This window comes from Brevibacterium antiquum, assembly GCF_016107655.1.
Taxonomy (GTDB): Bacteria; Actinomycetota; Actinomycetes; order Actinomycetales; family Brevibacteriaceae; genus Brevibacterium; species Brevibacterium antiquum.
Genome location: NZ_JABASX010000013.1, coordinates 1 through 55960 on the forward strand (window position 1 = coordinate 1; position 55960 = coordinate 55960).

A 55960-nucleotide genomic window follows, 5' to 3' on the forward strand; every position below is an offset into this window, starting at 1 on the left:
CGTCACCACACACCATCAAACATGGCGGCGTACACCGGGGGTGTCAGTTTCAATTGTGTACTTTCTGCCTTGCGGCCCGCCGTACCAGCGGATATCCACTCTACAGTGTTGTTTGGTCCTTCGCAACTTGAAGTTCATCTTCAATCTGCTGGGATCAAACCTGGTCAGAGTGACCGTTGCCGTTCCTTGCGGGCTGGCAACTCGGTACACACTACACATATCTGGCGGGGTGTGCAAAACGAGTGGATTCTGCCGCATAGACCTCATGATGCTGACCCGTACGACTCACCCGCGGCGGCGGGTGAGAACTTCGCAGAGACCGCTGTGCCGCAGGAGCCGAACCGGATATCTTCCGCGGTTTCGCGCGACCCTGCAGCTACCGGTCAGCCGACTGGAGTGATGAGTTCTGGGCCGTCGTTGCGAACGTTGCCCACGCTCTTGCCCACCTGATGTCGCGTCACGCTCGCGGGGTCGACTTGCGAGAGTGTCGTTTCCAAGAGTGGAGGGACCTCGGCACTTGGCACCGCTGGATCGATCCATTCATCGACACCCCCACGGTTGAGGAAGACCGGCATCCGATGGTGAACATCACGCAGATGCCCCGCCGCTTCCATCGTCAGGATCGTCGTCGACACCAACCAGGATTGATCAGGCTGCTTCCAGAACTCGAACAGGCCGGCCATGAACAGCGGGTCATCACCAGCCGCTGACATCATCCACGGCTGCTTTCCGTCCTCTGTTGTCTCCCACTCGTAATAGCCAGGAATCGGAAGAGCGCAACGACGCCTCTTGATGGACTGTCTGAACATCGGTTTTTCGAGGACGGTCTCCGAACGGGCGTTGAAAGCCTTGAAGCCGATCTTCGTGTCCTTCGCCCACCCCGGGACCAGCCCCCACGAAGCGGTCTCCAGTCGACGTGTCAGCTGTCCTTCATCATCGAGTCGTTCAACGACGATCGGCACGAATGATCCCGGCGGCACGTTGTATCTGGGCGTGTAGTCGTAGGAGATGACGTCAAGACGGAGCTCATCGGCGAGATCTGCCGGATCGAGAGACATATTGAGTCGACCGCACATGCGCTTATCTTCTCACTTCACTACACTGTCGACAATGGCGGCGGAAAAGACAGCAACGAGCAGACTCGACCCGATCGAGGAGTCCAGGAAACAGTGGCTCGCCCACGGTTGGAACGATTCCACCGATGGCATGACGACTGTGATCTCTGTGATGAGAGTCCATCAGCTGTTCCTCGCCAAGGTCGATGCGGCCCTCAAACCGTTTGCGCTGACGTTCTCACGGTATGAAGTCCTCACCCTTCTGTCCTTCACCAAGTCGGGGACACTGCCGATGTCGAAGATCTCTGCGCGTCTTCAGGTCCACGCCACATCGACGACGAATTCGGTCGATCGACTCGAGAAGGCCGGTCTCGTGAAGAGACGCAGCCACCCCGATGACCGTCGCACAACGCTCGTCGATCTCACCGAGACCGGCCGGGAACTCTCTTCACGCGCCACCGGCGCCCTCAATGACGAAGTCTTCAGCTCACCCGCGCTGGCCGGGACCGATCTCGGCGGACTCCTCCCCCATCTCGAATCGCTTCGGTCCGCGCTCGAGGACCACGCCTGAGCCTGCCGCCCTTCTGCTGACCGACTCGTCGACGAACCGGCTGCTCGAAATTAGTTGGACGTCCAAGTAATTTCTCCGTATCGTGGTGAACGTCATCACGTATGCGAAAAGCCTCAATCGTGAATAGCCCAAACCGTGGAGGAACCATGTCCCGCAGCACAGCAGCTGCCCTGCCGTTCGGTCTCACCGAAGAACAACAGACTATCTCCGGCATGGTGCGCGAATTCGCCGATTCCGAGATCGCACCGCATGCTCTGGAGTGGGACGCCGACCACCACTTCCCCGTCGACGTCATCAAGAGGTCGGCCGACCTGGGCATGGGCGGAATCTACGTCAGCGAAGAAGCCGGAGGCACGGGGATGGGGCGCATGGATGCAGCCCTCATCTTCGAGGCCATGTCGACCGCCTGCCCCTCGGTCGCCGCATACATCTCCATCCACAACATGGTGGCGTGGATGATCGACAAGTACGGAGACGCCCCGCAGAAGGAGAAGTACCTCTCGAAGCTCGTCTCGATGGAACACCTCGGCAGCTACTGCCTCACCGAGCCCAACGCCGGTTCCGATGCGGCCGCTCTGCGCACCTCGGCGAGGGAGGACGGTGATTCCTATGTCCTCAACGGCGTCAAGCAGTTCATCTCTGGTGCCGGCACCACCGAAACGTACCTGGTGATGGCACGTACCGGTCAGGATGGATCGCGAGGAATCTCCGCTTTCATTCTCGAAAAGGGCATGGAGGGTCTCTCCTTCGGCCCCAACGAACAGAAGATGGGATGGCGAGCTCAGCCGACCCGACAGGTCATCATGGAAAACGTGCGCGTGCCGAAGGAGAACCTCCTCGGCGAACCCGGGCAGGGTTTCAAGATCGCGATGTCCGGACTCGATGGAGGCCGGCTCAACATCGGAGCATGCTCACTGGGCGGCGGGCAGTCTGCGTTGGAGAAGGCCATCGATTACATGGGCGAGCGACAGGCCTTCGGCACCGAGCTCTCAGCTTTCCAGGCTCTGCGATTCGAAGTCGCGGAGATGCAGACCAAGCTCGAGGCTGCTCGCTCACTCCTGTGGCGTGCTGCCAACGCCTACGACGCAGGCGATCCGAACACCTCGCTGCTCTCAGCAATGGCGAAGCTGACAGCCACGGATTCAGGCTTCGACGTCGCCAATAGGGCACTCCAGTTGCACGGCGGCTATGGCTATCTGACAGAGTATGGAATTGAGAAGCTGGTGCGTGACCTGCGCGTCCACCAGATTCTGGAAGGCACCAACGAAATCATGCGCGTGATCATTTCGCGCAAGAGCACAGGAGTGGGCTGATATGACAACAGAGACCGCGGCACCGCCGACGGAAGCATCGGTGATCACCTCGATCACCAACGGAGTGGGCCGCATCGAGCTCAACAGGCCGAAACTGATCAACGCACTGAGCCAGGAAATGGTGGGTGCCATCGATGACGCCCTGAAGAGCTGGCGCGATGACGACACGATCAAGACCGTCCTTGTCACCGGACGCGGCGAACGCGGGCTGTGCGCCGGAGGCGACATCAAGGCCGTCTACAACGACATCGTGGCCGGCACCGATGAGAACGCCCGGTTCTGGAATCGCGAATACAAGATGAACCATGAGATCTCCGAATTCCCCAAGCCCTATGTCGTCATCATGAATGGCATCACAATGGGTGGCGGCGTCGGAATCTCCGGCCACGGCTCACACCGCATCGTCACCGATTCCACGAAGATCGGGATGCCGGAGACCGGGATCGGCCTGTTCCCCGACGTCGGCGGCACACATCTGCTGGCCAATGCGCCAGGCGAACTCGGCACCCATCTGGCGCTGACCGGATTGCCGGTCGGAGCAGGAGCCGCGCTGGCCATGGGGCTGGCCGACTACTACGTTCCCGACGCAGATGTGCCAGGACTCATCGCCGACCTCGAAGCAGGCGGCGACGTGGAAACGGTGATCAACCGCTACGCTGCCGATGCGCCGGAGAACGAACTCGCCGAGGCCGCAAACTGGATCGACGAATGCTATACCGGGGACCGGGCAGAGGACATCGTCGCAGCGCTGGCCGCGCATGCGAATCCTGATGCCAATGCCGCGGCGAAACTGATCGGGACAAAGGCGCCCACCTCGGTGAAGGTCACCCTGGCCGCCGTCCGCAAGGCCGGAGGCATGTCCCTGGCCGAGGTCCTCGAACAGGACTACCGCGCCGCCGTCGCGCTGACGCGCCGCCCCGACCTCAAGGAGGGCATCCGGGCGCAGGTCATCGACAAGGACCGCAACCCGCAGTGGTCCCCGTCTACGTTCGATGAGGTCAACGACGAAACAGTCCACGACATCCTCACCACCGATCACGAAGAGAAGGTGTTCGCATGAGCGACTACGAAACCATCCTCACGTCCGTCGACGCGGGCGTCGCCACCATCACGATCAACCGCCCGAAGGCTCTCAACGCGCTGAACATGCAGGTGCTCACCGACATCACAGACGCGGCCACCGCATTCGATGCCGACGATGAGGTCAAGGCGATCATCATCACCGGCAGCGGTAAGGCCTTCGCTGCGGGCGCCGACATCAAGGAGATGTCCGACCTCGACTTCGCCACCGCATTCAAGGCCGACTGGTTCGCCGGTTGGACCCGTCTGACTGACGTGCGCAAACCGGTCATCACCGCAGTCAACGGCTTCGCCCTCGGCGGCGGCTGCGAGCTGGCGATGATGGGCGACATCCTCATCGCGTCGACGAAGGCGAAGTTCGGTCAGCCCGAGATCAACCTCGGCGTCCTCCCCGGCATGGGCGGATCCCAGCGTCTGACTCGCGCGATCGGCAAGGCCAAGTCCATGGACATGTGCCTGACCGGACGAATGATGGACGCTGAGGAGGCCGAGCGTTCGGGCCTCGTCGCACGTATCGTCGAACCCGAGGAACTGCTTTCAACTGCCAACGAGATTGCCCAGACGATCGCGTCCAAGTCCCGCATCGCCTCGGCGATGGTGAAGGAAGCGGTCAACACCGCATTCGAAACGACACTTGAGCAGGGACTGCGTTACGAACGTCGCCTCTTCCACTCCACTCTGGCCACGAACGACCAGTCCGAGGGAATGGCCGCATTCGTCGAGAAGCGAGACGCGAACTTCACGGATTCCTGATCCACCGCACGACGCAGCAGACCACACGTGCCTGCACCGATGGCGCAGACGAGGCAAACTCGTCTGCGCCATCGGCGTCTCGGCCCTCATGATCACTTTTAACAATCGTTCAGTTAGAGTGGAAATGTTCATCCACCCAAAGGAGGCACAATGAATTCTTTCGCCAATATTCTCTCCCAGCTGCGGCTTCCAGTGCTCGGCTCCCCCATGTTCATCGCGTCGGGGCCCGACCTGGTCAAGGCCCAGTGCCAAGCCGGCATCATCGGTTCCTTCCCCACCCTCAATGCCCGTCCGGCCTCGATGCTCACCGACTGGCTGGACGAGATCCGTGAAACCAACGCCGCGTTCACCGCAGCGAACCCCGATCGTCCGGCGGCACCGTTCGCAGTGAACCTCATCGTTCACCGCTCGAACAACCGTTTGGAGGCCGACCTCGCCGAGGTGGTTCGCCACCAGGTGCCCATCGTGATCACCTCGTTGGGTGCACGTGAAGAGGTCACTGAGGCCGTGCACTCCTACGGCGGCATCGTCCTCCACGACGTCATCAACAACAAGTTCGCGCACAAAGCCGTGGAGAAGGGCGCCGACGGCGTCATCGCCGTGGCCGCCGGAGCCGGTGGACATGCCGGTGCGCTCTCACCCTTCGCACTGGTCCAGGAGATCCGGTCCTGGTTCGACGGTCCGCTGCTGCTCTCGGGTGCAATTGCACACGGCCGCTCAATCCTCGCAGCCCTGGCCGCCGGGGCAGATTGTGCCTATGTGGGCTCGGCTTTCCTATCGACGACGGAGGCCAACGTCGCCGAAGACTACAGGCAGATGATCGTCGACTCCGCTGCCGAGGACGTCGTGTACTCCAGCTATTTCACCGGAGTCAAGGGCAACTACCTGCGCGGTTCGATCACTGCATCGGGCCTCGACCCCGACAACCTTCCCGAAGCCGACCCGACGAAGATGGACTTCGGCGAGAAGGACGGCTCGGACTCGAAGGCGTGGAAGGATATCTGGGGCTCCGGTCAGGGCATCGGAGTCCTCGGCGCCAAGCGCACCAGCGCAGAACTCGTCGACAGCCTGGCCGCACAGTTCGAGGCCGCGAAGACGGAGCTCGACGCTCGCCTGAACACAGCTGTTCGTGTCGGCTGAGCCGAGCTGAACTCTCAGATCGTGGAGATGATGCCCCGTTCGGTCAGGCGCGAGGACAGACCTGCACCGTCCGGGGCATAGATCCACGGCACGCCCTGCCCGCGACCGTGGCCCTTCGAACGACCGCCTGCCCAGACCGCTTCACCGACGGTGAGCTGGCGGATCGCAACCGCGGCGACGTTGTCGGGATGGTTCTCCACGAACTCTCCGTAGACCTCCTCGTCCTTCTGACCGTCATCGCCGATGAGCAGCCATTTCATCCACGGGAACTCACGCGACAGGCGCTCCAGAGAGTTGCGTTTGTGCTCCTTGCCCGAACGGAAGACCCGAGTTGTCGTCGGACCCCAATCTGTGAGCAGCAGTGGCCCCATCGGGTAGAGGTTGCGGGAGAGGAACCGTTTGATCGTCAGGGCCGAGTTCCATGCTCCCGTTGACAGATAGACCATCGGCGAGTTGGGGCGCATATAGGTGATCCGGTCGTAGAGAACAGCCATTCCCGCCACCGGCGACCTGGCATGCTCGCTGAGGACGAAGGTGTTCCACGCGGCCAGAAACGGTCGCGGCAGTGAGGTGACCATGACCGTGTCGTCGATATCGGAGATGATGCCGAATGTCGAGTCCTCGCCGATGATCCGCACAGCCGCAGAATCGACGAGCGACCCATCGGTCCACAGTTCGATCTCCGTCTCACCGGGCTGAAAGTCACCGGGAATGACCGTGTCGATGATGCCGCCCCGGTCAGCGGTGACCATATGCTCTTCGTCATTGACGCGCACCCATGCCGTGTCGTTGGGCAGAGGCACACTGACAAAGGACTTCCACCCTCGAATGCTCGACTGCAGATCCGCTGCAGGCTGCCCGGTCGGGGTCAGGACCAAGCGGCCGAGCACTCTCACCCACCCTGTGCCGCCATAGGTGTCATAGGCGATGACCGTGCGTTGATAGGTGTGGTCGGTGGCGCGGTTCTGCAGCCAGCCGTTGAAACGGTCTTCCATCCGTGCCGCGGTGTGCAGCATGTCCGGGGTGAGGTTCAGCGGTCCCTCTTCGGGTTTCTTCTTCGCCACGGTTCTTCCTTCACACTCATCGCACGTCAGGTCGGATCGGGTTGCAGTCGGCTCAGACGAAGCCGACCTTGTCATAGACCTCTCGCAGGGTCACCTCGGCGATCTCATTGGCCTTCGCCGCACCCGAATCGAGGATGGCCTGGAGCTGGGCACGGTCCTGCAGGAGCTCATTGGTGCGCTCTCGCACAGGGGTGAGGGCTTCGACGGCGATCTCTGCCAGGTCGACCTTGAGGTGACCGTACATCTTGCCCTCGTACTCTGCGACGATGTCATCGACCGACCGCGAGGTCAGGGAGGAGTAGATCGTGAGCAGGTTCGAGACTCCGGGCTTGGACTCCGGTTCATAGGCGATCTCCTTGCCATCGTCGGTGACGGCGGACTTGATCTTCTTCGTCAGTGACTTCGCGTCGTCGAGGAGGTCGATGCGGCCCAGCGGGCTGGGCAGGGACTTCGACATCTTCGACGAGGGGTTCTGCAGGTCGTAGATCTTCGCGGTGGACTTGAGGATCTGCGCCTCAGGAACGACGAAGGTCTCTCCGAACCGATAGTTGAAGCGTTCGGCCAAGTTTCTGGTCAGCTCGAGATGCTGGCGCTGATCCTCGCCGACGGGCACCATCTGCGGGTTGTAGAGGAGGATGTCGGCGGCCATCAGCGCTGGGTAGGTGAGCAGACCCAGGGACACATGGTCCTGCTTGGCCGACTTGTCCTTGAACTGCGTCATCCGGCTGGCCTCGCCCATCGACGTGGTGCATTCGAGGACCCATGACAGCTGCGGGTGTGCCGGAACCTGCGACTGGACGAAGATCGTCGACTTCTCCGGATCGATACCCGCCGCAATGAACTGCGCAGCAGTGCGCAGGGTGCGCTCACGCAGGTCGCTGGGGTCCTGTTCGACGGTGATCGCGTGCATGTTCGCGATGAAGTAGAAGGCATCGTGTGACTCCTGATGCACCACGAACTGTTGCAGAGCTCCGATGTAGTTACCCAGGTGCAGTGAATCAGAGGTGGCCTGGATACCGGAAACGGTCCGTGGCAGAGAAGAAGTCATCATAGGACCATAATGCCACTTCAACCCCGCGTCATCGCAGACCACCCCGTGTGAGCCGAGGACTCAGGAGACCTCAGCCACCTCCGCACCCCCGGCAAACGGTATAGTGACGATGCAGATCACATGATTCATCGAGGTATCTCACATGGTTCGGTCAACAGTCTTGTTCGGCCGGTGACCGGTGGTCATGGGCTATGAAGATTCGGTGCGAAGTCATCGAGCTCAACGAGGAGGAAATCTTGTCGGTCGAATACGTCAGAACCGAAGAAGGGCTGCCACCGGTGGCTGTGGTCGAGAAACCACGGTGGACTCCGGTGAAGATCGTCATCTGGGTGGTCATCGCGTTGGTCGCTGCCGCCGGATGGGCCATGGTTGCGTTCGTGCGCGGAGAGGAGATGTCGGCCAGCTGGTTCGTCGCCGCTGCCGTGGGCAGCTACCTCATCGCGTTCCGCTTCTATGCCAAGTTCATCGAATGGAAGATCTGCCGCCCTGACCCGAAACGGGCCACGCCTGCAGAGCTCAATGACAATGGACGCGACTTCGCACCCACCGACCGCCGAGTGCTCTTCGGCCACCACTTCGCCGCCATCTCGGGCGCCGGGCCACTGGTCGGACCGATCCTGGCCGCGCAGATGGGCTACCTGCCCGGTACTCTGTGGATCGTTCTCGGCGTCATCGTCGCCGGCGGCGTCCAGGACTATCTGGTGCTGTTCTTCTCGATGCGCCGCAACGGCCGCTCGCTGGGTCAGATGACTCGCGATGAGCTTGGTCGCACAGGCGGAATCATCGCCTCGTTGGGCATCATCCTCATCATGGTGATCCTCATCGCCGTCCTCGGCGTCGTCATCATCAACGCACTGGCCGAGAGCCCTTGGGGTGTCTTCTCGATCGCCATGACGATTCCCATCGCCGTGTTCATGGGCATCTACATGCGCTACCTGCGTCCGGGCAAGGTCGTCGAGGTCTCCGTCATCGGCATCGTCCTCCTGATCCTGGCCATCGTGGCAGGCGGCTGGGTTCACAACTCGCCCGTGTGGTCGGAGTTCTTCCACCTCGACAAGGTGACACTGGCCTGGTGCCTGATGATCTATGGCTTCCTCGCCGCTGTACTGCCGGTCTGGGTGCTGCTGGCACCGCGTGACTACCTGTCGACCTTCATGAAGATCGGCACCATCATCCTCTTGGCTGTCGGCATCCTCATCGTCAACCCGAGTGTGCAGATGCCAGCTGTGACCGAGTTCGCCTTCAACTCCGAGGGCCCTGCCTTCGCCGGAGCTCTGTTCCCGTTCCTCTTCATCACCATCGCCTGCGGGGCCCTATCGGGATTCCACGCGCTCATCTCCTCGGGCACCACGCCGAAGCTGATCGAGAAGGAATCCCAGGCTCGCCTCATCGGCTACGGCGGAATGCTCATGGAGTCCTTCGTCGCCATCATGGCTCTGGTGGCCGCGATCTGCCTCGACAAAGGTCTGTACTTCGCGATGAACGCCGCCGAACCGCTCACGGGTGGAACAGCGCAGGGCGCCTCGGACTTCATCAACAACTCCCTGGGCATGTCCGGCGTTGCGACGAGTCCCGAGGTGCTCGAACAGGCAGCCAAGGACGTCGGCGAAGAGAGCATCGTCTCCCGCACCGGTGGTGCCCCGACCTTGGCGATGGGCATGGCGCACATCCTCCACAACATCTTCGGCGGTCCCGCGTGGATGTCGTTCTGGTACCACTTCGCGGTCATGTTCGAGGCTCTGTTCATCCTCACCACGATCGACGCCGGCACCCGCGTCGCCCGCTTCATGCTCAGCGACGCCCTCGGCAACTTCTCGAAGAAGTTCCGGGATCCTTCGTGGACCCCGGGCGCATGGCTGACGACGGCGCTCATGGTCGCGGCTTGGGGGTCGATCCTGCTGATGGGAGTCACCGACCCTCTCGGCGGCATCAACACGCTGTTCCCGCTCTTCGGCATCTCCAACCAGCTGTTGGCAGCCATTGCGCTGGCGGTGATATTCGCCATCGTGTGCAAGATGGGTCTGGCCCGCTGGGCGTGGATCCCCGGCATACCGCTCGTGTGGGACCTCGTGGTCACCATGGCCGCGTCCTGGCAGAAGATCTTCTCATCCGATCCCGTCCTCGGCTACTGGGCTCAGCACTTCGCCTACAAGGACGCCTTGGCCGCCGGGGAGACCTCCTTGGGCAACACCGAAGGCGTGGCGGCGATGAATGCCGTCGTCCGCAACACCTTCGTCCAGGGCACTCTCTCCATCGTCTTCGCACTGCTCGTTGCCATGGTCGTCATCATGGCCGTGTGGAAGTCCATCGAAGCCATCAGGAAGGGAACGCTGCCCACCTCTGAGGAGCCCTACACGGAGACCAAGATATTTGCTCCGGCAGGTCTCATCGCACGGAAGGCCGAACGCGAGGTCCAGGCCCAGTGGGACGAGCGTTCCCCACACAGACGACCGTGACCGTGTTCCATGTGACGTGACAGCGGCACGGAAAGGAGAGACACCATGACCAGTGCAAGCACACATCCGCTGGAGCGTCTCGTGAAGGACCCATGGGGATCGCTTCGCCGAGGCGCGGCAGGACTCCTGTGGTACCTCAAGGAGGTCATGGGTGAGAACGCCTACATCCATTACATGGAGTCCTACGAGCGTCGACACGGCACTCGCGAGGGCGCCATGGGAGAGAAGGAGTTCTGGCGTGACCTCACCGATGAGCAGGACCGCAATCCGAAGGTTCGATGCTGCTGAAGTTCAGCGCCAATGAACCCTGAATGAGGCCCGGGTCTGTGTGGAGATTCCTCCGCACAGACCCGGGCCTCGTCGCGTGACAGGACGCTGACCGATTTTCCTGCCGGATGACTATGGCCGACAATTGTCATGTGCGCAAATGGCTGTTTCTGATGGGTGCCATCATCGCCGAGGTGACCGGCACCCTGGCGCTGAAGGGAGCTCTTGACTCCCCCGCCCTCTATATCCTCGTCGGCCTCGGCTATGCCGCAGCGTTCGTCTTCCTCAGCCTCACCCTCCGCGTCGGTATGCCGCTGGGCATCGCCTACGGAATCTGGGGCGCAGCGGGAGTCGCACTCACCGCGATCCTTTCCCTCGTCCTCTTCGCTGAACCGCTCACACCCGTCATGATCACAGGAATCGTCTTCATCATGGCCGGCGTCATCCTCGTCGAGGTCGGCAACCGCGAAGACGATGCGCACCAGGCTGTCCCGAACGCGCCGGAGACCGAGACAGACCCACCGCAGACCGAGCCGGGAGGCGAGTCATGATCATCGGCTGGATTCTGCTCGCCATCGCAATCGTCCTCGAGGTCGCGGCCACTATCTGTCTGCGGATGGCATCGGTCGGCGGCAGCAGATGGTGGTACACGGGAGTCGCCGCTGGATACCTCGTCTCATTCAGCCTGCTCAGCCTGACGCTGCGCACAGGCATCCCCTTGGGCGTGGCCTACGGAATCTGGGCCGCCACCGGGGTGGCTCTGACGGCATTGGCCGGCCGCGCGCTGTTCAAGGAGAAGCTGACGCGGAAGATGCTCTTCGGCATCGGTCTCATCCTCATCGGCGTGCTGCTCATCGAACTCGGCTCCTCGCACACCTAGATGTGATGTCCAGGGACGTTGTTCTGCCCCCGCGCGCAATGACACCGTGCTGATTCAAGAAGTATCCGTCCAGACCGCTCACCATTGAAGGCATGTAGAGTTTGGGGCATGTCGAGTCCCGAATCAGACAGGTCAGGGGTTGTCGGTCACACCGCCAGCCCCTTGAACCACTAGTTACGACGCCCACGATCTGTGTGGGCGTATGTCTGGCGTACCCGGGGCACTGGCCTTGGTGACAAGAAGAACCATTTCTTGATCTCACACCTCGGAGTACTCGATGCCTTTTGCTCTCTACATGCTTGCCCTGGCGGTCTTCGTCATGGGCACTTCAGAATTCATGCTCGCGGGATTGCTCCCCGCGATCGCGACCGAACTTGACGTCTCGGTCGGCACTGCAGGCCTGCTGACCTCCGCATTCGCGGTCGGTATGGTCGTCGGCGCGCCAGTGATGGCGGCATTCGCTCGCCGTTGGCCACCGCGGCTCACATTGATCGTTTGCCTTCTCGTGTTCGCGGGAAGCCACGTCATCGGAGCGATGACACCAGTGTTCTCTCTCCTGCTCATCACCCGGGTGCTCAGCGCTCTCGCAAACGCAGGCTTCCTCGCCGTAGCACTGAGCACTGCCACTACCCTCGTGCCAGCGAACCAGAAGGGGCGTGCACTGTCGATCCTGCTCTCCGGCACGACGATCGCAACCGTCGTGGGCGTCCCCTCCGGGGCACTGCTCGGCACAGCGCTGGGCTGGCGAACGACGTTCTGGGCGATCGCCATCCTCTGTATTCCCGCGGCCGTTGGAGTCATTCGTGGCGTCACGAACAATGTTGGTCGGAGCGCGACTAGCGCGACCTCACCAAGACTCCGTGCCGAGCTCAGCCAGTTGGCGACGCCGCGGCTCATCCTGGCCATGGCACTCGGAGCGCTGATCAACGGAGGGACCTTTGCGGCATTCACCTTCCTGGCACCCGTCGTGACCGAGACCGCGGGCTTGGCCGAAGCGTGGGTGTCCGTCGCGCTGGTGATGTTCGGCATCGGATCGTTCCTTGGCGTCACGATCGCAGGACGACTATCAGATCAACGACCTGGCCTCGTGCTCGCAGTCGACGGACCGCTGTTGCTGACAGGCTGGATCGTGTTGGCAGTGGTCGCATCTCATCCCGTTGCGCTTATCGTGCTCGTCCTCGTTCAGGGCTTCCTGTCGTTCGGCGTCGGCAGTACTCTGATCACGCGTGTGCTGTATTCAGCATCGGGTGCGCCAACGATGGGCGGTTCGTACGCAACCGCAGCATTGAATATCGGAGCTGCCGCGGGGCCTGTGCTTGGTGCGTTCGGGCTCACGAATACCGCGGCGGAGGCCAATTGATGACCCATCCGAACGCTCTTCTCACTCCTCGTGCCCGTCTCCGGTTAGCCCGACTGATTGTCGAAGACGGCTATCCGGCCACGATCGCCGCAAAGATGTTCATGTTTTCCCCGATCACTGCCCGGAAATGGGCCGGCCGCTACCGGGAAGAGGGCGAGTTTGGGATGCAGGATCGCTCCAGCAAGCCGCACCGGATCCCAGCCAGGACGCCCGAACATGTCAGAAGATCATCAACCTGCGCTGGCGGCTTCGACTGGGGCCAGCCCAAATCGCTGCGCGACTTGGTCTCTCGACGTCGACTGTTCGCGCGGTCCTCGTCCGTTGCCGCGTGAACCGTCTCTCGCATATCGATCGTGTCACTGGCGAGCCATTGCGGCGATATGAGCATCCTCATCCGGGATCGTTGATTCATGTCGATGTCACGAAGTTCGGCAACATCCCCGACGGCGGTGGACATCGTTACGTAGGTCGGAAGCAAGGCGCACGGAACACGCTCGCGACTCCGGGATTACCACGAGGAAAAGACACAAGCCGCGCACCGGAACGGCGTTCGTTCACACAGTCATCGACGACCACTCCCGCGTCGCATACGCAGAAATCTGGTCGGATGAGCAGGCGAGCACAGCGGTGGGAGTTCTCGAACGCGCCGTGGACTGGTTCGCCGAACGAGGCGTGACCGTCAAGCGAGTCCTATCCGACAACGGGTCGGCCTACAGATCCCACGCATGGAGGGACTTTCTGCGCTCGGGGACGGATGAGCCTATGCCAGGTTTTACGGTTCAGAGGCCGAAAGACGCCTGGCGCTGCCCGGCTGGCTCCACTTCTATAACCACCACCGACACCACTCTGCGATTGGCGGCGCACCCTTCGACCGACTCAACAACGTCCCTGGACATCACACCTAGACGACCAGTCTGCGGCCTACTTCGGTGCGGGGAGATCGTAGTCGATAACGAGCGGTGCGTGATCGGACCAGCGCTCGGCCCAGCTGTCAGCCTTGTCGACAGTGGCCTTGACTGCCGCCTGGGCAAGTTCCGGTGTCGCCATCTGATAGTCGATGCGCCACCCGGCGTTGTTATCGAAGGCCTGTCCGCGCATGGACCACCAGGTGTAGGGGCCGTCGACATCGCCGCTGAGCTTCCGGTGTACGTCGACGAAGCCGACATCGCCGAAGAAACCGTCGAAGTACGCGCGCTCCTCGGGCAGGAATCCCGCCTTCTTGCGGTTGGCCTTCCAGTTCTTCAGGTCGCGTTCGGTGTGGCAGACGTTGAGGTCACCGGTGACCAGCACGTGGTCGGCGTGCTCTGCGAGTTCGGGCAGGCGCACGGTCATTCGGTCGAGGAAGCGGTACTTGTCCTCCTGTTTGGGGGTGTCCACCTCACCGGAATGGACGTAGGCCGATACGAGAGTCAGCAGCGACCCGTCACCGAGGCGGTAGTCCGTTTCCACCCACCGGCCGGCGCGGTCGAAGTACCCGTCCGCACCGAGTCCTTCGCGTACCTCGGCTGGCTCCGTGCGTGCCATAACGGCGACTCCGGCGCGTCCCTTCGCCTCGGCGTCGTGGCTGATCGTGGTGTACTCGGTGTCCTCGAGCACTTTGAGGGCGATGTCGTTGGCGGCCCGGACTTCCTGCAGTGTGATGAAGTCGGGTTTCGCACTGTCCACCCAGGTGGGCATCCCCTTTCTCCATGCTGCTCGAACTCCGTTGACGTTGACTGATGCAATCCGAATCATGTGTTCTATCATGGCATGAGCGCACTACTCATACGGGCTTGGGCGTTATAGAGTGATGGAAAGAAACATATTTCAGGAGGCGTAATGGCTGTTGACGAGACTTTCGATTCTGAGCAGCTGAGCATCAGCCCGCTTGACGAAGTAGACGCCCGTGAGATGCGCGAGTTCCTGCTCGGTGCGCAGGAGAACTTCTGGGGAGACCGGGACCTGAGCGGCGATCACGATGCCTACTGGTTCCGCCAGTTCGTGACATCGGGACTGGTGGCCAGATACCGTTCGGAGATCGTCGGCTATCTGCTCGGCGTCATCCCCCATGATGGCCCTTCCTACATCCACCTGGTTGCCGCCCGATCGGATTTCCGACATAAGGGAATCGGTCGTCACCTGTACCAGCACTTCATCGAACACTCGCGAACCGTTGGAGTCTCATCGGTGCAGGCCACAACCATGCCGGATTCTTCCGCAGCGATCTCGTTCCATTCCTCACTCGGGTTCACCGGTGAACTCATCGAAGACTATGCGGGTGCCGGAGATCCGCGCGTGTTCTTCGAGCTCAAACTCCTCGAGGAGTGATGAACGCACTGGCCTGACCAGCGAACAGAGACCGGAGCAGCAGAACTGAGACAGACGGCCTCCCACACACAGGTGTGGGAGGCCGTCTGTCTCAGAACGTGAACCGTTCAGGCGACTGCGGCCGCCCGCTGAGCGACGTCAACGACGTTCTTCAGAAGCAGTGCCCGAGTCATGGGCCCGACTCCGCCGGGGTTCGGTGACACCCAAGCCGCCACCTCGGCGACGCCAGGGTCCACATCTCCCACGATCTTCGACTTCCCGGTCTCCGGGTCCTCTTCACGGGAGACTCCGACGTCGAGGACGACGGCACCGGGCTTGACCGCGTCGGCGGTCACGATCCGAGCCGAGCCCGCAGCCGCGACGATGATGTCGGCCTGAGCCAACAGCTCGGGCAGATTCGTCGTTCCGGTGTGCGTCAGCGTCACCGTGGCGTTGTACTCGCGGCGGGTCAGCAGCGCACCGATCGACCGACCGACGGTGACTCCGCGGCCGACGACCACCACGTGCTTGCCGGCGAGTTCGATCCCATTGCGCGCCATCAGCTCGATGACACCGCGTGGGGTGCACGGCAGCGGAGTGGTGATCTCCCTGTTGACGTTGAGCATGAGCCGACCGAGGTTGGTCGGATGCAGTCCGTCCGCGTCCTTGGCCGGGTCGATGCGTTCGAGGACCGTGTCCGTGTCGATGTGCTTCGGCAGCGGCAGCTGCACGATGTATCCGGTGCATTCGTCGTCGGCGTTGAGCTCGTCGATGACCGACAGGAGCTCGTCCTGGCTCACAGTCTCCGGAAGATCACGTCGGATGGAATGGATGCCCACCTCGGCGCAGTCACGGTGCTTTCCCGCCACATACCACTTCGATCCCGGATCCTCACCGACGAGGACCGTGGCCAAGCCGGGAACGATGCCCCGCTCGGCCAGGTCCGCGACGGCCGTTTTCAGCTCTTCCTTGATCTCCTTCGCACAGGCCTTTCCGTCAAGGATCTGTGCTGCCATCAGTACTGCTCCAGATCTTCGTAGAGGGGGAAGTTGTCGCTGAGCTTCTTGACCCGAGCGCTGAGTGCGTCGACGTTCGCACCGGGCTTCAGCGCCTCGGCGATGACGTCGGCGACCTCGGTGAATTCGGCATCGCCGAACCCGCGGGTGGCCAGAGCAGGGGTGCCGATACGCAGACCGGAGGTCACCATCGGCGGCCTGGGATCGAACGGAACGGCGTTGCGGTTTACGGTGATTCCGACTTCGTGCAGGACGTCTTCTGCCTGCTGTCCGTCCAGGGCCGAGTTGCGCAGGTCGACGAGGACCAGGTGGACGTCGGTTCCGCCGGTCAGGACCGTTGCACCGGCCTTGGCAACATCGTCGGCCAAGAGACGCTCAGCCAAGATCTGGGCTCCGCGTACGGTCCGTTCCTGGCGGGCTTTGAACTCTTCGGACGCGGCGAGCTTGAACGCCACTGCCTTAGCCGCGATCACATGCATCAACGGACCGCCCTGCTGTCCCGGGAAGACGGCGGAGTTCAGCTTCTTCGCGTACTCCTCCTTGCCGAGGATGAAGCCTGAGCGTGGACCGCCGATGGTCTTGTGCACCGTCGATGACACGACATCGGCGAAGGGCACCGGGTTGGGGTGCAGGCCGGCGGCGACAAGCCCGGCGAAGTGAGCCATGTCGACCCAGAGCTTCGCTCCGACTTCGTCGGCGATGTCGCGGAAGGCCTGGAAGTCGAGCTGGCGCGGGTAGGCGGACCAACCTGCGACGATGACCTCGGGGCGATGCTCGATTGCTCGCTCACGCACCTTGTCCATATCGATGCGGTAGGTGTCGGGATCGACTTCATAGGAGGCGACGTCGTAGAGGCGTCCTGAGAAGTTGATCTTCATGCCATGGGTGAGGTGGCCGCCGTGGGCCAGCGACAGGCCGAGCATCTTGTCACCGTGGCGGGCGAGGGCGTGCATCACGGCGGCGTTGGCAGAAGCACCTGAGTGTGACTGCACGTTCGCGTATTCGGCACCGAAGAGGCTCTTGGCCCGGTCGATGGCGAGAGTCTCAGCGACATCGACGTACTCGCAGCCACCGTAGTAGCGCTTCCCGGGGTAGCCCTCGGCGTACTTGTTCGTCAGCACGGATCCCTGTGCCTGCAGCACTGCGCGCGGCACGAAGTTCTCCGAGGCGATCATCTCGAGAGTCGAACGCTGACGGCCCAATTCCTGGTCGAGGACGTCCGCGATCTGTGGATCGATGTCTGCAAGCGAAGCCTGCATCGTGTTATCAGTCATGTATACACTCCTGTGGCATCCAAAGTGATGAGTGGGACACCGCGATCGGCTCCGCGAGCACCCGGAAACAATGCTAACAGCGAACCAGATCACACCGATGAGCCGTTCGTCATCCGGATGATGGGCCGGTTTCGGAGCACACCGGATACGACCATTAGAATCGAGCGCATGAGTCGAGAATGGATCCTGCGAGTCACCTGCCCGGACGCAACCGGAATCGTGCATGCCGTGACCGGGGTCCTGGCCTCACTCGGTGCCAACATCACCGAGTCCCAGCAGTTCTCCTCCCCCGATTCCCTCCAGTTCTTCCTGCGTGTCCAGTTCGTCACGAACCACGATTCCGATGCCGGGACCCTGGAGTCTTCCCTCGCCGAGGCGGCTCACCGTTTTGATATGACGATCAGCCTCCAGCCGGTGGAGAAGAAGACGAGAACTCTGGTCCTCGTGTCGAAGGCCGCGCACTGCCTCAATACTCTGCTGTTCCAGCAGAGCTCGGGTCAGCTGCCCATCGATATCGTCGGTGTGGCCGGCAACCATGACTCCCTGCGGTCGCTGGCCGAATTCCACGGCCACGACTTCCACCACATTCCGATCACTCGTGAGACCAAGGACGCTGCCGAGGCGCGCCTGAGCGGACTCGTCGATGAGCTCGACGTCGAGCTCATCGTCCTCGCGCGTTATATGCAGATCCTCTCCCCCGATCTCTGCGCCCGGTTGGAGGGCCGCGTCATCAACATCCATCACTCGTTCCTGCCCAGTTTCAAGGGCGCAAAGCCGTATCATCAGGCGCACGCCCGCGGAGTGAAGATCATCGGTGCCACGGCCCACTACGTCACCCCTGATCTCGACGAGGGGCCGATCATCGAGCAGGATGTCGCTCGCGTCGATCACAACCGCGACATCGCCGACTTCGTCCAGCGCGGTCAGGATGTCGAAGCAGCGGTACTGGCACGGGCAGTGGCCTGGCATGCGGAAGGACGGGTCCTCATGGACGGTCACCGCACGGTCGTCTTCAACTGATCTGAGCACCTCGGCAACCCTGAATAAGCCTTGACCATTCTCTTAGGCAATTCACACCCGTTGCGCAATCCGTTGTAGAGTCGCCCCGGTTTACAAAAGGAGACGACTTAATAATGACGGAAACCGCTTTCCGCACAATTGCAATCGTCCTGTACTTTGCAGGAATGCTGGCCATCGGCTGGTTCGCGTACCGCAAAACCAAGAACAGCTTCGACGACTACATGCTGGCTGGCCGCGGGCTGCGCCCCAGCGTTGCGGCACTGAGCGCCGGAGCATCTGACATGTCGGGCTGGCTGCTCTTGGGACTGCCCGGAGCCATCTATGTGGGTGGACTGGTCGAAGCCTGGATGGCTGTGGGCCTGACCGTCGGAGCCTGGGTGAACTGGAAGTTCGTGGCGCCTCGTCTGCGTGCCTTCACGGAGAAGGCCGGCGATTCGATTACCATTCCCAGCTTCTTCGAACAGCGGCTGAAGGACAACACACGCCTGCTGCGCATCGTCTGCGGTGTCATCATTCTCGTATTCTTCACCTTCTACGTGTCCTCGGGCATGGTCGCTGCCGGGAAGTTCTTCGAATCGAGCTTCGGGCTGAACTATATGGCCGGAATGCTCCTCGTCGCGGCCATCACCATGATCTACACGCTCTTCGGCGGATTCCTCGGCGCCACACTCACCGACGTCGCCCAAGGTCTGCTGATGTTCGTGGCGCTCATCGCGGTGCCGGTCGTCGCCGTGTTCAATGCCGGCGGACCGGCAACCGTCATCTCCAACGTCAAGGAGATCAACCCCAGCCTACTCAATGTCCTCGGCAGCGGGCCGTTCTGGGCCAGCGGCACTTACCTGGCTGTGATCTCCGCTCTCGCGTGGGGCCTGGGCTACTTCGGCCAGCCGCATATCATCGTGAGGTTCATGGCCCTGCGGACCCCGGCCGATGCCAAGGTTGCTCGCCGGATCGGTGTGAGTTGGATGGGAATCTCGGCTCTCGGTGCCGTTGCCACTGCGATCGTCGGGATCTCATACTTCTCCGACCACGCCAACATGGAGCCGGCCGACCCGGAGACGGTATTCCTTGATCTCGCACAGATCCTGTTCCACCCGTTCATCGCAGGTCTCGTTCTGGCGGCTGTGCTCGCGGCGATCATGTCGACGATCTCATCGCAGCTCGTCGTCACGTCTTCAGCACTCATCGAGGATCTCTACAAGATCGTGTCGCTGCGTACTGGTTCCAAGCGCACTCTGCAGGACAAGACCTATGTTCTGCTCGGACGCCTCGGCATCCTCGTCATCGCTATCATCGCCGTTCTGTTGGCGATCGAGCCGTCGAACAGCATCCTCGACCTGGTGGCATTCGCTTGGGCCGGCTTCGGCGCTTCGTTCGGGCCGATCGTGTTGCTGACCCTGTTCTGGAAGAAGCTCAGCAACTGGGGCGCACTCTTCGGCCTCATCTCCGGTGCGGCTGTCGCGTTCATCTGGGGACAGCTCGGCACCCCGCTGACCGAGCAGATCTACGAGATCATCCCAGGCTTCGCCATCAACCTCATTGTGGCGGTCGTGGTCAGCAAGTTCACGTACAAACCCGATGCGGATACAGACCGTGAATTCGACGAGTCTATCGAGCTCTCGCGCGTGTAGTGAGGGCCAGCGGCTCGCCTGACGGCCACACGGTCGTCGGGCGAGCTGAGCCCGCCGACTTCATAGCGCCCTACACTCAGCGGCTGTTCCTCCACCACTACCGGGGAACAGCCGCTGAGTCGTTCCTGACCGACTTAGGAGTGCGACATGCTGCTGACGGGGCGTGCTGAGGATCCTCTTGCATCCCGTATGCGAGGTACGCGCGACCACTCTCCTGTGAATGCACTTCAGGCGGGCACCCATAGGGTGCCCGCCTGAGATGTTGCGACTGAAGAGCCTTACTTGGTGTCTTCGGCGCTTTCGTCGGTTGCCTCTTCAGCGACCTCTTCGGTTGCGGCCGAGTCGGCTGCTTCCTCGGTGGTCTCTGCAGGAGCCTCTTCGACGACCTCTTCGGTCTCGTTCTCGGCGGCTGCGGTCTCGGTAGCCTGCTCGGCTTCCTTCACAGTTGCCTGCTTCGGCGAGTAGGGCTCGAGAACCAGTTCGATGACGGCCATGGGCGCATTGTCACCGGCACGGGGACCGATCTTGGTGATACGTGTGTATCCACCGGGACGATCGGCCATCGTTTCGGCGATCGAGGTGAACAGCTCGTGCACGACCGACTTGTCGCCGATCTTACCAAGCACGCGACGACGGGCGGCGAGGTCGCCCTTCTTGGCGTGAGTGATCATGCGCTCCGCCACCGGACGCAGGCGCTTGGCCTTGGTCACGGTCGTGGTGATCTTCTTGTGCTCGAACAGGGCCGCAGCCATGTTGTTGAGCATCATGCGCTCGTGTGTTGGGGAGCCTCCGAGACGAGGACCCTTGGTTGGGGTTGGCATAGTGTCTTACTCCTAGGTCTTAATCAGTACTGTTCGTCTTCGACGTAGGACTGGTCCTCATCAACGAGACCGGGCTCGAACCCGGCGGGACTGTCCTTGAGGCTCAGACCCAGCTCGTTGAGCTTGGCCTTCACTTCGTCGATCGACTTCGAACCAAAGTTGCGGATATCCATCAGATCGGCTTCGCTGCGAGCAACGAGTTCGCCGACGGTGTGGATTCCTTCGCGCTTGAGGCAGTTGTAGGAGCGCACGGTCAGATCGAGATCCTCGATGGCCAGTGCCAGATCGGCAGCCAGAGCTGCGTCAACCGGCGAGGGTCCGATCTCGATGCCTTCGGCTTCGACGTTGAGTTCCCGCGCCAGGCCGAAGAGTTCGACCAGTGTCTTACCCGCAGATGCAATCGCATCGCGTGGGGTCATCGACGGCTTGGTCTCAATGTCGAGCACCAGGCGATCAAAGTCGGTGCGCTGCTCAACACGAGTAGCCTCGACCTTGTAGGTGACCTTGAGAACCGGCGAGTAGATCGAGTCAACGGGGACCCGACCGATCTCTGCATCCGCATTCTTGTTCTGAGCGCTCGAAACGTAACCGCGTCCACGTTCGATGGTCAGCTCCATGTCCAGACGGCCTTCACCATTCAACGTGGCGATATGCAGATCTGGGTTATGGATCTCGACTCCGGCAGGAGCAGAGACATCGGCGGCAGTCACGGTGCCGGGGCCCTGCTTGCGCAGGTAGGCAACGACCGGTTCATCGAATTCCGAGGACACGACCAGGGACTTCAGGTTGAGGATGAACTCAGTGACATCCTCCTTGACTCCTGGAACGGTGCTGAACTCGTGGAGCACACCGTCGATCCGGATGGAGGTGACGGCGGCACCTGGAATCGACGACAGCAGGGTACGACGAAGTGAGTTGCCGAGGGTGTAGCCGAATCCTGGCTCGAGTGGTTCGATGGCGAACCGTGAGCGATTCTCGGAGACGACTTCTTCCGTGAGCGTTGGGCGCTGTGCAATGAGCACGTGGGCTTCCTTTCAGCGAACATCCGCTATATGACGTTCGCACTGCACGTCATGGACTAAAGCCATGAAGAACGGTTCGGTTTATCGTGGAATCCGTTCTGCGACTGATGCCGGGGCTTGCCCCGTCATCGCTCGCAGATACACGGAAGGATCAGCCGCGGCGGCGCTTGGTGGGACGGCAGCCGTTGAACGGAACTGGAGTGACATCCTGAATGGTGCCCAGTTCCAGACCGGCGGCCTGCAGCGAACGGATCGCGGTTTCGCGTCCCGAACCTGGTCCCTTGACGAAGACGTCGACCTTCTTGAGGCCGTGCTCCTGTGCGCGACGGGCAGCGGATTCCGCGGCCATCTGTGCGGCGTAAGGGGTCGACTTACGCGAACCCTTGAAGCCGACCTCACCTGAGGAGGCCCAGGAGATGACAGCACCGGTCGGATCAGTGATCGACACGATGGTGTTGTTGAACGTTGACTTGATGTGTGCCTGGCCGGCAACGATATTCTTCTTGAGCTTGCGGCGAGGCTTGCGCACTGTAGCGGCGCGTGACTTGGGAGGCATGTGTTTTACTCCTGATCGAGGTGGCTGATGCTGGTCAACCGGGTGAGCATATTACTTCTTCTTACCGGCCACGGTGCGCTTCGGTCCCTTGCGGGTACGCGCATTCGTCTTGGTCCGCTGTCCGCGAACCGGCAGACCGCGGCGGTGACGCAGGCCTTCGTAGCTTCCGATCTCCACCTTGCGGCGAATGTCGGCAGCAACCTCACGTCGGAGGTCGCCCTCAACCTGGAATGTGCCCTCGATGAAGTCACGCAGCTGGACGAGCTCGGCATCGCTCAAGTCCTTCACACGGGTATCAGGGCTGATTCCCGTTTCCGTCAGGGTCTGGCGCGCACGGGTGCGGCCCACACCGTAGATATAAGTCAAGGCGACTTCCACGCGCTTTTCACGCGGGATGTCGACTCCGGCAAGTCGTGCCATAGGTACTATCTCCTGTTGTAGTTCCGGAGGTGCTGATGCAGACCTGTCCTTGGTGTCCCAAGGTCCTCGGCCCCCGACCGAAGGTATCGTCCTGACACCGCGCTAGAGGCGGTGCAGATGGCGAGGTCTGCGCGGGTGTGGTGCTGCTGAAGCCCCTTGCGGGTGCCTCTGTCTGCTCGAAGAGCTGCTCAACCCTGGCGCTGTTTGTGACGCGGGTTGGAGCAGATGACGATGACCCGGCCGTGACGGCGGGTAATCTGGCAATTCTCGCAGATCTTCTTGACGCTTGGCTTAACCTTCATGGTTTTTCCTTCTTCCGACCCTTACCCCTGCGCAGGGGCGGGTACGAATGATCGAAGATCCTTACTTGTAGCGGTAAACGATTCGCCCACGCGAAAGATCGTATGGAGACAGCTCCACGATGACCCGGTCCTCAGGGAGAATTCGAATGTAGTGCTGTCGCATTTTTCCTGAGATATGCGCAAGCACCCTATGCCCATTGCTCAGCTCAACCCGGAACGATGCGTTCGGGAGGGCTTCGACAACGGCGCCTTCGATCTCAATGACCCCTTCTTTTTTGGCCATATCGTTCGCTAACCTCGTATTCCCGCGAAAACTTCGCGTTCGACGTAATCGTGTATCGTCGATTTACCCCGACGACCCCATGGTCCGTGGCCCACCTCACCACATGAAAAGTTGCGGATGGCAAATGCCGCCCACAACTGAAAAAGGGTGAGTTGAGTGAGAACAGACCAATCAACAACCCTACACTATGGCCGAAGATTCTTCCACACGGTGCTGGCTTACGGGAGTGAAGTCCCTTACAATCATTCTCTCCCTCGCCGAGGCGGTCCCAGGCTCAGGTCGTGTGTCGAGTTCCGTACCCGGCTCGGATGCTCACGATGACGGCGATCGCGAGCACGAGGAAGCCCATCAGGGTGATCGATGCGAACCCGCCGAAGGCCAACAGCGGCCCGGACAGTGCCGCCAACGCGGCGGCCCCGAAGTTCATTCCTGCGTCTGAGAGTCCCTGCACCGACATGCGATGCGCGGGATCGATCTCTTTGGTCAGCAGGGTGGATCCGGCGATAAGGCATGCGCTCCACCCCAGCCCCAACGCGAACAGGGCTACCGACAAACGGATGAACGACGACTCGCCGAGAGCATCGATGAATCCGAGGACCAAGGACACGGCGAACAGTCCGTGGCCGAGGAGAATCACCCGACCGGCGGAATATCTGTCGGTGAGGTAGCCGAAGACCGGGGACAGTCCGTACATGCCGAGGATATGGCCGCCGATCGTAATGCCGATCAGTTCGAGGCCGAGCCCGTGGTGGTCCATGTGAAGCGGTGTCATCACCATTGTCGCCACCATGATCATGTGCCCGGTGACCACGGACAGCAGACCCATGAGCGCGCTCGGGGACCGTCTGATGGCCTGCCAGGTGCCACCTCGGCGAGGGGATGCCGAGGACTCATCTCGTGTGGCGGGTGTGAGTCGGCGCAGGAAGATGACGCTGAGCAGGGCAAGAGCGAAGCCTGCGCTCGCGATGACGAACGGACCCGACAATGGGTCGAGATTCAGGGCTCGGCCGAGTCCGGCACCGGGTCCTGAGAGGTTGGGTCCGATGACGGATCCGATCGTCGTGGCCCAGACGACCACGGACATCGCTGAGCCTTTGAGATGGTCGGGAGCCGCATCCGTGGCCGCATAGCGGCCCTGCAGCCCGGCGGCCGTCGCCGCCCCGAAGCAGCCCATGCCGATGAAGAAGGCGATGTCGATGCCGAACAGGATCGCGGCCACGATGAGAATGGCACCGCAGAGCGCGATCGCGTAGGCGCTGGCCAATGCCAAGCGCCGGCTTCTGCGTTCGGCCAGCTTCGCCAGTGGAACCGCAAGCAGTCCGGCGCCGAGGATGGACGCCGTCTGCGCGAATCCGGCGAGCTCCGTGCGTCCGGTCAGACGCTCCGCCAGGATCCCGCCGACGGCGAACCCTGTGGCGATGCCGACGCCGGAGAACAGCTGCGCCAGGCTCAGAGCCCATTGATTCCGGCGGAATACCGACTGCGGCTGTGCAGACATCGCGACCACCGCCTCTCAATTGTTTCAATGACCGGGTCCGGATCCTGTCGCACGGTCCACTGTAGTCCGTGACCGTGCATGTCAGAACGAACCGCGCACGCGGGGGTTCCCCTGCTAGCGTGAAAGCGGACAGTCTCGCAACGGCCAACGAAGGAGCATCACGTGCAGGACCTGGACTCGATCTCAGAAGACTCACTCATCGCCAAAGGCGGACGCAAGTGGTCAAGCTTTCCGGGCAGCCTCGGCGCGTTCATCGCAGAGATGGACTTCGGTGTCTCACCAGGCGTGCGCCAGGCACTGCACGAGGTCGATGCGCGTGATCTCTTCGGCTATGCACCGCAGTCGATCGTCTCCGACCTCAAATCGGCTACCTCGGCGTTCTGCGCCGAACGCTACGGCTGGCAGTTCCCGGAGCAGTATGTCGAGCTCGCCAGTGATGTCATCGCAAGCTTCCTGGGCATCCTCACTCACCTGACCCCGGCCGACACCCCGATCGTCCTTCCGACGCCCGCCTACATGCCCTTCTTCGATGTCGCCGCAGTGACAGGACGAGAGCTCATCGAGGTGCCGATGATCCGGTCCGAGACAGGGTGGTCCGTCGACCTCGATGCAGTCGATGCCGCGCTGGTGCCCGGGGCTACCCTGGTTCTGTGCAATCCCCATAATCCGATCGGGAAGGTGTACACGGAGAGTGAGCTTCTGGAGCTCGCCGAGGTAGTCGAGCGCAATGATGCACGTGTGTTCTCCGACGAGATTCACGCACCCCTCGTCTACGAACCGGCCCGTCACATTCCCTATGCCAGCCTCAATGAGACCACTGCGTCCCATACTGCGACGGCAACGGCCGCGTCCAAGGCGTTCAACATTCCCGGACTCAAATGCGCGCAGCTCATCTTCACCAGTGCAGATGACCGCGCGATCTGGGCGAAGAAGGGCAACTTCGTCTCGGGGGCGGCTTCGAACCCCGGCATCTTGGCCACCACAGCGGCGTACACCCAGTCAGGTGACTGGCTGGCCGAGATCACCGCTTATCTCAAGGGCAATCGTGAGCTTCTGACCGACCTCGTGGCTACCTATCTGCCCAATGCCACGTTCCTCCCGCCCGAGGGCACGTACCTGGCGTGGTTGGATCTGCGGGGATATGGACTCGACACCGGTCTATCCGAACATTTCAATGCCCAGGCCCACGTCGCGATCACCGAGGGGCGCCTGTGTGGTGAAATCGGCGCAGGTCATATCCGATTCAACTTCGCACTTCCGCGCCCCCTGCTCACCGAAGCGATCGAACGCATCGCCGCCGCGCTCTGACCGAGCACAGTGGTCTGAACCGGCACAGTGCTCGGAGTCAGCACAGTGCTCCCATCGGACACAGTCGGCTCAGCTGTTCGGCAGCCACTCGATGAGGTCGAAGGCTGAGCTCGAACCAGCACACTCCAGGATCTGCTGGTCGAATCTCAGGTAGTACTCCAAGTTGCAGCGGTCCATGAGAGTGCGGAAGCGCACGGCAGGCTGCTCGGATCCGACCAGCTCCGATGGAAGTATCGGATGCGTCATGACTGCTCGCGCGACCTCGAAATAGATGTCGAAGAACTTCACCAACGGCATCTCTGGGAGTCCACCACCCGGGTGGCTGCCATCCTGGCTCAGTGCAGCCAGCTCGCTCTCAAGCGGTGGAAGCTCAAGAGTCGCGGACTCTACGTCGAAGGCTCGCGCAGTCATTCGTTTCGCGGAAGCCATTTCCGCAGGTTCGATCGTCGCGTATTCGCACCAGCCCGGTTCGACGACTGCCGGCAGCTGAGCCGACAGTGCGTCTGAGAGATCCGCAAAGGACAGAAGCAGTCCGGGGCGCAGCTGGCGGTACCCGAGCATTCTGCTCACGTACTGGAACCGGTCACGCTGCATCCGCGCTGACTCGGGAATCGAGTACATCACACAGTGGAACCGGCCCTCAAAAGTCGGTTCCTCGCGGTCACCCGCGATGTCCATGAAGCCGGAGAGTATGCGCGGACTCAATCGATAGATGGAGACTCGTCCGAGTCTCTCGCTGGTCAGAATGTTGCGCTGAACCATCCGCACCAGCTGATTGTGCACGCTCGAGGACGAATAGCCGTGTTCGGCCAGGACACCGACGATCACGGGCCCGGGCAGACCCTGAGCGCGCAGACAGCCGAAGGCGGAGATGACGTCGAAGGCGATGCGGGTCAGACGATACCGATCGCCCACATCTTCCCGACGTTTCGTGTGATCGTGGACACCCGTCATGCCCAGATCCTAACGTGAAAGCGCAAGGATCCTGTCGAGCAGGCCGGAAAGACGGTCACGAGCACGAGGAGCAGCATCATGGACGACAGAGTGTACGAAAAGAATCAGCGGGCCTTCCAGACCGCACGCACCGCCGCGGTGCTGAGCGGAGCGATCACGGCCTTCATCACCTTCGCCGCGTTTATGATCGCAGGCTTCGGGATTCAGGAGACCGCGGCATGGATGTTCGCACTGAGTCTCATGTCAGCGTCGGCGCTGTTCGTCATCATGCACATCGTGACGACGAATGACCTCAAGCGAAAACAGCCGACGCCGCAGACCTGAATCGACGATCTGCTTCAAACACCGGCCGGAGGAACAGGAGTGATTCCGAAGGGTGCCAGACCAGCCACTCCCCCATCCTCAGCGGTGAGTACCCAGACTCCCCCATCATGTCTGGCGACGCTGTGCTCCCAATGGCTGGCACGTGATCCGTCATCGGTCACGATGGTCCAGCCGTCGGCCAGGGTGATGGTCTCGCTGCTGCCGGCGGTGAGCATGGGTTCGATCGCGAGGCACATTCCCGATCTGATCTTGGGCCCGTTCGAACGCGCCCGATAGTTGAGAACCTCGGGCGGCATATGCATAGCTGTTCCGATGCCATGGCCTGTGAACTCCTCCACGAGTCCCAGATCGGGGGCTTCGCGTGACACGTGATCGTCGATGGCATCCCCGATGTCACTGACCTTGTTCCCTGCTGCGAACGCGGCAATGCCCACCCACATGGCCTTCTCCGTGGCCCGGGAGAGTGCGATGTCCGCCTTCGATCCAGCGGCGTCTCCGCCGATAATCATTGTGAAAGCAGAATCACCGTGGAACCCATCGACGATGGCTCCGCCGTCGATGGACACGAGATCCCCGGACTCGAGGACCCGCTCGCCCGGTATGCCGTGCACGATCTCCTCGTTCACGGAGATGCACACAACGGCGGGGAACCCCTGGTAGCCAAGGAAGTTGGACTGAGCCCCCGCCTCGGTGATCACGGATTCGGCGGCCGCATTCACCTCGGCGGTGGTCGCACCCGGGACTGCTGCCCCGCGAGCAGCTTTCAGCACCGCGTGGGTGAGCAGGCCTGCCCGGCGCATCGTGACCAGCTGTTCAGGGGACTTCAGCTCGATCCGGGGACCGAAGATCATCGAATGGAGTCGAGGATTCGGTCGGTGATCTCAGAGACTTCACCGAGTCCGTCGACCTGGCGCAGCAGGCCGCGTTCGCGGTAGATGTCGGTCAAGGGCTGAGTCTGCTCGGCGTAGACGTCCAGGCGGTGACGGATGACGTCCTCACTGTCATCGCTGCGACCCTCGGTCTGTGCACGCGCCAGGAGACGGGCGACGACCTCGTCGATATCAGCGGTGAGCTCGACGACCTGCTCGATCTCATGGCCCTGAGCGGCGAGGATCCGATCGAGCTCGTCGACCTGTGCGCTGGTGCGCGGGTAGCCGTCGAGGAGGAATCCCTCAGCAGCATCGTCCTGGCCCAGTCGATCAGCGACCATCGAATTGGTCACCTCGTCGGGGACGTACTCGCCGGCGTCCATATAGCGCTTGGCAAGATTGCCCAGTTCGGTTTCGCCCTTCACATTCGCACGGAAGATGTCACCGGTCGAGATCGCGGGGATGTTCAGCGCCTCGGACAGTCGTGCGGCCTGGGTGCCTTTGCCGGCGCCAGGGGGGCCGATCAGAATGATGCGTGAGCTCATAAGGTATTTCCTTCCAATGGATTTCCGCGGTCGGGGTCGGTCAGCGCAGCAGACCTTCATAGTGGCGCTGCTGCATCTGTGCATCGATCTGCTTGACGGTCTCGAGACCGACTCCCACCACGATCAGAAGCGAGGTGCCGCCGAACGGGAAGTTCTGGTTCGCGTTGATGAGAACCAGCGCGATCAGCGGAATCAGTGCGATGAAGGCAAGGTAGAGCGAGCCCGGGAAGTTGATGCGGCTGAGCACGAAGCTCAGGTAGTCGGCTGTGGGCTTTCCTGCACGGATGCCGGGGACGAAGCCGCCGTACTTCTTCATATTGTCGGCGACTTCCTCCGGGTTGAAGGTGATCGCGACATAGAAGTAGGCGAAGAAGATCGTCAGCACGGCGTAAGTGGCGATGTAGATGGGGTGGTCACCGCGTGTGAAGTAAGTGTTGATCCACTCCACCCATTTGCTCTCGGGATCGAAGAACTGCGAGATCAGGCTCGGCAGATAGAGAACCGAGGAAGCGAAGATCACCGGGATCACACCGGCCATGTTGACCTTGATCGGGATGTAGGTCGAGGTCCCGCCGAACATCCGTCGACCAACCATGCGCTTGGCGTACTGGACCGGGATGCGGCGCTGGGACTGCTCGACGAACACGACGAGGGCCACGAGCACCAGACCGACGGCGATGACGATGAGGAAGATGTCGATGCCCTGTTCGCGGAAGATCGCTCCCAGCGACGACGGGAAGGCCGAAGCCACCGAGGTGAAAATGAGCAGCGACATTCCGTTGCCCACTCCGTGTTCGGTGATCTGCTCGCCGAGCCACATGATGAGGCCGGTGCCTGCCACCAGGGTGATGACGAGGACGGCGATGCCCCACCAGGTGTCGTTGGTGATGAGGTCGGTGCAGCCTTCGATCGAACCGAAGAGCGCTCCCGAGCGCACGGTGGACACGAGGGTAGTGGCATTGAGCACGGCCAGCCCGATGGTCAGGTAGCGCGTGTACTGGGTGAGCTTCGCCTGGCCTGAGGCGCCCTCTTTGTGGAGCGACTCGAAGCGCGGAATGACCACGCGCAGAAGCTGCACGATGATGCTGGCGGTGATGTAGGGCATGATGCCCAGAGCGAAGATCGACAGCTGCAGCAGTGCACCACCGCTGAACAGGTTGATCATCGCGAACCCGCCCTCATTCAGCTGCGGGGACGCCACGCACTCTTGGACCTGCGTGTAGTCGATTCCCGGCGAGGGAATGAACGAACCGAGCCGGAAGATGACGAGAATGCCCAGGGTGAAGAGGAGTTTGTTCCTCAGGTCGGGCGTTCTGAAGGCCCTCCGAATTGCGCCGATCAAGCGTCCTCCTCATTGGGGGATGAAAAAGTCAGGGTCGAAGATACGACCTGGCGAATAAGACAAATACCTGCAAAAGACTACCAGGCTATGACCGTCAGGCTGAAACCGAGAGGCGGCTTGGACGACTGCTCAGCCCCGATATCGTCGGGACTGTGTCGAAACCGACTCTGAGGCATCTTCGCCCAGGTCGCGGGCTCGAGAATTCGAGCACGAAGAAGGGGCGATCACAATGTGACCGCCCCTTCTGAGGAACCCTGAGAGTTCAGACCCGCTGTGCGAGTGCTGTTCAGGCTTCGCTGACGCTTCCGCCTGCAGCCAGGATCTTCTCGAGTGCTGAACCCGAGACCTTGTCCGCAGTGATGTTCAGAGCAACGGTGATCTCACCGGTGCCCAGAACCTTCACGGGCTGCTTTGGACGCACGGCGCCCTTGGCAACCAGATCGGCGACAGTGACGTCGCCGCCTTCTGGGTACAAGGCCGACAGCTTGTCAAGATTGACAACCTGGAACGTCACCTTTGCGGGGTTCTTGAACCCGCGCAGCTTAGGCAGACGCATGTGCATCGGAGTCTGTCCACCCTCGAAGCCGTGAGGAACCTGGTAGCGGGCACGTGTGCCCTTGGTTCCGCGTCCGGCTGTCTTGCCCTTCGAAGCTTCACCACGACCGACACGGGTCTTGGCGGTTTTTGCTCCAGGGGCAGGACGGAGATCGTGGACCTTCAGTGAGTCGTCATTCGACATATCAATCCACCTCTTCCACAGTCACGAGGTGACGCACGACGTTGATCATTCCCCGGATTTCCGGGCGATCTTCGCACACCACCACATCGTCGATCCGCTTCAGTCCAAGCGATCGCAGCGACGCGCGCTGGTTCGGCTTGCCACCGATATCGGACTTGCGCTGGGTTACCTTGAGCTTTGCCATCAGGACTTCCTCTCGCTTTCAGCAGCCGCCCGCAGCAATGCGTGAGGGGCGACCTCGTCCACAGGCAGACCACGGCGTGCCGCGACCTGCTCTGGGCGTTCGAGGCTCTGGAGGGCCTTGATCGCCGCGCGAACGATGTTGATTGCGTTGGCTGATCCCAGCGACTTGGACAGGATGTCCTGAACGCCGGCAGCATCGAGGACCGCACGCACCGGACCACCGGCGATGACGCCGGTACCGGGAGCGGCAGGCCGAAGCATGACGACACCGGCAGCGGTCTCACCCTGGATCGGGTGCGGAATGGTCTTCTGGATGCGGGGGACGCGGAAGAAGCTCTTCTTCGCCTCCTCAACACCCTTGGCAATGGCTGCAGGAACTTCCTTAGCCTTGCCGTAGCCCATGCCGACCATGCCGTCTCCGTCACCGACGACGACGAGGGCGGTGAAGGAGAACCGACGTCCACCCTTGACGACCTTCGACACACGGTTGATCGTCACGACGTGCTCGATGAACTGGCTCTTCTCTTCGCGGTCACCGCGACCGCCGCGTCCACGACCTTCGCCGCGTCCACGACCCTGGCCGCCCTGACCACCCTGACCACCTTGACCGCGGCCACGTGAGGAGCGATCACTGTTGCTATCGGTGCGGGTCTCAGCAGCTGGCTGCTGTTCCTTGTTCTCTTCAGTGCTCATAGGGCCAATCCTCCTTCACGTGCACCTTCGGCGATTGCCTGTACACGTCCATGGTAGGCGTTGCCGCCACGGTCGAATACAACAGCTTCGATGCCGGCTTCCTTGGCGCGCTGGGCTACCAGTTCGCCGACCTTGTGGGCCTTGCCGGTTTTATCACCGTCGAGTGTGCGCAGGTCGGCTTCCATGGTGGAGGCCGATGCCAAGGTCTTGCCGACGGTATCGTCGATGACCTGGACAAAGACGTGGCGCGTGGAGCGAGTCACTGACAGGCGTGGGCGTTCCGGCGTACCGCTGACATGCTTGCGCAGACGAGCGTGACGACGCTTGCGGGCCGCAGCCCTGCCCTTGCCGTAGCTTTCCTTTTTGCCAAAGGCCATCTCTACTTACCAGCCTTTCCGACCTTGCGACGGACATTTTCTCCGACGTAGCGAACACCCTTGCCCTTGTAAGGCTCAGGCTTGCGCAGCTTCCGGATGTTGGCAGCGGTCTCTCCGACCAGCTGCTTGTCGATGCCGTGAACGGCCAGCTTGGTCTGTCCGTCGACCGTGAAGGAGATTCCCTCAGCTGGTTCAACGGTGATCGAGTGGCTGTAGCCCAGAGCGAACTCGAGGTTCGATCCCTTGGCCTGCACGCGGTAACCGGTGCCGACGATTTCGAGAGCCTTCGAGTAGCCCTCGGTCACACCGACGATCATGTTGTTGATCATGGTGCGGGACAGTCCGTGCAGCGAACGCGATTCGCGCTCCTCGTTCGGACGGGCCACTGTGACGACGCCTTCGTCGAGCGATACGGTGATCGGCTCGGCGATGGTGACGGACAGCTCGCCCTTAGGTCCCTTGACGGCGACATCCTGGCCATCGATTTTGACCTCTACGCCATTCGGGACGGAGATCGGGTTCTTGCCAATACGTGACATATTCTTCTCTCCTTCCTTACCAGACGTAGGCGAGGACTTCCCCACCCACACCCTTCTTGGCGGCCTGACGATCAGTCAGGAGACCTGACGAGGTCGACAGGATGGCGATGCCGAGTCCACCGAGGACCTTAGGCAAGTTGGTCGACTTCGCGTAGACGCGCAGCCCGGGCTTCGACACACGGCGCAGGCCGGCGATCGAACGCTCGCGGTTGGGACCGAACTTGAGGTCCATGAGGAGGGTCTTACCGACCTGAGCGTCTTCGACGCTCCAACCGGTGATGTAGCCCTCGCTCTTGAGGATCTCAGCGATGTTGGATTTCAGCTTGGAGAACGGCATGCTGACGTCCTCGTGATAAGCCGAGTTGGCGTTCCGCAGACGTGTCAACATGTCTGCGACTGGATCAGTCATTGTCATTTGGGCTCTAGCCCTTCCTCGTTACGGTTTCCGCCCACGCAATGCGTGCTTGGACCTGCAACGTAGCGATTATTTGGTCTTGAACGGGAACCCGAGGTGACGCAGAAGTGCACGTCCCTCGTCGTCGGTGTTCGCTGTAGTCACAACTGTGATATCCATACCCCGGACGCGGTCAATCCGGTCCTGATCGATCTCGTGGAACATCGACTGTTCCGTGAGACCGAAGGTGTAGTTACCGTTCCCGTCGAACTGACGATCCGAGAGGCCGCGGAAGTCGCGGATACGCGGAAGAGCCAGAGAGATGACACGGTCGACGAATTCCCACATACGGGCTCCACGCATGGTGACGTGGGCTCCAATGGGCTGACCTTCGCGCAACTTGAACTGGGCGATGGATTTCCTCGCCCGAGTCACGATCGGCTTCTGACCGGTGATCAGAGTGAGATCGTTGATTGCGCCTTCGATCAGCTTCGAATCGCGTGCTGCGTCACCCACACCCATGTTCACGACGACCTTGGTCAGACCGGGAACCTGCATGGGGTTTGCGTAGTTGAACTCGTCCTGCAGCTTGGCCACGATGTCATCGCGGTAAACCTGCTTGAGGCGTGGCGCTGGACGGCTCGTTGTTGTTTCCGTCATCAGATCTCCTCCCCGGTGCGACGCGAGACGCGGACGCGGACAGTCTTATCCCGACCATCGCGTTCCACAGTTTCCTCGCGGTATCCGACGCGGGTGGGCTTGTTGTCCTTAGGATCAACGAGCGCCACGTTGGACACGTGGATTGGGGCTTCGTGAGTCTCACGGCCACCGGCAGTGCCGCCGGCCTGAGTCTGCGTTGCCTTCTTGTGCTTGATCACGCGGTTGATGCCCTCAACGAGGACGCGGTTGCGTTCCGGGTACACGGCAAGAACCTTGCCCTGCTTCCCACGATCGCCACCCCGTGACTGACGGGCGCCTGCAATCACCTGGACGAGGTCGCCCTTCTTGATCTTGAGCTTGTTCGCCATGCTCACAACACCTCCGGTGCCAGGGAGACGATCTTCATGAACTTCTTGTCGCGCAATTCGCGTCCCACGGGTCCGAAGATACGGGTTCCGCGTGGTTCGCCATCAGTCTTGAGAATGACTGCTGCATTCTCGTCGAACTTGATGTACGAACCATCGGGACGACGGCGTTCCTTGGCGGTGCGAACGATGACAGCCTTGACGACGTCACCCTTCTTCACGTTTCCACCAGGAATTGCGTCTTTGACGGTTGCCACGATGGTGTCACCGATCGAGGCATAACGCCGACCGGAACCACCCAGAATCCTGATTGCCAGGATCTGCTTGGCACCAGTGTTGTCGGCGACCTTGAGTCGCGACTCTTGCTGAATCACTATTTTCTCCTGTCGTCGCGCCGGTTCTCACACGATTGGATGAGCCTTGCGGAACGGATTAATGACATTTCACCCCATTCCCGGTAGCCGCCCACGATCTGCTGGAGACCGTGGGCGGGACCGGGTGGGAGGGGTGGCGTCGGCTTACTTGGCGCGTTCGATGATCTCGACGAGCCGCCAACGCTTCGCGGACGAAACCGGCCGCGTCTCGGACACGAGGACGAGGTCGCCGACACCAGCGGCGTTCTCCTCATCGTGAACCTTGTACTTCACCGACTGGCGAAGAACCTTGCCGTACAGGCGGTGCGTCTTGCGCTCCTCCACCTCGACGACGATGGTCTTCTCCATTTTGTCGGAAACAACGTAACCACGCGCGGTCTTGCGGGAGTTACGGTCCGCAGGCGTTGCCTCGGGCTTGGTGGTCTCCGCCATCACTTGTCCTCTTCCTTAGCGTCAGCGGGGTTCGGACGGATGTCCAATTCCCGCTCATTGAGCACGGTGTAGATACGAGCGATGTCGCGACGCACGGCCTTGAGCCGACCGTGGCTCTCCAGCTGGCCGGTGGCCGACTGGAAGCGCAGGTTGAACAACTCGGCCTTAGCCTTCTTGAGCTCCTCGAGCAGACGCTCGTTGTCATAACCGTCAAGTGCGTCCATGGAAAGGTTCTTCGAACCGATTGCCATACTCACTCACCACCTTCGCGGGCCACGATACGGGCCTTGAGCGGAAGCTTGTGAATCGCGAGACGCAGCGCCTCGCGTGCAACTTCCTCGGACACACCGGCGAGTTCAAACATGACCCGACCCGGCTTGACATTGGCGACCCACCACTCAGGCGAACCCTTACCGGAACCCATGCGGGTCTCGGCAGGCTTCTTCGTCAGCGGTCGATCTGGGTAGATGTTGATCCACACCTTGCCACCACGCTTGATGTAGCGCGTCATGGCAATACGTGCGGCCTCGATCTGCCGGTTGGTGATGTAGGCAGGCTCTGTGGCCTGGATGCCGTAGTCACCGAACGACACCTTGGTGCCGCCCTTGGCTGCGCCGCCCCGCTTGGGGTGGTGCTGCTTGCGGTATTTAACCCGACGAGGGATCAACATGTGTCAGCCCTCCGATCCGGCCTCAGCCGCAGGGGCCTCGGCATTGTTCTCGGTCTTCGGCGCTGCGTCATTCCGGCGCGGTGCTGCTGCGCCTTCCTGTCCACGACCACGGCCTCCACGGCCGCGCCCACGGCCCTTGGGGCCACGAGCTGCAGGAGCCTTCGCCTGCTCGGCAGCAAGCTCCTTGTCGGTCATATCGCCCTTGTAGATCCACACCTTGACGCCGATGCGACCAAATGTGGTGTGTGCTTCGTGGAAGCCGTAATCGATGTTCGCACGCAGGGTGTGCAGAGGCACACGACCTTCGCGGTAGAACTCGGAACGGCTCATTTCAGCACCGCCGAGGCGGCCGGAGCACTGCACGCGGATGCCCTTGGCACCTGCACGCTGAGCACTCTGGATCGACTTGCGCATCGCGCGGCGGAAGGCCACACGACTTGCGAGCTGCTCGGCAACTCCCTGAGCAACGAGCTGCGCGTCGATCTCAGCGTTCTTCACCTCAAGGATGTTGAGCTGAATCTGCTTGCCGGTGAGCTTCTCGAGCTGACCGCGAATGCGATCGGCTTCGGCTCCACGACGCCCGATGACGATGCCCGGGCGGGCAGTGTGGATGTCGACTCGGACACGATCACGTGTGCGCTCGATGTTCACCTTGGAGATGCCAGCGCGCTCAAGGCCCTTGGTCATCATCTGTCGGATCTTCACATCTTCGAGCACGTAGTCGCTGTAGCGCTGTCCCGGCTTAGTCGAGTCAGCAAACCACTTTGACTTGTGATCCGTGGTAATTCCGAGTCGGAATCCGTTCGGATTGATTTTCTGGCCCATTAACGGTTCCCCTTCCGGCTCTTGCGCTGAGGCAGGTCGTCACCGCTGGCCAGGACCACTGAAACGTGGCTTGTGCGCTTTTCAATGCGAAAAGCGCGACCCTGAGCTCGCGGGCGGAACCGCTTCATGGTTGGCCCCTCGTCCACGAATGCTTCGGAGATGACCAGTTCGTTCTCGTCGAACGCAATGCCCTCCTCGTCGGCCCGGGTACGCGCATTGGCGATTCCGGAGGCAACGAGCTTGTAAATCGGATCTGATGCCGACTGTTCTGCAAACTTCAACACTGCAAGTGCTTCGGTCGCCTGCTGACCACGAATGAGGTCGATGACGCGCCGAGCCTTGCGAGGCGTGACGCGCAGGTAACGCGCCTTAGCCTTGGCTTCCATCGCTTCCTTCTCTCTTGTCTAGGATCGTAAGAGTGCCCCGCGTCAGCGGCGGCGACCCTTGCGATCGTCCTTTTCGTGGCCACGGAACGTCCGTGTCTGTGCGAACTCGCCAAGCTTGTGTCCGACCATGGCTTCAGTGATGAAGACTGGAACATGCTTGCGTCCGTCATGTACTGCGATGGTGTGTCCCAGGAAATCCGGGATGATCATCGAGCGACGAGACCATGTCTTGATTACGTTTTTAGAGTTCTTCTCGTTCTGACGAGCCACCTTCTGGTACAGGTGTTCATCGACGAAAGGACCCTTTTTGAGGCTACGAGGCATAAGTCAGTACTCCAATCAGCGCTTCTTGCCGGTCCGGCGACGGCGCACGATGTACTTGTCGCTCTCTTTGTTCGGCCGGCGTGTGCGGCCTTCTGACTGACCCCACGGGCTGACTGGGTGACGACCACCCGAAGTACGGCCCTCGCCACCACCATGTGGGTGATCGATCGGGTTCATGACGACACCACGGACGGATGGGCGCTTGCCCTTCCAACGCATGCGGCCTGCTTTACCCCAGCTGATGTTCGACTGCTCGGCATTGCCGACCTCGCCGATCGTCGCACGGCAGCGAGCATCAACATTGCGGATTTCGCCCGAAGGCATCCGCAGCTGAGCGAACCGGCCGTACTTCGCAACGAGCTGCACGGAGGATCCGGCAGAGCGAGCGATCTTGGCACCGCCGCCTGGGCGCATTTCAACTGCGTGCAGCACGGTACCGACTGGGATGTTGCGCAGGGCAAGGTTGTTGCCCGGCTTGATGTCTGCACCCAGACCGGCTTCCACCTGTGTGCCCTGCTTGAGGTTCTGCGGGGCGAGGATGTAGCGCTTCTCGCCATCTGCATAGTGCAGAAGAGCGATTCGCGCAGTGCGGTTCGGGTCATATTCGATGTGTGCGACCTTCGCCGGTACGCCATCTTTGTCATGGCGGCGGAAGTCGATGACACGGTACTGACGCTTGTGGCCGCCGCCCTGATGGCGAGTGGTCACGCGTCCCTGGCTGTTGCGGCCACCGCGCTTAGGCAGTGGGCGCAGAAGTGACTTCTCCGGTGTAGACCGGGTCACTTCGACGAAGTCGGCGACCGATGAGCCACGGCGGCCCGGGGTCGTCGGCTTGTGCTTACGGATTCCCATGAGTCTTGTCCTTCTTTTACGAAGGATCGCTTAGAGCGATCCACCGAAGATGTCGATCGATCCGTCCTTGAGGGCGACAATGGCACGCTTGGTGTCCTTGCGCTTTCCCCAACCGGTGCGAGTGCGGCGGCGCTTGCCCTGACGATTCAGGGTGTTGACCTTGGCAACCTGCACATTGAAGATCGATTCAATGGCGTTCTTGATCTCAGTCTTGTTCGACCCCTGATCGACGATGAAGGTGTACTTTCCCTCGTCCATCAGGCTGTAGGTCTTTTCCGAGACGACCGGAGCGACGATGACGTCGCGTGGGTCCTTGAAGTTCAGGCTCATGATGCGTCCTCCGATTTGCGGTATCCGCCCAGGAACGTCTCCAGCGCTGACTCGGTGAACACGATGTCATCGGCGATCAGCACATCGTATGTGTTGAGCTGATCGGAGGTGAGCACGTGAACATGAGGCAGGTTGCGAACGCTGCGCTCGGTGAGCTCGTCGTCACGGTTGAGCACCACGAGGGTGTTCTTGCGATCGGAGAGGCTGGCCAGAGCGAGCTTCGCCTGCTTGGTCGACGGTGCTTCGCCGGTGATCAGGTTCTTCACAACGAAGACCTGATCGAGACGTGCGCGATCCGAGAGAGCGCCGCGCAGAGCAGCGGTCTTCATCTTCTTGGGGGTCCGCTGCGAGTAATCGCGAGGAACCGGCCCGTGCACGACTCCACCACCGTTGTACTGAGGAGCACGGATCGAACCCTGACGGGCGTTACCGGTACCCTTCTGGCGGTAGGGCTTGCGACCGCCACCGCGTACTTCGGAGCGGGTCTTTGTCTTGTGTGTACCCTGACGGGCTGCTGCCAGCTGTGCGACAACAACCTGGTGGATCAACGGCACGTTGGTCTGCACGCCGAAGATCTCGGCTGGCAGGTCAACGGATCCGGTCTTCGCACCAGAAGCATCGACGACGTCGACTGTCTTGACATCAGTCATTACGTTCAGCCCTCCTTCGCGGCCGAGCGAACGAGAACGACTGCGCCCTTGGGGCCAGGTACGGCACCCTTGATGAGCAGGAAGTTGTTCTCGGTGTCCACGGCGTGGATCGTGAGGTTCTGGGTTGTGTGCTTGACTGCACCCATACGGCCGGCCATGCGCATACCCTTGAACACGCGACCAGGGGTCGCGGCTCCGCCGATTGAACCCGGCTTGCGGTGGTTGCGGTGCTGTCCGTGGGAGGCGCCGACGCCGTGGAAGCCATGACGCTTCATGACACCGGCGGTTCCCTTACCCTTGGTCTTTGCGGTCACATCGACCTTGATCCCGGCGTCGAACGTATCGACTCCGAGCTCCTGACCCAGTGCATAGTCAGCAGCGTCTGCGGTGCGCAGCTCGACAAGGTGCCGGCGTGGTGTCACGCCTGCCTTCTCGAAGTGGCCCGCAGTGGGCTTGTTGACCTTGCGAGGATCGATTTCGCCGAACGCGATCTGCAGTGCGGGGTAACCATCGGTTTCCTCGTTGCGGATCTGCGTCACGACGTTGCTGCCGGCGGCCACTACGGTCACCGGTACGAGATTGTTCTGCTCATCCCAAACCTGAGTCATGCCCAGCTTGGTTCCCAGAAGGCCCTTGACCTTGCGGGTGGTCGGGAGAGCTGATGAACGATTGTTCGCCATGTCTGCCTCCCTTAGAGCTTGATCTCGATGTTGACGTCGTCAGCGAGGTCGAGACGCATGAGCGAGTCGACTGCCTTCGGCGTCGGATCGACGATGTCGATCAGACGCTTGTGCGTGCGCATTTCGAAATGCTCACGGCTGTCCTTGTACTTATGTGGCGAACGGATGACGCAGTAAACGTTCTTCTCCGTTGGCAACGGCACGGGGCCCACAACAGTCGCACCTGCGCGAGTGACGGTGTCCACGATCTTTCGTGCAGCACTGTCAATCACAGCGTGGTCGTACGACTTGAGCCGAATGCGGATCTTCTGTCCCGCCATGGCGTCGTCTCTTTCTTTAGTTACTTCCGGCCATCAACAAACAGTCGATCGAAATCTTCTGTGGTCTGTGCCGGCTGACCATGACCGACCCCCGAGGTCGGGCGTGTCGGCTAATCCTTGCGGAGAATCTTTCGATTCTCGTTGAGGGCCGACGGCGCTTCTACTCATTGGCTGCTCGGTCCGAACCCGCTCAAGGCAGATTCATCGATCCGATAGTGTTCCGGACTGTTCGCGGTATCTCTACCGCAGTGCAGGGGTCAACGTCCAAAACGCAACTTCACTATCTTGTCACATAGCACTTCATCGGCGCAATTCCAGGCATCTGTCTTGTGAGGCATTTCATGATCGCCTGCCGCTACAAGTCAGGCAGGTCACGCGCCGAGGCTGGTCCCCGTTGTGAATGCACAGAACCCCGGCCCTTTGGACCGGGGTTCCGAATCGATCTCTCAGGACCGAAGTCCCGAGCTCAAGGCCGAAGCCTGAGTGATCGAAGGTATATCAGGCGGTGATCTTGGTGACTCGACCAGCGCCGACGGTACGTCCACCCTCGCGGATAGCGAAGCGGAGGCCCTCTTCCATAGCGATCGGCTGGATCAGCTCGACCGACATGTCGGTGTTGTCACCGGGCATGACCATCTCGGTGCCCTCAGGCAGCGTGATGACGCCGGTGACGTCCGTGGTGCGGAAGTAGAACTGAGGACGGTAGTTCGAGTAGAACGGGTTGTGCCGTCCGCCCTCGTCCTTGCTCAGGATGTAGACCTGGCCTTCGAAGTTCGTGTGAGGCGTGATCGAACCCGGCTTCACGATAACCTGTCCGCGCTCCACGTCTTCGCGCTTCGTTCCACGCAGGAGCAGTCCGACGTTCTCGCCCGCACGTGCGTCAGGCAGAGTCTTACGGAACATCTCGATGGCGGTGACGGTCGTCTTGGACGACTTCTCCTTGATGCCGACGATTTCGATGTCATCGTTAGGCAGCAGGACGCCGCGCTCCACACGACCGGTGACGACGGTTCCACGACCGGTGATCGTGAAGACGTCTTCCACTGGCATGAGGAATGGCTTGTCGATGTCGCGCTCCGGCTCGGGAACGTTGTCATCGACGGCCTGCATGAGGTCTTCGACGCTCTTGACCCACTTCTCGTCGCCTTCCAGCGCCTTGAGAGCGGACACAGGAATGACGGGAGCGTTGTCGCCGTCGAAGTCCTGGCTCGAGAGCAGATCGCGGACCTCGAAGTCGACGAGCTCGATGAGCTCCTCGTCATCGACCATGTCGGACTTGTTCAGTGCGACAACGATGTAAGGCACACCAACCTGACGTGCGAGCAGAACGTGCTCACGAGTCTGCGGCATCGGACCGTCGGTAGCGGCAACCACGAGGATTGCGCCGTCCATCTGAGCAGCACCGGTAATCATGTTCTTGATGTAGTCGGCGTGACCAGGGGCATCGACGTGAGCGTAGTGACGCTTCTCGGTCTGGTATTCAACGTGCGAGACGTTGATGGTGATGCCGCGCTCCTTCTCCTCAGGTGCGTTATCCACCTGGTCGAAGGCGCGAGCCTCATTGAGATCTGGGTACTTGTCCGCCAACACCTTGGTGATTGCGGCGGTCAAGGTGGTCTTTCCGTGGTCAACGTGGCCGATGGTGCCAATGTTGACGTGCGGCTTAGTCCTATCGAAACTAGCCTTTGCCACTGGGTTCCTCCTCGTGGTTGGCAAAAGATATGCGGTTCATATCTTAGACCTTTGTTGGTTATCTTTCATTTCGGTGAACATGTTCTTGCTCACCGTGGCGACCGGGGACCGGAGATTACTCTCCGCCACGCATCTTCTGGACGATCTCCTCGGCGACTGCCTTGGGGACCTCCGCATAGCTGGAGAAAGTCATCGAGTACACCGCACGGCCCTGGGTCTTCGACCGCAGATCACCGATGTAACCGAACATCTCCGACAACGGGACCACAGCCTTGACGACCTTCACACCGGAAGCGTCGTCCATCGACTGGATCTGGCCACGTCGGGAATTGAGGTCGCCGATGACGTCTCCCATGTATTCCTCTGGGGTACGCACCTCGACGTCCATGACCGGTTCCAGCAGAACCGGCTTCGCCTTCTGAACGGCCTCCTTGAAGACCATCGAGCCGGCGATCTTGAATGCCATCTCCGAGGAGTCGACATCGTGGTAGGCGCCGTCGATGAGTGTGGCCTTGACGCCAACCATCGGGTAACCGGCGAGGACACCAAGCTGCATGGCGTCCTGGATACCGGCGTCGACGCTCGGAATGTACTCGCGCGGAATACGTCCGCCCGTGACGGCATTCTCGAACTCGTAGATCGTATCGCCTTCGACCTCGAGAGGTTCGAAGGTGACCTGGACCTTCGCGAACTGTCCCGATCCACCCGTCTGCTTCTTGTGGGTGTAATCGTACTTCTCGACAGTGCGGCGAATGGTCTCACGGTAGGCGACCTGCGGCTTGCCGACGTTCGCCTCGACCTTGAACTCGCGACGCATACGGTCGACGAGGATGTCGAGGTGAAGTTCGCCCATTCCGCGGATGACGGTCTGGCCTGTCTCCACATCAAGCTCGACCCGGTATGTCGGGTCTTCCCTGACGAACTTCTGAATGGCAGCCGACAGCTTCTCCTGGTCGCTCTTGGTCTTGGGCTCAATGGCCACAGAGATGACCGGCTCAGGGAAGGTCATCGACTCGAGAGCGATCGGGGCGCTCGGATCGCACAGCGTGTCACCGGTGGTTGTCTCTTTGAGACCGATGAACGCGTAGATGTGGCCGGCGATGGCCTCTTCGACAGGGTTCTCCTTGTTGGAGTGCATCTGGAAGAGCTTGCCGACGCGCTCCTTCTTGCCGCTCGTCGAGTTGAGAACGGCCTCGCCCGACTTCACCTGTCCGGAGTACACGCGGACGTAGGTCAGCGTGCCGAAGAACGGGTGGGTGGCGACCTTGAACGCGAGAGCCGAGAAGGGCTCATCCTTGGAAGGCTTGCGAGTCAGCTTCTCGTCCTCGTCACGAGGGTTCTCACCGATCATGGGAGGAACCTCGAGAGGCGAAGGGAGGTAGTCGATGACGGCGTTGAGCATGGGCTGGACGCCCTTGTTCTTATATGCCGAACCGCACATGACAGGGAACGCCGTGGAGTTGACGACGAGAGAGCGGATGCCCTCCTTGATCTCGGCAATCGAGATCTCTTCGCCCTCAAGGTACTTCTCCATGAGTTCGTCAGTGGCTTCAGCAACATCCTCGACGAGCTTGGCGCGGTACTCTACGGCCTTGTCCTTGAGATCCTCAGGAATCTCGATCTCGGTCATGTCCTGACCCTTCTTGGACTCATCAGGCCAGATGTAGGCCTTCATCTCAAGAAGGTCGACGATCCCGGCGAACTCCGACTCGGAACCGATAGGCAGCTGAATGACCAGCGGCTTGGCTCCGAGGCGTTCGCGGATGGTGTCGATGGTGAAGTAGAAGTCAGCACCGAGCTTGTCCATCTTGTTGACGAAGCACACGCGTGGCACGTCGTACTTGTCAGCCTGACGCCACACGGTCTCGGACTGCGGTTCAACGCCTTCCTTGCCATCGAAGACGGCGACGGCGCCATCGAGGACGCGCAGTGAGCGCTCAACCTCGACGGTGAAGTCGACGTGGCCCGGGGTGTCGATGATGTTGATCTGGTTGTCGTGCCAGTAGCAGGTGGTGGCAGCCGACGTGATCGTGATGCCGCGTTCCTGCTCCTGGTCCATCCAGTCCATCGTCGAGGCACCGTCGTGCGTCTCGCCGATCTTGTAGTTCACACCGGTGTAGTAAAGGATGCGTTCGGTTGTGGTGGTCTTACCGGCATCGATGTGGGCCATGATGCCGATGTTGCGGACCTTATTCAGGTCGGTGAGCACGTCAAGTGCCACGGTGTCTCTCTCTCACTCGATGATGTGATCGGCTCCCCCGCTGCCTGACCGGCAGGCGCCGCATGACGCCTGCCGGCCAGGGTTCCGAAGAGGAACGATTACCAGCGGTAGTGGGCGAAGGCCTTGTTGGACTCGGCCATCTTGTGGGTGTCTTCGCGACGCTTCACAGCGGCGCCGAGGCCGTTGCTCGCATCGAGAATCTCATTCATGAGGCGTTCGGTCATCGTCTTCTCACGACGCTGGCGGGAGTAAGCCACGAGCCAGCGCAGTGCCAAAGTCGTCGAACGAACCGGACGAACATCGACCGGAACCTGGTAGGTTGCGCCACCGACACGGCGAGAGCGAACCTCGAGGGAGGGGCGGATGTTGTCGAGAGCCTTCTTCAGGTTGACAACTGGGTCATTGCCGTTCTTCTCACGGGTACCTTCGAGAGCACCGTAGACGATGCGCTCAGCGGTCGAACGCTTTCCGTCGAGCAGGATCTTGTTGATCAGCTGCGTGACGATCGGCGAACTGAAGACCGGGTCAATGACGATCGGTCGCTTTGGTGCAGGACCTTTACGTGGCATTACTTCTTCTCCCTCTTCGCACCGTACTTGCTGCGTGCCTGCTGGCGGCCCTTGACACCCTGGGTGTCAAGCGAACCGCGAACGATTCGGTAGCGCACACCTGGCAGGTCCTTGACACGACCACCGCGCACGAGCACGATCGAGTGCTCCTGCAGGTTGTGTCCTTCGCCTGGAATGTAGGCAGTCACTTCGATCTGGCTCGAAAGCTTGACACGAGCGACCTTGCGAAGAGCCGAGTTCGGCTTCTTGGGTGTAGTGGTGTACACACGGGTGCACACTCCACGACGCTGCGGGCTGCTCTTCAGAGCAGGAGCGTCGGATCCTGCGGATTTGACATGTCGTCCCTTGCGGACGAGCTGCTGGATTGTCGGCACTAAGCGTTCTCCGTTTGCTTCTCGATAAACCTAATTCCCAACGTTGGCCATGGCATCAGCCATGTTTGTGAACCGTGGGACATATCCGACTGAACACCGGGTGAAGCTTCACGCCCGATGCCAGTATTCGCGCGACGGCCTGAACCCTGCACTCGGGTGTGTCGCAATGACACAGAACCTATGCAGAATGACACGTCGGCGGCCTGCCTCTGGCGAATTCTCACAATGGGTCCGGACCTCACAAAACATCCGGTATGATCGTTCGCCGACGCAGATAACACAATCAGTCGCATCCTAGAATATCGCGGTTTCCCACATCTGGTCAAAACCAGCCATTGTGCGTTGCACGACACAACCCCCGCCACCCGGGCGCAGAGAACCCTCTCCCCCGGCGCACCTACCTTTCGCGGACCGAAATCCGAGCTCTTCGCTGTCCGAAGTCCGCGGCAGCCGCGGTTCTTTCGCGCGCTCCTTCGCGCACCCGGGACAATCGTTTCCTTGACTCATTCAAGAAAAGGCGGCAAGCTGTTGCTGTGGCTGAGAACAAGGAAAGGCACGAATCGGAACCGACCGCAGCACTGCGGGAGAGTTCCCTTCGCGTGACGAAGCAGAGAGTCGCGGTTCTCGCGGCTGTGTGCGATCACCAGCATGCAGACACCGAGACTGTCATCCGCGCTGTTCGAGAGAATCTCCCCGAGGTATCACATCAGGCGGTGTACGACTCGCTGCACACACTCACCGAGGTCGGACTCGTCCGGTGCATTCAGCCGTCCGGGTCCGTGGCCCGTTACGAGAGACGCATCGGGGACAATCATCATCACCTCGTGTGCCGCTCGTGCAATCTCATCGTCGATGTCGACTGTACGGTCGGGCAGGCTCCCTGCTTGACCCCTTCACACGACGCTGGATTCGTCATCGAACAGGCCGAAGTCACTTTCTGGGGCCTGTGTCCTGACTGCGCTGCGTCTGCAGCGCCTTCGGTCAGCCCCGAACCCGCCTCGGCGGTCTGAGCCGATCCACCCATCGACAAAGCCACACCTTTGTCTTCAACCGGGTCCTGACGGGACTCGAAAGTGAAAGGAATACTATGCCCGATACTTCCACCGCCGGCGGCTGTCCAGTCGCCCACACCACTTCGGCAACGGCGACGGCGCCCGAAGCCGACTCGCTGGTCAATCCCAGCCAGGGCGATGCCAACTCGCATTGGTGGCCGAATCGCCTCAATCTCAAGATCTTGGCCAAGAACCAGCCTGCCCGCGACCCGATGGACGAAGGCTTCGACTACGACGCCGAGTTCGCCAGCCTCGACTACTACGCGCTCAAGGCCGACATCGAAGAGCTCCAGAAGACGAACGCCGACTGGTGGTCCGCGGATTTCGGTCACTACGGCCCGTTCATGATCCGCATGGCCTGGCACTCCGCCGGCACCTACCGAGTCCAGGACGGACGCGGCGGCGGCGGCGAAGGACAGCAGCGTTTCGCACCTCTGAATTCCTGGCCCGACAACGTGGGTCTCGACAAGGCCCGCCGACTGCTCTGGCCCGTCAAGAAGAAGTACGGCAAGAAGATCTCATGGGCTGACCTCTTCATCCTCGCCGGAAACGTGGGTCTCGAGTCCATGGGCTTCAAGACCTTCGGCTACGCCGGTGGCCGCAAGGACGTGTGGGAACCTGACAATGACGTCTACTGGGGCTCCGAGACCGAATGGCTGGGCACCGACAAGCGCTACGTGGGCAACCGCGAACTGCAGAAGCCGCTGGCGGCAACGACCATGGGCCTCATCTACGTCAACCCTGAGGGCCCAGAGGGCAAGCCGGATCCACTGGCCGCGGCCATCGACATCCGCGAGACCTTCGGTCGCATGGCCATGGACGACGAGGAGACAGTCGCCCTCATCGCAGGTGGACACACCTTCGGCAAGACCCACGGCGCAGCTCCCGAGTCGCACAAGGGCGGAGATCCGGAAGCCGCACCGATCGAGGAGCAGGGACTGGGCTGGAAGTCCGATTTCGGCACCGGCCAGGGCAATGACACCGTCGGCAGCGGCATCGAGGTCACGTGGACCTACCACCCCACCCGGTGGGACAACGAATTCTTCCACATCCTCTTCGCCTACGAATGGGAGGTCTTCGAAAACGAAGGCGGACACCTGCAGTGGCGCCCAGTCGACGGCGGCGGCGATGACATGGTTCCGATGGCGCAGGGCGACGGACGCCGTGAGCCCCGCATGCTCACAACTGACCTTTCGCTGCGTTTCGATCCCATCTACGGTGAGATCTCACGCCGCTTCAAGGACGACCAGAAGGCCTTCGAGGATGCCTTCGCCCGCGCCTGGTTCAAGCTCACCCACCGTGACATGGGCCCGTCCACTCGCTACCTCGGACCCGAGGTCCCCAGCGAAGAGCTCATCTGGCAGGACCCGGTCCCGGCCGGCACACCGCTCGATTCGGATCAGCTCGAAGCGGTCAAGTCCGCCATCCGCGATTCGGGTCTGAGCGTCTCGCAGCTGGTCTCGACCACCTGGGCCGCAGCCTCATCCCACCGTGTCTCCGACTTCCGCGGCGGAGTCAACGGCGGACGCCTGCGCCTCGAACCGCAGAAGAACTGGGAAGTCAACGAGCCCGCGAAGCTGGCCGAGGTCATCACTGTCCTCGAAGGCATCGCAGCGGACAACGGAGCAACGTTCGCCGATGTCCTGGCGATCGCCGGCGGCGTCGGCATCGAAACCGCGGCGAAGGCCGCCGGTCATGACGTCAGCGTTCCGGTTTCGACCGGCCGCGGTGACGCAACCCAGGAGCAGACCGACGTCGATTCGTTCTCGTACCTGGAGCCGACTCACGACGGGTTCCGCAACTATCTCACCGAGGATCTTCCGCTCTCGGCCGAGTTCCTCCTCCTGGACAGGGCCAGCCTGCTCGGTCTGACCCCGTCGGAGCTGACCGTTCTCATCGGCGGACTGCGCGTCCTCGGCGCGAACTACGAAGACTCCGAGCTCGGTGTGTTCACTGACCGTCCCGGCGAGCTGACGAACGATTTCTTCGTCAACCTCCTGGAACTGGGCAACGTCTGGAAGCCGATCGGTCCGTCCGAATCCGCCAACGTCTACGAGTGCTTCTCCCCCGAGGGAGAGAAGCTGTGGACCGGAAGCCGCATCGACCTGCTCTTCGGCGCCAACTCCGAGCTGCGCGCCATCGCCGAGGTCTACGCCTCCGATGACGCCCAGGAGAAGTTCGTCAATGACTTCGTCAAGGCCTGGAGCAAGCTCGTCGAAGCAGACCGCTTCGACCTGCACCGCTGAGTGATCTGATAACGCACGACTGTGCCCCCACCACACGTGGTGGGGGCACAGTCGTATCCGGGATGGAACCGGGCCCCTGCCGGCCACCAGCCTGTCACCCCAGCCCTGTTGCCCGGCTCTTGGAGTGCCCGGCCCGAGGTTGGGAAGGCTCGGATTCTGGTTGTCTGTCATGGAATCTCCTTGGCAGTCAGTGATTCCACTCTCGTGTGCTGTGCTGTCTCATGAGGACAACAGTTCCGCTCGGGCTTAGGCCCAGCGTTGGTCGAAGCTGTGGCCAGCCTGTGGGACTTGGCGGTGGCCGATCTCAACTGCAGATGTGTGGTCCCCGCTACACTGGGCGTCATGGCCAAAGAAGATTCCCCGCACTCGTCCGCGCCCCGCATCCGAGCCTCTGACAAGGACCGCGACGCCGTTCTCGGAGTCATCACCGAGGCGGTCAGCAACGGTCGGCTCGACCCGGAAGAGACGGCTGAACGTCAGGATGAGGCGATTTCGGCGAAGTACCTCGACGAACTGATGCCGCTCATCGTCGATCTGCCCGAAGGGCACGAACTCTACCGCACCCTGCAGCGCCAGACCGGCGGAACGACCGCGGGGACATCACTGGACCGCAGTGCCGGACCCACCTCGCTGGCTCCGATGGCGGAACCGGGCACAGCGAAGCCGATGAACTCGGTGGCCATCATGTCCGGGCGCGAACTCGATGTACCGGCCGGCACGGCCGAGGTGACGACCTACTCGCTCATGGGCGGCGACAATATCGACCTGTGCGACGTCATGGGACCGGGAGTCACCGTGTCGCTGACCTCGTATTCAATGATGGCCGGCCACGACATCTACGTCCCTCCTGGCGTGCGGATCCGCGACGACACAATCAACATCATGGCCGGCAATGAGATCCGCGGCTCCGCCAAAGGAGACGGTTCGAACGGGACGCTCATCCTCAAGGGCGTCTCTTTCATGGCTGGACATGACGTGCATTTGGCAAAAGGCTACCGAGCAAAGGATCAGGGGCAACTGGAATGAAGATAGGTGTACTGACCTCCGGCGGAGACTGCCCCGGACTCAACGCGGTCATCCGCGGAATCGTCCGAAAGGGCATCCGCTCCCACGAGGATACGTTCGTCGGAATCCGCGACGGTTGGCGCGGCCTGCTCGAAGACGATGTGTTCGACATGTCTATGCTCGACGTTCGTGGGCTCTCCGGCCGAGGCGGCACCATCCTCGGCACCTCCCGCACCCACCCCTATGAGGGCGGCGGGCCGGAGCGGATGCGCGAGGTGATGACCGCACACGGCATCGACGCGATCGTTGCGATCGGCGGAGAGGGCACACTGGCTGGGGCCTCCCGACTCGTGAATGAGGAGGGGGTGAACATCATCGGTGTCCCGAAGACCATCGACAACGATCTCAGCGGCACCGACTACACCTTCGGCTTCGACTCCGCCCACGCCATCGCGACCGAGTCCATCGACCGGCTCCGCACAACGGCGGAGTCCCATCATCGATGCATGGTCATCGAGGTCATGGGCCGCAACGTCGGATGGATCGCGCTGCATGCGGGAATGGCCGGTGGCGCTCACGCGATCCTCATGCCGGAGTTTCCCGTCTCCTTCGACCAGATCGAGGAATGGGTGACCTCGGCCAGGGACCGCGGCCGTGCTCCGATCGTCGTCGTGGCCGAGGGCTTCATTCCCGAGGGGCTCGACGAGCAGGTCGCGGACCGGGGTGTCGACAACAAGGGGCGGACCCGCCTCGGCGGCATTGCAGACTTCCTGGCTCCGAAGATCGAGGAGATCACGGGAATCGAGTCCCGTGCCACCATCCTCGGACACCTGCAGCGAGGCGGCTCCCCCACGGCCTACGACAGGGTCCTGTCCACACGTCTCGGGATGGCTGCGGCAGATCTCGCGCACAACGGCGACTGGGGCAAGATGGCCAGTCTCAAGGGCACCGACATCGTCTCGGTCGACATGGCCTCAGCCGTCGACCGGCTCAAGTCTGTTCCGCTCCAACGCTGGGAAGAGGCGCAAGTCCTCTTCGGCTAGCCGTCCTCCTCAACAAAGCCACCGCGCAACGCAGACACACAGTCAGAGGCCGCGGCAGGCCAACAGTAGGTAAGTTCTGGTCGAATTGTTCGAGATATTCGACCAGGACTTGCCAACCGTTGTATTTCTGACCGAGTTCGAGGCCATTGGCCGAGGATACTCTAGGGCAATGCTTCTGCTCGCGCGCCCGCGAACGCACCCACTTTCGCGCCCGCGTTCGCGGGGACCGCATATGACACAGCAAGAGGGGCACCCACCTGATGGTGGGTGCCCCTCTTGCTGTGCCTGTCGAGTCAGTCTGGTGATTCAGCGCCAGCCGCAGCTTCGCAGCTGCGAACGACTCAGACGATCAGCTTCAGCTGAAGGCGCCGTAGTCGTAGTCCTCCAGCGGGATGGCGGATCCGGAATCGGAACCGATGCCTGCATAGAAGTCACCGTAGCTGTTCGTGAACATCTCGGCCTTCGCCTCTTCGGTCGGCTCCACCACGATGTCGCGGTGAGTCTGCAGGCCGGTGCCCGCAGGGATGAGCTTACCGAGGATGACGTTCTCCTTGAGTCCGAGCAGGGTGTCCGACTTGCCTTCCATTGCGGCCTCGGTGAGGACACGTGTCGTCTCCTGGAAGGATGCGGCGGACAGCCACGAATCGGTGGCCAGAGAGGCCTTCGTGATACCCATGAGCTCGTCACGAGCCGATGCCGGCTGGCCGCCTTCGGCGACCACACGACGGTTCTCGCCCTGGTAGCGGCCGCGGTCGACCAGCTCGCCGGGCAGCAGGTTCGTGTCGCCCGACTCGATCACGGTCACGCGACGCAGCATCTGGCGCACGATGACCTCGATGTGCTTGTCGTGGATGCCCACGCCCTGCGAGCGGTACACCTTCTGCACCTGCTCGACGAGGAAGCGCTCGGCCTCACGACGACCGCGGATGCGCAGCACCTGCTTCGGATCGACAGCGCCGATGACCAGCTGCTCGCCGGCCTTGACGTTCTGTCCGTCCTCGACGAGGAGGCGGGCACGCTTGGAGACTGCGTGCTCGATCTCTTCGCCACCGTCATCGGGTGTGACGACGACGAAGCGGGTCTTGCGGCTGTCGTCGACCTTGGCACGTCCGGTCGCCTCGGCGATGGGAGCGAAGCCCTTCGGTGTGCGAGCTTCGAAGAGCTCGGTCACACGTGGCAGACCCTGAGTGATGTCACCCGTGGACGCCGCCGCACCACCCGTGTGGAAGGTACGCATGGTGAGCTGGGTTCCCGGCTCACCGATCGACTGGGCAGCGACGGTGCCGATTGCTTCGCCGATGTCGACGAGCTTTCCGGTCGCCATCGAACGACCGTAGTGCATGGCCGAGATCTGCGTATCGGAATCAGCAGTGAGCACGGAGTGAACCTTGAGCTCTTCGATCCCGGCGGCGACCAGCGTATCGATCGTCTCGGCGGTCACGTCGGTCTTCGCCGGCACGATGACATTGCCATCGGCGTCGGAGATGTCTGAGACCGTGAGACGGCCGTAGAGGCTCGTCTCTGCATACTCGTGCGGAACGAGTTTGCCCTCGTGGTCGCGCTCGGCTGCAGGCAGGGTGATGCCCTTGTTCGTATCGGCTTCAGCGGTGCGGATGATGACGTCCTGCGAAACGTCGACGAGGCGACGAGTCAGGTAACCGGAGTCAGCCGTACGCAGAGCCGTATCGGCCAGCCCCTTACGCGCACCGTGCGAGGCGATGAAGTACTCGAGCACCGAGAGTCCCTCACGGTAGTTCGAGACGATCGGGCGAGGAATGATCTCACCCTTCGGGTTCGTCACCAGTCCACGCATACCCGCCAGCTGGCGGACCTGCATCCAGTTACCTGATGCACCGGACTCCACCAGACGCAGAACCGAGTTCTCCTCCGGGAAGTTCGTCCGCATGACGTTGTCGACCTTCTCTGTCGTCTCGGTCCACAGCTTGACCAGTTCGTTGCGGCGTTCGTCGTCGGTGAGCGCACCGAGTTCGTACTGCTGCTGAACCTTCGTGTCGAGGGCTTCCGCGTCGTCGATGATCTCGGTCTTGGCCTCGGGTGAGACAACGTCGGACATCGAGATGGTGATTCCCGAACGAGTTGCCCAGTAGAAGCCGCCGGCCTTGAAGTTGTCCAAGGTGTGTGCGACCTCGACCTTGGGGTATTCCTCGGCCAGGTAGTTCACGATGCGGCTGAGTGCCTTCTTGTCGATCGTGGAGTTCACGTACGTGTAATCGGCAGGCAGGTAGTCGTTGAACTGTGCGCGACCCAGAGTGGTCTGCACGTCCAGCGGATCGCCGGCCTCCCAACCTTCGGGAACCTCAAGATCGTCGCCGGGGACGACGTTCTCAAGACGGATCGTGATGACCGAACCGAGGTCCAGCTCGCCACGATCGAAGGCCATGATGGCTTCGCCGAGACCGGTGAAGGAGCGTCCTTCGCCGGCCAGACCCTTGCGCTCGGAGGTCAGGTGGTACAGACCGATGATCATGTCCTGCGAGGGCATGGTCACGGGCTTGCCGTCCGAAGGCTTGAGGATGTTGTTGGCCGAGAGCATGAGCACGCGTGCCTCTGCCTGAGCCTCAGGGCTCAGCGGCAGGTGGACTGCCATCTGGTCACCGTCGAAGTCAGCGTTGAACGCCGAGCAGACGAGGGGGTGCAGCTGGATGGCCTTACCCTCGATGAGCTGGGGTTCGAACGCCTGGATGCCCAGACGGTGCAGAGTAGGTGCACGGTTGAGCAGCACCGGATGTTCGGTGATGACCTCTTCGAGGACGTCCCACACCTGAGGGTGCTGACGCTCGACCATCCGCTTTGCCGACTTGATGTTCTGCGCATGGTTGAGATCGACCAGACGCTTCATCACGAAGGGCTTGAACAGTTCCAGAGCCATGGTCTTCGGCAGACCGCACTGGTGCAGGTGCAGCTGCGGACCGACCACGATGACCGAACGGCCCGAGTAGTCCACACGCTTACCCAGAAGGTTCTGACGGAAACGTCCCTGCTTGCCCTTGAGCATGTCCGACAGTGACTTCAGCGGACGGTTGCCCGGTCCGGTCACCGGACGACCGCGACGGCCGTTGTCGAACAGCGAGTCGACTGCTTCCTGCAGCATCCGCTTCTCGTTGTTGACGATGATCTCGGGGGCACCGAGGTCCAACAGTCGCTTGAGGCGGTTGTTGCGGTTGATCACACGACGGTAGAGGTCGTTGAGGTCAGACGTGGCGAAACGTCCACCGTCGAGCTGCACCATCGGGCGCAGTTCCGGCGGCACCACGGGAACAACGTCGAGGACCATGCCCTCAGGGTTGTTGTCAGTGGTCAGGAACGCGTTGACGACCTTGAGACGCTTCAGGGCGCGGGTCTTGCGCTGACCCTTACCCGTGGCGATGAGTTCGCGCAGCTTCTCGGACTCGGCCTCGAGGTCGAAGTCGAGCAGACGCTTCTGGATCGCCTCGGCGCCCATGGCACCGGTGAAGTACAGACCGAAACGGTGGAACATCTCGCGGTACAGGCTCTCATCGCCTTCGAGGTCATTGACCTTGAGGCTCTTGAACCGGTCCCACACCTGCTCAAGACGGTCGACCTCACGGTCGGCGTTCTTACGCAGCTTCTCCATTTCCTTCTCGGCGACATCGCGCAGCTTCTTCTTGGCCGGAGCGGAGCCGCCGTCGGCCTCGAGAGCTGCCAGGTCCTCTTCGAGCTTCTTGGCACGACGATCGATGTCGGCGTCACGGCGAGTGCCGATCTGCTGCTTCTCGATGTCGATCTTGTTCTGCAGGCTGGGCAGATCACGGTGGCGAGAGTCCTCGTCCACCGAGGTGATCATGTAGGCAGCGAAGTAGATGACCTTCTCCAGGTCCTTCGGTGCCAGGTCCAGCAGGTAGCCCAAGCGCGAAGGAACGCCCTTGAAGTACCAGATGTGAGTGACCGGTGCGGCCAGCTCGATGTGTCCCATGCGCTCACGGCGAACCTTGGCGCGGGTCACCTCGACGCCGCAGCGCTCACAGATGATGCCCTTGAAGCGGACACGCTTGTATTTGCCGCAGGCGCACTCCCAGTCGCGGGTCGGACCGAAGATCTTCTCGCAGAAGAGTCCGTCCTTCTCGGGCTTGAGTGTGCGGTAGTTGATGGTCTCAGGCTTTTTCACCTCACCGTGTGACCAGCCGCGGATGGATTCCGCAGTGGCAAGACCGATACGTAGCTCATCAAAGAAATTGACGTCAGGCACGTAAATCCTCTTTCCTGGCGATGAACATCCCGTTCATCGCGAAGTTGTGTCGGTTGAAGTGGAAGTCCTCAGACTTCTTCTACGGTCTGGGCTTCACGGCGTGACAGGTCGATCCCGAGCTCTTCAGCTGCCCGGTAGACCTCGTCCTCGCCGTCACGCATCTCAACCTCGGCTCCGTCCGAGGACAGAACTTCGACGTTGAGGCACAGGGACTGCATCTCCTTGATGAGGACCTTGAACGACTCCGGGATTCCCGGATCGGGCAGGTTCTCGCCCTTGACGATGGCCTCGTAGACCTTCACACGGCCTGGGATGTCATCGGACTTGATCGTCAGCAGTTCCTGCAGCGTGTACGCCGCACCGTAGGCCTCGAGGGCCCACACTTCCATCTCACCGAAGCGCTGACCACCGAACTGTGCCTTACCACCGAGCGGCTGCTGGGTGATCATCGAGTACGGACCGGTCGAACGCGCGTGGATCTTGTCGTCGACGAGGTGGTGGAGCTTGAGCATGTACATGTAGCCGACAGCGATCGGGTACGGGAACGGCTCTCCGGAGCGACCGTCGAACAGCTGGGCCTTGCCCGAGGAATCGATGAGTCGATCCCCATCGCGGTTCGGAGTCGTCGAGTCCAGCAGTCCACGCAGCTCCTGCTCGTGTGCACCGTCGAAGACCGGAGTCGCCAGGTTCGTGCCGGCCTCGGCTTCGCGAGCGGCTTCCGGCAGTTCGGCAGCCCACTCGGGGTTGCCCTCGATCTTCCAACCCTGCTTCGAGATCCATCCGAGGTGGACTTCGAAGACCTGGCCGATGTTCATACGACGCGGAACACCGTGCGGGTTGAGGATGATGTCGACGGGGGTACCGTCTGCCAGGAACGGCATGTCCTCAACAGGCAGGATGGTCGAGATGACACCCTTGTTGCCGTGACGACCGGCCATCTTGTCACCGATGGTGATCTTACGGCGCTGAGCGACGTAGACGCGGACCATCTGGTTGACGCCCGGCGAGAGCTCGTCGTCTTCCTCGCGGTCGAAGACGCGGACACCGATGACGGTGCCGATCTCGCCGTGAGGCACACGCAGCGAGGTGTCGCGGACTTCGCGGGACTTCTCACCGAAGATCGCGCGCAGCAGGCGCTCTTCCGGCGTCAGCTCGGTCTCACCCTTCGGGGTGACCTTGCCGACGAGGATGTCGCCGTCGGTGACCTCGGCGCCGATGCGGATGATTCCGCGATCGTCGAGGTCTGCCAGGGCGTCAGGCGAGATGTTCGGAATGT

General features: G+C 61.5%; 62 protein-coding genes and 2 pseudogenes (1 of these 64 cut by a window edge). 21 read left to right on the top strand and 43 right to left on the bottom strand.

Going from position 1 to position 55960, the window contains the following annotated elements; all coding sequences use genetic code 11:
* Positions 1-383: 383 nt before the first annotated feature.
* Positions 384-1058, bottom strand: a complete 675-nt coding sequence (locus JFC13_RS17885) for an SOS response-associated peptidase (RefSeq protein WP_232488775.1) — start codon at positions 1056-1058, stop codon at positions 384-386.
* 52 nt (positions 1059-1110) lie between these two features.
* On the opposite strand from JFC13_RS17885, the gene JFC13_RS17890 reads away from it, so the two are divergent.
* The 5 genes from JFC13_RS17890 (at position 1111) to JFC13_RS17910 (ending at position 5912) form a co-directional block, all read left to right on the top strand.
* Entirely contained in the window at positions 1111-1626 is a 516-nt protein-coding gene (locus JFC13_RS17890) for a MarR family winged helix-turn-helix transcriptional regulator (RefSeq protein WP_198398410.1), read from the top strand.
* Between the two features lie 146 nt (positions 1627-1772).
* Positions 1773-2939, top strand: coding sequence for an acyl-CoA dehydrogenase family protein (locus JFC13_RS17895; RefSeq protein ID WP_198398411.1), 1167 nt, complete (start codon positions 1773-1775; stop codon positions 2937-2939).
* Between the two features lies 1 nt (position 2940).
* Complete coding sequence (locus JFC13_RS17900) at positions 2941-3999, top strand: enoyl-CoA hydratase/isomerase family protein (RefSeq protein ID WP_198398412.1); 1059 nt, start codon at positions 2941-2943, stop codon at positions 3997-3999.
* Positions 3996-4772, top strand: coding sequence for an enoyl-CoA hydratase (locus tag JFC13_RS17905; RefSeq protein WP_198398413.1), 777 nt, complete (start codon positions 3996-3998; stop codon positions 4770-4772). Before JFC13_RS17900 ends, JFC13_RS17905 begins: the two co-directional genes overlap by 4 nt.
* A 150-nt stretch (positions 4773-4922) precedes the next feature.
* Complete coding sequence (locus tag JFC13_RS17910) at positions 4923-5912, top strand: NAD(P)H-dependent flavin oxidoreductase (protein ID WP_198398414.1); 990 nt, start codon at positions 4923-4925, stop codon at positions 5910-5912.
* 14 nt (positions 5913-5926) lie between these two features.
* On the opposite strand, the gene JFC13_RS17915 is transcribed toward JFC13_RS17910, so the two are convergent.
* Together JFC13_RS17915 and trpS are read right to left on the bottom strand one after the other, a co-directional pair.
* Complete coding sequence (locus JFC13_RS17915; protein ID WP_198398415.1) at positions 5927-6976, bottom strand: App1 family protein; 1050 nt, start codon at positions 6974-6976, stop codon at positions 5927-5929.
* A 52-nt stretch (positions 6977-7028) separates the two neighbouring features.
* Positions 7029-8027, bottom strand: a complete 999-nt coding sequence (trpS, locus tag JFC13_RS17920; protein ID WP_198398416.1) for a tryptophan--tRNA ligase — start codon at positions 8025-8027, stop codon at positions 7029-7031.
* A 191-nt stretch (positions 8028-8218) separates the two neighbouring features.
* Between trpS and JFC13_RS17925 the strand changes: the two genes are divergently transcribed.
* The 7 genes and pseudogenes from JFC13_RS17925 to JFC13_RS17955 all read left to right on the top strand — a co-directional run bounded on the left by JFC13_RS17925 (position 8219) and on the right by JFC13_RS17955 (position 13895).
* The gene (locus JFC13_RS17925; RefSeq protein ID WP_232488776.1) at positions 8219-10483 is read left to right on the top strand and encodes a carbon starvation CstA family protein; all 2265 of its coding nucleotides are present in this window, start codon (positions 8219-8221) and stop codon (positions 10481-10483) included.
* Positions 10484-10528: 45 nt separating this feature from the next.
* Positions 10529-10771 (top strand): CstA-like transporter-associated (seleno)protein, encoded by a 243-nt coding sequence (locus JFC13_RS17930; protein WP_198398417.1) that lies wholly within the window; start codon positions 10529-10531, stop codon positions 10769-10771.
* Between the two features lie 131 nt (positions 10772-10902).
* On the top strand, positions 10903-11301 hold the full coding sequence (locus tag JFC13_RS17935; RefSeq protein ID WP_198398418.1) for a DMT family transporter: 399 nt from the start codon (positions 10903-10905) through the stop codon (positions 11299-11301).
* Positions 11298-11630: a DMT family transporter gene (locus tag JFC13_RS17940; RefSeq protein ID WP_232488777.1), complete on the top strand. Its 333-nt coding sequence runs from the start codon at positions 11298-11300 to the stop codon at positions 11628-11630. Before JFC13_RS17935 ends, JFC13_RS17940 begins: the two co-directional genes overlap by 4 nt.
* Before the next feature lie 202 nt (positions 11631-11832).
* The gene (locus JFC13_RS20070) at positions 11833-11886 is read left to right on the top strand and encodes a chloramphenicol resistance leader peptide (protein WP_198398465.1); all 54 of its coding nucleotides are present in this window, start codon (positions 11833-11835) and stop codon (positions 11884-11886) included.
* Positions 11887-11907: 21 nt separating this feature from the next.
* A pseudogene (locus tag JFC13_RS17950) lies at positions 11908-12963 on the top strand (Cmx/CmrA family chloramphenicol efflux MFS transporter); the annotation flags it as partial.
* A gap of 26 nt (positions 12964-12989) precedes the next feature.
* A pseudogene (locus JFC13_RS17955) lies at positions 12990-13895 on the top strand (DDE-type integrase/transposase/recombinase).
* A gap of 16 nt (positions 13896-13911) precedes the next feature.
* On the opposite strand, the gene JFC13_RS17960 reads toward JFC13_RS17955, so the two are convergent.
* On the bottom strand, positions 13912-14724 hold the full coding sequence (locus JFC13_RS17960; RefSeq protein WP_198398419.1) for an exodeoxyribonuclease III: 813 nt from the start codon (positions 14722-14724) through the stop codon (positions 13912-13914).
* 84 nt (positions 14725-14808) lie between these two features.
* Here JFC13_RS17960 and JFC13_RS17965 point away from each other — a divergent pair, with 84 nt between their 5' ends.
* The gene (locus JFC13_RS17965; protein WP_198398420.1) at positions 14809-15297 is read left to right on the top strand and encodes a GNAT family N-acetyltransferase; all 489 of its coding nucleotides are present in this window, start codon (positions 14809-14811) and stop codon (positions 15295-15297) included.
* 107 nt (positions 15298-15404) lie between these two features.
* Here the strand turns inward: JFC13_RS17965 and JFC13_RS17970 are convergent, their stop codons facing one another.
* Together JFC13_RS17970 and JFC13_RS17975 are read right to left on the bottom strand one after the other, a co-directional pair.
* Positions 15405-16292: a bifunctional methylenetetrahydrofolate dehydrogenase/methenyltetrahydrofolate cyclohydrolase gene (locus JFC13_RS17970; RefSeq protein WP_198398421.1), complete on the bottom strand. Its 888-nt coding sequence runs from the start codon at positions 16290-16292 to the stop codon at positions 15405-15407.
* A complete protein-coding gene (locus JFC13_RS17975; RefSeq protein ID WP_269770074.1) occupies positions 16292-17566 on the bottom strand; it encodes a serine hydroxymethyltransferase in 1275 nt (424 codons plus the stop codon). Before JFC13_RS17975 ends, JFC13_RS17970 begins: the two co-directional genes overlap by 1 nt.
* Before the next feature lie 168 nt (positions 17567-17734).
* Here JFC13_RS17975 and purU point away from each other — a divergent pair, with 168 nt between their 5' ends.
* Both purU and putP read left to right on the top strand, forming a co-directional pair.
* Entirely contained in the window at positions 17735-18586 is an 852-nt protein-coding gene (gene purU, locus JFC13_RS17980; RefSeq protein WP_198398422.1) for a formyltetrahydrofolate deformylase, read from the top strand.
* A 113-nt stretch (positions 18587-18699) separates the two neighbouring features.
* Positions 18700-20217: a sodium/proline symporter PutP gene (putP, locus tag JFC13_RS17985; protein WP_198398423.1), complete on the top strand. Its 1518-nt coding sequence runs from the start codon at positions 18700-18702 to the stop codon at positions 20215-20217.
* A gap of 278 nt (positions 20218-20495) precedes the next feature.
* On the opposite strand, the gene rplQ is transcribed toward putP, so the two are convergent.
* From rplQ to JFC13_RS18020, 7 genes are all read right to left on the bottom strand, one after another.
* On the bottom strand, positions 20496-21038 hold the full coding sequence (rplQ, locus tag JFC13_RS17990; RefSeq protein WP_198398424.1) for a 50S ribosomal protein L17: 543 nt from the start codon (positions 21036-21038) through the stop codon (positions 20496-20498).
* A gap of 23 nt (positions 21039-21061) precedes the next feature.
* Entirely contained in the window at positions 21062-22060 is a 999-nt protein-coding gene (locus JFC13_RS17995) for a DNA-directed RNA polymerase subunit alpha (RefSeq protein WP_143921942.1), read from the bottom strand.
* 151 nt (positions 22061-22211) lie between these two features.
* Positions 22212-22616 carry a 30S ribosomal protein S11 gene (gene rpsK, locus JFC13_RS18000; protein ID WP_009884958.1) on the bottom strand — a complete coding sequence of 135 codons (405 nt, stop codon included), beginning with the start codon at positions 22614-22616 and terminating at the stop codon, positions 22212-22214.
* Positions 22617-22667: 51 nt separating this feature from the next.
* A complete protein-coding gene (rpsM, locus tag JFC13_RS18005; protein ID WP_092102951.1) occupies positions 22668-23036 on the bottom strand; it encodes a 30S ribosomal protein S13 in 369 nt (122 codons plus the stop codon).
* Positions 23037-23224: 188 nt separating this feature from the next.
* Positions 23225-23338, bottom strand: coding sequence for a 50S ribosomal protein L36 (gene rpmJ / locus JFC13_RS18010; RefSeq protein WP_009884960.1), 114 nt, complete (start codon positions 23336-23338; stop codon positions 23225-23227).
* Between the two features lie 61 nt (positions 23339-23399).
* On the bottom strand, positions 23400-23621 hold the full coding sequence (gene infA / locus JFC13_RS18015) for a translation initiation factor IF-1 (RefSeq protein ID WP_101574514.1): 222 nt from the start codon (positions 23619-23621) through the stop codon (positions 23400-23402).
* Between the two features lie 274 nt (positions 23622-23895).
* Entirely contained in the window at positions 23896-25119 is a 1224-nt protein-coding gene (locus tag JFC13_RS18020) for an MFS transporter (RefSeq protein ID WP_198398425.1), read from the bottom strand.
* Positions 25120-25281: 162 nt separating this feature from the next.
* On the opposite strand from JFC13_RS18020, the gene JFC13_RS18025 reads away from it, so the two are divergent.
* Positions 25282-26427 (top strand): MalY/PatB family protein, encoded by a 1146-nt coding sequence (locus JFC13_RS18025; protein ID WP_198398426.1) that lies wholly within the window; start codon positions 25282-25284, stop codon positions 26425-26427.
* 69 nt (positions 26428-26496) lie between these two features.
* Here the strand turns inward: JFC13_RS18025 and JFC13_RS18030 are convergent, their stop codons facing one another.
* A complete protein-coding gene (locus JFC13_RS18030; protein WP_198398427.1) occupies positions 26497-27381 on the bottom strand; it encodes a PaaX family transcriptional regulator in 885 nt (294 codons plus the stop codon).
* A gap of 78 nt (positions 27382-27459) precedes the next feature.
* Here JFC13_RS18030 and JFC13_RS18035 point away from each other — a divergent pair, with 78 nt between their 5' ends.
* Entirely contained in the window at positions 27460-27705 is a 246-nt protein-coding gene (locus tag JFC13_RS18035) for a hypothetical protein (protein WP_198398428.1), read from the top strand.
* A gap of 14 nt (positions 27706-27719) precedes the next feature.
* On the opposite strand, the gene map is transcribed toward JFC13_RS18035, so the two are convergent.
* The 27 genes from map to rpsL all read right to left on the bottom strand — a co-directional run bounded on the left by map (position 27720) and on the right by rpsL (position 45110).
* Positions 27720-28556 carry a type I methionyl aminopeptidase gene (gene map / locus JFC13_RS18040; protein WP_198398429.1) on the bottom strand — a complete coding sequence of 279 codons (837 nt, stop codon included), beginning with the start codon at positions 28554-28556 and terminating at the stop codon, positions 27720-27722.
* Positions 28553-29119, bottom strand: coding sequence for an adenylate kinase (locus JFC13_RS18045; RefSeq protein WP_198398430.1), 567 nt, complete (start codon positions 29117-29119; stop codon positions 28553-28555). The genes map and JFC13_RS18045 overlap by 4 nt, the downstream gene beginning before the upstream one ends.
* Before the next feature lie 40 nt (positions 29120-29159).
* Entirely contained in the window at positions 29160-30461 is a 1302-nt protein-coding gene (gene secY / locus JFC13_RS18050) for a preprotein translocase subunit SecY (RefSeq protein ID WP_198398431.1), read from the bottom strand.
* 286 nt (positions 30462-30747) lie between these two features.
* On the bottom strand, positions 30748-31200 hold the full coding sequence (gene rplO / locus JFC13_RS18055) for a 50S ribosomal protein L15 (protein ID WP_198398432.1): 453 nt from the start codon (positions 31198-31200) through the stop codon (positions 30748-30750).
* Between the two features lies 1 nt (position 31201).
* On the bottom strand, positions 31202-31384 hold the full coding sequence (gene rpmD / locus JFC13_RS18060) for a 50S ribosomal protein L30 (RefSeq protein ID WP_143921951.1): 183 nt from the start codon (positions 31382-31384) through the stop codon (positions 31202-31204).
* Entirely contained in the window at positions 31384-32076 is a 693-nt protein-coding gene (gene rpsE / locus JFC13_RS18065; protein ID WP_232488779.1) for a 30S ribosomal protein S5, read from the bottom strand. Before rpsE ends, rpmD begins: the two co-directional genes overlap by 1 nt.
* Complete coding sequence (rplR, locus tag JFC13_RS18070) at positions 32073-32453, bottom strand: 50S ribosomal protein L18 (RefSeq protein ID WP_198398433.1); 381 nt, start codon at positions 32451-32453, stop codon at positions 32073-32075. Before rplR ends, rpsE begins: the two co-directional genes overlap by 4 nt.
* Before the next feature lie 2 nt (positions 32454-32455).
* Positions 32456-32992 (bottom strand): 50S ribosomal protein L6, encoded by a 537-nt coding sequence (rplF, locus tag JFC13_RS18075; protein ID WP_143921952.1) that lies wholly within the window; start codon positions 32990-32992, stop codon positions 32456-32458.
* Positions 32993-33008: 16 nt separating this feature from the next.
* Positions 33009-33407 (bottom strand): 30S ribosomal protein S8, encoded by a 399-nt coding sequence (rpsH, locus tag JFC13_RS18080; RefSeq protein ID WP_009883556.1) that lies wholly within the window; start codon positions 33405-33407, stop codon positions 33009-33011.
* A gap of 69 nt (positions 33408-33476) precedes the next feature.
* A complete protein-coding gene (gene rplE, locus JFC13_RS18085) occupies positions 33477-34046 on the bottom strand; it encodes a 50S ribosomal protein L5 (RefSeq protein ID WP_096161012.1) in 570 nt (189 codons plus the stop codon).
* Positions 34046-34414, bottom strand: coding sequence for a 50S ribosomal protein L24 (rplX, locus tag JFC13_RS18090; protein ID WP_101621025.1), 369 nt, complete (start codon positions 34412-34414; stop codon positions 34046-34048). The genes rplE and rplX overlap by 1 nt, the downstream gene beginning before the upstream one ends.
* Before the next feature lie 2 nt (positions 34415-34416).
* Positions 34417-34785: a 50S ribosomal protein L14 gene (rplN, locus tag JFC13_RS18095; protein ID WP_009883559.1), complete on the bottom strand. Its 369-nt coding sequence runs from the start codon at positions 34783-34785 to the stop codon at positions 34417-34419.
* 144 nt (positions 34786-34929) lie between these two features.
* Positions 34930-35217, bottom strand: coding sequence for a 30S ribosomal protein S17 (gene rpsQ, locus JFC13_RS18100; protein ID WP_101574502.1), 288 nt, complete (start codon positions 35215-35217; stop codon positions 34930-34932).
* Positions 35217-35468 carry a 50S ribosomal protein L29 gene (gene rpmC, locus JFC13_RS18105; protein ID WP_009883561.1) on the bottom strand — a complete coding sequence of 84 codons (252 nt, stop codon included), beginning with the start codon at positions 35466-35468 and terminating at the stop codon, positions 35217-35219. Before rpmC ends, rpsQ begins: the two co-directional genes overlap by 1 nt.
* A 2-nt stretch (positions 35469-35470) precedes the next feature.
* On the bottom strand, positions 35471-35887 hold the full coding sequence (gene rplP, locus JFC13_RS18110; RefSeq protein ID WP_009883562.1) for a 50S ribosomal protein L16: 417 nt from the start codon (positions 35885-35887) through the stop codon (positions 35471-35473).
* A gap of 3 nt (positions 35888-35890) precedes the next feature.
* Positions 35891-36712, bottom strand: a complete 822-nt coding sequence (gene rpsC / locus JFC13_RS18115; RefSeq protein WP_009883563.1) for a 30S ribosomal protein S3 — start codon at positions 36710-36712, stop codon at positions 35891-35893.
* Positions 36712-37098, bottom strand: a complete 387-nt coding sequence (rplV, locus tag JFC13_RS18120) for a 50S ribosomal protein L22 (protein WP_009883564.1) — start codon at positions 37096-37098, stop codon at positions 36712-36714. The genes rpsC and rplV overlap by 1 nt, the downstream gene beginning before the upstream one ends.
* Positions 37099-37140: 42 nt before the next feature.
* Positions 37141-37422, bottom strand: a complete 282-nt coding sequence (rpsS, locus tag JFC13_RS18125) for a 30S ribosomal protein S19 (RefSeq protein WP_009883565.1) — start codon at positions 37420-37422, stop codon at positions 37141-37143.
* 15 nt (positions 37423-37437) lie between these two features.
* On the bottom strand, positions 37438-38274 hold the full coding sequence (rplB, locus tag JFC13_RS18130) for a 50S ribosomal protein L2 (protein ID WP_198398434.1): 837 nt from the start codon (positions 38272-38274) through the stop codon (positions 37438-37440).
* A 30-nt stretch (positions 38275-38304) separates the two neighbouring features.
* Entirely contained in the window at positions 38305-38604 is a 300-nt protein-coding gene (gene rplW, locus JFC13_RS18135; protein ID WP_101621022.1) for a 50S ribosomal protein L23, read from the bottom strand.
* Positions 38601-39254 (bottom strand): 50S ribosomal protein L4, encoded by a 654-nt coding sequence (rplD, locus tag JFC13_RS18140; RefSeq protein WP_198398435.1) that lies wholly within the window; start codon positions 39252-39254, stop codon positions 38601-38603. Before rplD ends, rplW begins: the two co-directional genes overlap by 4 nt.
* Before the next feature lie 5 nt (positions 39255-39259).
* Complete coding sequence (gene rplC / locus JFC13_RS18145) at positions 39260-39934, bottom strand: 50S ribosomal protein L3 (protein WP_198398436.1); 675 nt, start codon at positions 39932-39934, stop codon at positions 39260-39262.
* Positions 39935-39945: 11 nt separating this feature from the next.
* Positions 39946-40254 carry a 30S ribosomal protein S10 gene (gene rpsJ / locus JFC13_RS18150; RefSeq protein ID WP_009379191.1) on the bottom strand — a complete coding sequence of 103 codons (309 nt, stop codon included), beginning with the start codon at positions 40252-40254 and terminating at the stop codon, positions 39946-39948.
* 498 nt (positions 40255-40752) lie between these two features.
* On the bottom strand, positions 40753-41946 hold the full coding sequence (gene tuf, locus JFC13_RS18155; protein WP_198398437.1) for an elongation factor Tu: 1194 nt from the start codon (positions 41944-41946) through the stop codon (positions 40753-40755).
* Positions 41947-42061: 115 nt separating this feature from the next.
* Entirely contained in the window at positions 42062-44167 is a 2106-nt protein-coding gene (fusA, locus tag JFC13_RS18160; RefSeq protein WP_198398438.1) for an elongation factor G, read from the bottom strand.
* A gap of 98 nt (positions 44168-44265) precedes the next feature.
* Positions 44266-44736 (bottom strand): 30S ribosomal protein S7, encoded by a 471-nt coding sequence (gene rpsG, locus JFC13_RS18165; protein ID WP_009883572.1) that lies wholly within the window; start codon positions 44734-44736, stop codon positions 44266-44268.
* Positions 44736-45110, bottom strand: coding sequence for a 30S ribosomal protein S12 (gene rpsL / locus JFC13_RS18170; RefSeq protein ID WP_101621017.1), 375 nt, complete (start codon positions 45108-45110; stop codon positions 44736-44738). Before rpsL ends, rpsG begins: the two co-directional genes overlap by 1 nt.
* Before the next feature lie 533 nt (positions 45111-45643).
* On the opposite strand from rpsL, the gene JFC13_RS18175 reads away from it, so the two are divergent.
* From JFC13_RS18175 to JFC13_RS18190, 4 genes are all read left to right on the top strand, one after another.
* Complete coding sequence (locus JFC13_RS18175; RefSeq protein WP_198398439.1) at positions 45644-46120, top strand: Fur family transcriptional regulator; 477 nt, start codon at positions 45644-45646, stop codon at positions 46118-46120.
* 77 nt (positions 46121-46197) lie between these two features.
* Complete coding sequence (gene katG, locus JFC13_RS18180) at positions 46198-48408, top strand: catalase/peroxidase HPI (protein WP_198398440.1); 2211 nt, start codon at positions 46198-46200, stop codon at positions 48406-48408.
* 342 nt (positions 48409-48750) lie between these two features.
* Complete coding sequence (locus tag JFC13_RS18185; RefSeq protein ID WP_198398441.1) at positions 48751-49434, top strand: DUF1707 SHOCT-like domain-containing protein; 684 nt, start codon at positions 48751-48753, stop codon at positions 49432-49434.
* On the top strand, positions 49431-50456 hold the full coding sequence (locus JFC13_RS18190; protein ID WP_198398442.1) for a 6-phosphofructokinase: 1026 nt from the start codon (positions 49431-49433) through the stop codon (positions 50454-50456). Before JFC13_RS18185 ends, JFC13_RS18190 begins: the two co-directional genes overlap by 4 nt.
* 355 nt (positions 50457-50811) lie before the next feature.
* Here the strand turns inward: JFC13_RS18190 and JFC13_RS18195 are convergent, their stop codons facing one another.
* Positions 50812-54684, bottom strand: a complete 3873-nt coding sequence (locus JFC13_RS18195) for a DNA-directed RNA polymerase subunit beta' (RefSeq protein ID WP_198398443.1) — start codon at positions 54682-54684, stop codon at positions 50812-50814.
* Positions 54685-54752: 68 nt separating this feature from the next.
* Positions 54753-55960: the 3' portion of a DNA-directed RNA polymerase subunit beta gene (gene rpoB, locus JFC13_RS18200; RefSeq protein WP_198398444.1), read on the bottom strand. 2272 nt of this gene lie beyond the right edge of the window; 1208 of the gene's 3480 nt are visible here — the last part of the coding sequence; the start codon falls outside the window, past its right edge; its stop codon occupies positions 54753-54755.

Coding starts and splice junctions, on each gene's coding strand:
- JFC13_RS17925 (WP_232488776.1), top strand. CDS start 8,219: ATGAAGATTCGGTGCGAAGTCATCGAGCTCAACGAGGAGGAAATCTTG.
- JFC13_RS17890 (WP_198398410.1), top strand. CDS start 1,111: ATGGCGGCGGAAAAGACAGCAACGAGCAGACTCGACCCGATCGAGGAG.
- rplC (WP_198398436.1), bottom strand. CDS start 39,934: ATGGCGAACAATCGTTCATCAGCTCTCCCGACCACCCGCAAGGTCAAG.
- JFC13_RS17960 (WP_198398419.1), bottom strand. CDS start 14,724: ATGATTCGGATTGCATCAGTCAACGTCAACGGAGTTCGAGCAGCATGG.
- JFC13_RS17970 (WP_198398421.1), bottom strand. CDS start 16,292: ATGGCAGCACAGATCCTTGACGGAAAGGCCTGTGCGAAGGAGATCAAG.
- rplD (WP_198398435.1), bottom strand. CDS start 39,254: ATGACTGATGTCAAGACAGTCGACGTCGTCGATGCTTCTGGTGCGAAG.
- rplF (WP_143921952.1), bottom strand. CDS start 32,992: ATGTCACGTATTGGCAAGAACCCGATCTCCGTCCCGAATGGCGTAGAG.
- JFC13_RS18185 (WP_198398441.1), top strand. CDS start 48,751: ATGGCCAAAGAAGATTCCCCGCACTCGTCCGCGCCCCGCATCCGAGCC.
- putP (WP_198398423.1), top strand. CDS start 18,700: ATGACGGAAACCGCTTTCCGCACAATTGCAATCGTCCTGTACTTTGCA.
- rpsE (WP_232488779.1), bottom strand. CDS start 32,076: ATGAGCACTGAAGAGAACAAGGAACAGCAGCCAGCTGCTGAGACCCGC.
- JFC13_RS18020 (WP_198398425.1), bottom strand. CDS start 25,119: ATGTCTGCACAGCCGCAGTCGGTATTCCGCCGGAATCAATGGGCTCTG.
- JFC13_RS17975 (WP_269770074.1), bottom strand. CDS start 17,566: ATGACTGATAACACGATGCAGGCTTCGCTTGCAGACATCGATCCACAG.
- rpsK (WP_009884958.1), bottom strand. CDS start 22,616: ATGCCTCCCAAGTCACGCGCCGCTACAGTGCGCAAGCCTCGCCGCAAG.
- rplR (WP_198398433.1), bottom strand. CDS start 32,453: ATGGCCTTTGGCAAAAAGGAAAGCTACGGCAAGGGCAGGGCTGCGGCC.
- JFC13_RS17900 (WP_198398412.1), top strand. CDS start 2,941: ATGACAACAGAGACCGCGGCACCGCCGACGGAAGCATCGGTGATCACC.
- rpmC (WP_009883561.1), bottom strand. CDS start 35,468: ATGGCAATCGGTTCGAAGAACCTTTCCATGGACGCACTTGACGGTTAT.
- rplE (WP_096161012.1), bottom strand. CDS start 34,046: ATGACGGAAACAACAACGAGCCGTCCAGCGCCACGCCTCAAGCAGGTT.
- rpsM (WP_092102951.1), bottom strand. CDS start 23,036: ATGGCACGACTTGCCGGAGTCGACATCCCGCGTGAAAAGCGCGTGGAA.
- trpS (WP_198398416.1), bottom strand. CDS start 8,027: ATGATGACTTCTTCTCTGCCACGGACCGTTTCCGGTATCCAGGCCACC.
- rplX (WP_101621025.1), bottom strand. CDS start 34,414: ATGGCGAACAAGCTCAAGATCAAGAAGGGCGACCTCGTCCAGGTGATT.
- rplP (WP_009883562.1), bottom strand. CDS start 35,887: ATGTTGATCCCTCGTCGGGTTAAATACCGCAAGCAGCACCACCCCAAG.
- infA (WP_101574514.1), bottom strand. CDS start 23,621: ATGGCCAAAAAAGAAGGGGTCATTGAGATCGAAGGCGCCGTTGTCGAA.
- rpsC (WP_009883563.1), bottom strand. CDS start 36,712: ATGGGCCAGAAAATCAATCCGAACGGATTCCGACTCGGAATTACCACG.
- JFC13_RS18045 (WP_198398430.1), bottom strand. CDS start 29,119: ATGAGCTCACGCATCATTCTGATCGGCCCCCCTGGCGCCGGCAAAGGC.
- JFC13_RS18030 (WP_198398427.1), bottom strand. CDS start 27,381: ATGACGGGTGTCCACGATCACACGAAACGTCGGGAAGATGTGGGCGAT.
- JFC13_RS17910 (WP_198398414.1), top strand. CDS start 4,923: ATGAATTCTTTCGCCAATATTCTCTCCCAGCTGCGGCTTCCAGTGCTC.
- JFC13_RS17905 (WP_198398413.1), top strand. CDS start 3,996: ATGAGCGACTACGAAACCATCCTCACGTCCGTCGACGCGGGCGTCGCC.
- rpsS (WP_009883565.1), bottom strand. CDS start 37,422: ATGCCTCGTAGCCTCAAAAAGGGTCCTTTCGTCGATGAACACCTGTAC.
- rpmD (WP_143921951.1), bottom strand. CDS start 31,384: ATGGCAAAGCTCAAGGTAACCCAGCGCAAGTCCGATATCGGTGGCAAG.
- rplW (WP_101621022.1), bottom strand. CDS start 38,604: ATGAGCCTGAACTTCAAGGACCCACGCGACGTCATCGTCGCTCCGGTC.
- JFC13_RS17895 (WP_198398411.1), top strand. CDS start 1,773: ATGTCCCGCAGCACAGCAGCTGCCCTGCCGTTCGGTCTCACCGAAGAA.
- JFC13_RS18035 (WP_198398428.1), top strand. CDS start 27,460: ATGGACGACAGAGTGTACGAAAAGAATCAGCGGGCCTTCCAGACCGCA.
- katG (WP_198398440.1), top strand. CDS start 46,198: ATGCCCGATACTTCCACCGCCGGCGGCTGTCCAGTCGCCCACACCACT.
- JFC13_RS18190 (WP_198398442.1), top strand. CDS start 49,431: ATGAAGATAGGTGTACTGACCTCCGGCGGAGACTGCCCCGGACTCAAC.
- map (WP_198398429.1), bottom strand. CDS start 28,556: ATGATCTTCGGTCCCCGGATCGAGCTGAAGTCCCCTGAACAGCTGGTC.
- rplQ (WP_198398424.1), bottom strand. CDS start 21,038: ATGCCAACCCCAACCAAGGGTCCTCGTCTCGGAGGCTCCCCAACACAC.
- purU (WP_198398422.1), top strand. CDS start 17,735: ATGAGTCGAGAATGGATCCTGCGAGTCACCTGCCCGGACGCAACCGGA.
- rpsJ (WP_009379191.1), bottom strand. CDS start 40,254: ATGGCGGGACAGAAGATCCGCATTCGGCTCAAGTCGTACGACCACGCT.
- JFC13_RS17940 (WP_232488777.1), top strand. CDS start 11,298: ATGATCATCGGCTGGATTCTGCTCGCCATCGCAATCGTCCTCGAGGTC.
- JFC13_RS17930 (WP_198398417.1), top strand. CDS start 10,529: ATGACCAGTGCAAGCACACATCCGCTGGAGCGTCTCGTGAAGGACCCA.
- JFC13_RS17885 (WP_232488775.1), bottom strand. CDS start 1,058: ATGTCTCTCGATCCGGCAGATCTCGCCGATGAGCTCCGTCTTGACGTC.
- rpmJ (WP_009884960.1), bottom strand. CDS start 23,338: ATGAAGGTTAAGCCAAGCGTCAAGAAGATCTGCGAGAATTGCCAGATT.
- rplV (WP_009883564.1), bottom strand. CDS start 37,098: ATGGAAGCCAAGGCTAAGGCGCGTTACCTGCGCGTCACGCCTCGCAAG.
- JFC13_RS17965 (WP_198398420.1), top strand. CDS start 14,809: ATGGCTGTTGACGAGACTTTCGATTCTGAGCAGCTGAGCATCAGCCCG.
- rpsQ (WP_101574502.1), bottom strand. CDS start 35,217: ATGGCGGAGACCACCAAGCCCGAGGCAACGCCTGCGGACCGTAACTCC.
- rplB (WP_198398434.1), bottom strand. CDS start 38,274: ATGGGAATCCGTAAGCACAAGCCGACGACCCCGGGCCGCCGTGGCTCA.
- rplO (WP_198398432.1), bottom strand. CDS start 31,200: ATGTCGAATGACGACTCACTGAAGGTCCACGATCTCCGTCCTGCCCCT.
- rpsG (WP_009883572.1), bottom strand. CDS start 44,736: ATGCCACGTAAAGGTCCTGCACCAAAGCGACCGATCGTCATTGACCCG.
- rpsH (WP_009883556.1), bottom strand. CDS start 33,407: ATGACAATGACTGATCCAGTCGCAGACATGTTGACACGTCTGCGGAAC.